Origin of the sequence: Paracoccus sp. (in: a-proteobacteria) (assembly GCF_030538755.1) — a bacterium.
Lineage (GTDB): Bacteria > Pseudomonadota > Alphaproteobacteria > Rhodobacterales > Rhodobacteraceae > Paracoccus.
On sequence record NZ_JAUNTJ010000009.1, the window covers coordinates 54,412 to 111,453 of the forward strand.

At 64.8% G+C, this 57,042-nt stretch carries 52 protein-coding genes, 2 tRNA genes and 1 pseudogene (1 of these 55 only partly in view); 37 read left to right on the forward strand and 18 right to left on the reverse strand.

All coding sequences use genetic code 11. The annotated features are described in order from the left end of the window. Positions 1-14: 14 nt before the first annotated feature. The 7 genes and pseudogenes from Q4G14_RS07475 to Q4G14_RS07505 all read left to right on the forward strand — a co-directional run. Positions 15-374: a helix-turn-helix domain-containing protein gene (locus Q4G14_RS07475; protein ID WP_303361113.1), complete on the forward strand. Its 360-nt coding sequence runs from the start codon at positions 15-17 to the stop codon at positions 372-374. Between the two features lie 209 nt (positions 375-583). Next, the gene (gene hisN, locus Q4G14_RS07480; RefSeq protein WP_303361114.1) at positions 584-1,378 is read left to right on the forward strand and encodes a histidinol-phosphatase; all 795 of its coding nucleotides are present in this window, start codon (positions 584-586) and stop codon (positions 1,376-1,378) included. A gap of 12 nt (positions 1,379-1,390) precedes the next feature. Then, positions 1,391-2,836, forward strand: coding sequence for a magnesium transporter (mgtE, locus tag Q4G14_RS07485; protein ID WP_303361115.1), 1,446 nt, complete (start codon positions 1,391-1,393; stop codon positions 2,834-2,836). Beyond that, positions 2,833-3,372, forward strand: coding sequence for a 5-formyltetrahydrofolate cyclo-ligase (locus Q4G14_RS07490; protein ID WP_303361116.1), 540 nt, complete (start codon positions 2,833-2,835; stop codon positions 3,370-3,372). The genes mgtE and Q4G14_RS07490 overlap by 4 nt, the downstream gene beginning before the upstream one ends. Before the next feature lie 480 nt (positions 3,373-3,852). Continuing rightward, a complete protein-coding gene (locus Q4G14_RS07495) occupies positions 3,853-7,503 on the forward strand; it encodes a vitamin B12-dependent ribonucleotide reductase (protein WP_303361117.1) in 3,651 nt (1,216 codons plus the stop codon). A 517-nt stretch (positions 7,504-8,020) separates the two neighbouring features. After that, complete coding sequence (locus Q4G14_RS07500) at positions 8,021-8,224, forward strand: hypothetical protein (protein ID WP_303361169.1); 204 nt, start codon at positions 8,021-8,023, stop codon at positions 8,222-8,224. Next, positions 8,221-8,880 (forward strand): annotated as a pseudogene (locus Q4G14_RS07505) (IS630 family transposase); the annotation flags it as partial. The gene Q4G14_RS07500 and the pseudogene Q4G14_RS07505, both read left to right, overlap by 4 nt. 37 nt (positions 8,881-8,917) lie before the next feature. Here Q4G14_RS07505 and Q4G14_RS07510 read toward each other — a convergent pair. Genes Q4G14_RS07510 through uxuA form a run of 3 tightly spaced genes read right to left on the reverse strand, consistent with a single transcriptional unit; the run spans position 8,918 to position 12,494 of the window. Further along, a complete protein-coding gene (locus Q4G14_RS07510) occupies positions 8,918-9,823 on the reverse strand; it encodes a sugar kinase (RefSeq protein ID WP_303361118.1) in 906 nt (301 codons plus the stop codon). Continuing rightward, positions 9,820-11,283, reverse strand: coding sequence for a mannitol dehydrogenase family protein (locus Q4G14_RS07515; RefSeq protein WP_303361119.1), 1,464 nt, complete (start codon positions 11,281-11,283; stop codon positions 9,820-9,822). The genes Q4G14_RS07510 and Q4G14_RS07515 overlap by 4 nt, the downstream gene beginning before the upstream one ends. Further along, complete coding sequence (uxuA, locus tag Q4G14_RS07520; protein WP_303361120.1) at positions 11,280-12,494, reverse strand: mannonate dehydratase; 1,215 nt, start codon at positions 12,492-12,494, stop codon at positions 11,280-11,282. The genes Q4G14_RS07515 and uxuA overlap by 4 nt, the downstream gene beginning before the upstream one ends. 102 nt (positions 12,495-12,596) lie before the next feature. Here uxuA and Q4G14_RS07525 point away from each other — a divergent pair, with 102 nt between their 5' ends. The 7 genes from Q4G14_RS07525 to Q4G14_RS07555 all read left to right on the forward strand — a co-directional run bounded on the left by Q4G14_RS07525 (position 12,597) and on the right by Q4G14_RS07555 (position 19,135). Next, positions 12,597-13,313, forward strand: a complete 717-nt coding sequence (locus Q4G14_RS07525) for a GntR family transcriptional regulator (protein ID WP_303361121.1) — start codon at positions 12,597-12,599, stop codon at positions 13,311-13,313. Then, a complete protein-coding gene (locus Q4G14_RS07530; protein WP_303361122.1) occupies positions 13,310-14,494 on the forward strand; it encodes an AGE family epimerase/isomerase in 1,185 nt (394 codons plus the stop codon). Before Q4G14_RS07525 ends, Q4G14_RS07530 begins: the two co-directional genes overlap by 4 nt. Before the next feature lie 24 nt (positions 14,495-14,518). Beyond that, entirely contained in the window at positions 14,519-15,493 is a 975-nt protein-coding gene (locus tag Q4G14_RS07535) for a C4-dicarboxylate TRAP transporter substrate-binding protein (protein WP_303361123.1), read from the forward strand. A 70-nt stretch (positions 15,494-15,563) separates the two neighbouring features. After that, positions 15,564-16,058 (forward strand): TRAP transporter small permease, encoded by a 495-nt coding sequence (locus Q4G14_RS07540; protein ID WP_303361124.1) that lies wholly within the window; start codon positions 15,564-15,566, stop codon positions 16,056-16,058. Beyond that, positions 16,055-17,347, forward strand: a complete 1,293-nt coding sequence (locus Q4G14_RS07545) for a TRAP transporter large permease (protein ID WP_303361125.1) — start codon at positions 16,055-16,057, stop codon at positions 17,345-17,347. The genes Q4G14_RS07540 and Q4G14_RS07545 overlap by 4 nt, the downstream gene beginning before the upstream one ends. After that, complete coding sequence (gene uxaC, locus Q4G14_RS07550) at positions 17,347-18,744, forward strand: glucuronate isomerase (RefSeq protein ID WP_303361166.1); 1,398 nt, start codon at positions 17,347-17,349, stop codon at positions 18,742-18,744. The genes Q4G14_RS07545 and uxaC overlap by 1 nt, the downstream gene beginning before the upstream one ends. 205 nt (positions 18,745-18,949) lie before the next feature. Further along, positions 18,950-19,135: a hypothetical protein gene (locus Q4G14_RS07555; protein WP_303361126.1), complete on the forward strand. Its 186-nt coding sequence runs from the start codon at positions 18,950-18,952 to the stop codon at positions 19,133-19,135. Between the two features lie 54 nt (positions 19,136-19,189). Here the strand turns inward: Q4G14_RS07555 and Q4G14_RS07560 are convergent, their stop codons facing one another. Both Q4G14_RS07560 and accD read right to left on the reverse strand, forming a co-directional pair. Continuing rightward, positions 19,190-20,461: a folylpolyglutamate synthase/dihydrofolate synthase family protein gene (locus Q4G14_RS07560; RefSeq protein ID WP_303361127.1), complete on the reverse strand. Its 1,272-nt coding sequence runs from the start codon at positions 20,459-20,461 to the stop codon at positions 19,190-19,192. Positions 20,462-20,523: 62 nt separating this feature from the next. Then, positions 20,524-21,441 carry an acetyl-CoA carboxylase, carboxyltransferase subunit beta gene (gene accD, locus Q4G14_RS07565; protein ID WP_303361128.1) on the reverse strand — a complete coding sequence of 306 codons (918 nt, stop codon included), beginning with the start codon at positions 21,439-21,441 and terminating at the stop codon, positions 20,524-20,526. A 93-nt stretch (positions 21,442-21,534) separates the two neighbouring features. On the opposite strand from accD, the gene cls reads away from it, so the two are divergent. The 9 genes from cls to Q4G14_RS07610 all read left to right on the forward strand — a co-directional run bounded on the left by cls (position 21,535) and on the right by Q4G14_RS07610 (position 30,647). Then, positions 21,535-22,962 carry a cardiolipin synthase gene (cls, locus tag Q4G14_RS07570; RefSeq protein WP_303361129.1) on the forward strand — a complete coding sequence of 476 codons (1,428 nt, stop codon included), beginning with the start codon at positions 21,535-21,537 and terminating at the stop codon, positions 22,960-22,962. A gap of 61 nt (positions 22,963-23,023) precedes the next feature. Beyond that, positions 23,024-23,320 (forward strand): 4a-hydroxytetrahydrobiopterin dehydratase, encoded by a 297-nt coding sequence (locus Q4G14_RS07575; protein WP_303361130.1) that lies wholly within the window; start codon positions 23,024-23,026, stop codon positions 23,318-23,320. A gap of 61 nt (positions 23,321-23,381) precedes the next feature. Next, positions 23,382-25,115 carry a dihydroxy-acid dehydratase gene (gene ilvD / locus Q4G14_RS07580; RefSeq protein WP_303361131.1) on the forward strand — a complete coding sequence of 578 codons (1,734 nt, stop codon included), beginning with the start codon at positions 23,382-23,384 and terminating at the stop codon, positions 25,113-25,115. Between the two features lie 5 nt (positions 25,116-25,120). Next, a complete protein-coding gene (locus Q4G14_RS07585; protein ID WP_303361132.1) occupies positions 25,121-25,915 on the forward strand; it encodes a DUF6478 family protein in 795 nt (264 codons plus the stop codon). 10 nt (positions 25,916-25,925) lie between these two features. Further along, entirely contained in the window at positions 25,926-26,318 is a 393-nt protein-coding gene (locus Q4G14_RS07590; RefSeq protein ID WP_303361133.1) for a hypothetical protein, read from the forward strand. A gap of 142 nt (positions 26,319-26,460) precedes the next feature. Next, the gene (nspC, locus tag Q4G14_RS07595; RefSeq protein WP_303361134.1) at positions 26,461-27,567 is read left to right on the forward strand and encodes a carboxynorspermidine decarboxylase; all 1,107 of its coding nucleotides are present in this window, start codon (positions 26,461-26,463) and stop codon (positions 27,565-27,567) included. A 35-nt stretch (positions 27,568-27,602) separates the two neighbouring features. Then, positions 27,603-28,838, forward strand: coding sequence for a saccharopine dehydrogenase family protein (locus Q4G14_RS07600; RefSeq protein WP_303361135.1), 1,236 nt, complete (start codon positions 27,603-27,605; stop codon positions 28,836-28,838). Between the two features lie 108 nt (positions 28,839-28,946). Next, entirely contained in the window at positions 28,947-30,182 is a 1,236-nt protein-coding gene (locus Q4G14_RS07605; protein WP_303361136.1) for an AI-2E family transporter, read from the forward strand. 60 nt (positions 30,183-30,242) lie between these two features. After that, the gene (locus tag Q4G14_RS07610; protein WP_303361137.1) at positions 30,243-30,647 is read left to right on the forward strand and encodes a hypothetical protein; all 405 of its coding nucleotides are present in this window, start codon (positions 30,243-30,245) and stop codon (positions 30,645-30,647) included. Positions 30,648-30,701: 54 nt separating this feature from the next. On the opposite strand, the gene Q4G14_RS07615 is transcribed toward Q4G14_RS07610, so the two are convergent. The 7 genes from Q4G14_RS07615 to fdnG all read right to left on the reverse strand — a co-directional run bounded on the left by Q4G14_RS07615 (position 30,702) and on the right by fdnG (position 39,788). Beyond that, positions 30,702-30,797 (reverse strand) — tRNA-Sec (locus Q4G14_RS07615). Positions 30,798-30,799: 2 nt separating this feature from the next. Continuing rightward, complete coding sequence (gene selB / locus Q4G14_RS07620) at positions 30,800-32,698, reverse strand: selenocysteine-specific translation elongation factor (protein ID WP_303361138.1); 1,899 nt, start codon at positions 32,696-32,698, stop codon at positions 30,800-30,802. Next, positions 32,695-34,059, reverse strand: coding sequence for an L-seryl-tRNA(Sec) selenium transferase (gene selA / locus Q4G14_RS07625; RefSeq protein WP_303361139.1), 1,365 nt, complete (start codon positions 34,057-34,059; stop codon positions 32,695-32,697). The genes selB and selA overlap by 4 nt, the downstream gene beginning before the upstream one ends. Beyond that, entirely contained in the window at positions 34,059-34,970 is a 912-nt protein-coding gene (gene fdhE, locus Q4G14_RS07630) for a formate dehydrogenase accessory protein FdhE (protein ID WP_303361140.1), read from the reverse strand. The genes selA and fdhE overlap by 1 nt, the downstream gene beginning before the upstream one ends. Positions 34,971-35,014: 44 nt before the next feature. Continuing rightward, a complete protein-coding gene (locus tag Q4G14_RS07635) occupies positions 35,015-35,722 on the reverse strand; it encodes a formate dehydrogenase subunit gamma (protein WP_303361141.1) in 708 nt (235 codons plus the stop codon). Further along, positions 35,719-36,708 carry a formate dehydrogenase subunit beta gene (gene fdxH, locus Q4G14_RS07640; protein ID WP_303361142.1) on the reverse strand — a complete coding sequence of 330 codons (990 nt, stop codon included), beginning with the start codon at positions 36,706-36,708 and terminating at the stop codon, positions 35,719-35,721. The genes Q4G14_RS07635 and fdxH overlap by 4 nt, the downstream gene beginning before the upstream one ends. Next, complete coding sequence (gene fdnG / locus Q4G14_RS07645) at positions 36,705-39,788, reverse strand: formate dehydrogenase-N subunit alpha (protein ID WP_303361143.1); 3,084 nt, start codon at positions 39,786-39,788, stop codon at positions 36,705-36,707. Before fdnG ends, fdxH begins: the two co-directional genes overlap by 4 nt. Before the next feature lie 177 nt (positions 39,789-39,965). Between fdnG and Q4G14_RS07650 the strand changes: the two genes are divergently transcribed. Further along, the gene (locus tag Q4G14_RS07650) at positions 39,966-40,751 is read left to right on the forward strand and encodes an exodeoxyribonuclease III (RefSeq protein WP_303361144.1); all 786 of its coding nucleotides are present in this window, start codon (positions 39,966-39,968) and stop codon (positions 40,749-40,751) included. A 95-nt stretch (positions 40,752-40,846) separates the two neighbouring features. On the opposite strand, the gene Q4G14_RS07655 is transcribed toward Q4G14_RS07650, so the two are convergent. Beyond that, positions 40,847-41,581 carry a hypothetical protein gene (locus Q4G14_RS07655; protein WP_303361145.1) on the reverse strand — a complete coding sequence of 245 codons (735 nt, stop codon included), beginning with the start codon at positions 41,579-41,581 and terminating at the stop codon, positions 40,847-40,849. 90 nt (positions 41,582-41,671) lie between these two features. Continuing rightward, entirely contained in the window at positions 41,672-42,166 is a 495-nt protein-coding gene (locus Q4G14_RS07660; protein WP_303361146.1) for an RNA polymerase sigma factor, read from the reverse strand. Between the two features lie 93 nt (positions 42,167-42,259). Between Q4G14_RS07660 and Q4G14_RS07665 the strand changes: the two genes are divergently transcribed. Continuing rightward, positions 42,260-43,660, forward strand: coding sequence for a S8 family serine peptidase (locus Q4G14_RS07665; protein WP_303361147.1), 1,401 nt, complete (start codon positions 42,260-42,262; stop codon positions 43,658-43,660). 28 nt (positions 43,661-43,688) lie between these two features. On the opposite strand, the gene Q4G14_RS07670 is transcribed toward Q4G14_RS07665, so the two are convergent. Both Q4G14_RS07670 and Q4G14_RS07675 read right to left on the reverse strand, forming a co-directional pair. Beyond that, a complete protein-coding gene (locus tag Q4G14_RS07670; RefSeq protein ID WP_303361148.1) occupies positions 43,689-44,309 on the reverse strand; it encodes a DUF4145 domain-containing protein in 621 nt (206 codons plus the stop codon). A 170-nt stretch (positions 44,310-44,479) separates the two neighbouring features. Continuing rightward, positions 44,480-44,556 (reverse strand) — tRNA-Arg (locus Q4G14_RS07675). A gap of 98 nt (positions 44,557-44,654) precedes the next feature. Between Q4G14_RS07675 and Q4G14_RS07680 the strand changes: the two genes are divergently transcribed. From Q4G14_RS07680 to Q4G14_RS07735, 12 genes are all read left to right on the forward strand, one after another. Continuing rightward, positions 44,655-45,668 (forward strand): LacI family DNA-binding transcriptional regulator, encoded by a 1,014-nt coding sequence (locus tag Q4G14_RS07680; protein ID WP_303361149.1) that lies wholly within the window; start codon positions 44,655-44,657, stop codon positions 45,666-45,668. Positions 45,669-45,710: 42 nt separating this feature from the next. Continuing rightward, positions 45,711-46,514, forward strand: coding sequence for a S49 family peptidase (locus Q4G14_RS07685; protein WP_303361150.1), 804 nt, complete (start codon positions 45,711-45,713; stop codon positions 46,512-46,514). 110 nt (positions 46,515-46,624) lie between these two features. After that, entirely contained in the window at positions 46,625-47,542 is a 918-nt protein-coding gene (locus Q4G14_RS07690) for a calcium/sodium antiporter (RefSeq protein ID WP_303361151.1), read from the forward strand. Then, positions 47,539-48,315, forward strand: coding sequence for an SDR family oxidoreductase (locus tag Q4G14_RS07695; RefSeq protein WP_303361152.1), 777 nt, complete (start codon positions 47,539-47,541; stop codon positions 48,313-48,315). Before Q4G14_RS07690 ends, Q4G14_RS07695 begins: the two co-directional genes overlap by 4 nt. A 300-nt stretch (positions 48,316-48,615) precedes the next feature. Then, a complete protein-coding gene (uvrC, locus tag Q4G14_RS07700; RefSeq protein WP_303361153.1) occupies positions 48,616-50,478 on the forward strand; it encodes an excinuclease ABC subunit UvrC in 1,863 nt (620 codons plus the stop codon). A 114-nt stretch (positions 50,479-50,592) separates the two neighbouring features. Further along, positions 50,593-51,222, forward strand: a complete 630-nt coding sequence (gene pgsA / locus Q4G14_RS07705; RefSeq protein ID WP_303361154.1) for a CDP-diacylglycerol--glycerol-3-phosphate 3-phosphatidyltransferase — start codon at positions 50,593-50,595, stop codon at positions 51,220-51,222. Next, the gene (gene moaD / locus Q4G14_RS07710) at positions 51,218-51,466 is read left to right on the forward strand and encodes a molybdopterin converting factor subunit 1 (protein WP_303361167.1); all 249 of its coding nucleotides are present in this window, start codon (positions 51,218-51,220) and stop codon (positions 51,464-51,466) included. The genes pgsA and moaD overlap by 5 nt, the downstream gene beginning before the upstream one ends. Before the next feature lies 1 nt (position 51,467). Beyond that, positions 51,468-51,902, forward strand: coding sequence for a molybdenum cofactor biosynthesis protein MoaE (locus Q4G14_RS07715; protein WP_303361155.1), 435 nt, complete (start codon positions 51,468-51,470; stop codon positions 51,900-51,902). Positions 51,903-51,942: 40 nt separating this feature from the next. After that, positions 51,943-52,764, forward strand: coding sequence for a GNAT family N-acetyltransferase (locus Q4G14_RS07720; RefSeq protein WP_303361156.1), 822 nt, complete (start codon positions 51,943-51,945; stop codon positions 52,762-52,764). Then, positions 52,761-53,270 (forward strand): hypothetical protein, encoded by a 510-nt coding sequence (locus Q4G14_RS07725; RefSeq protein ID WP_303361157.1) that lies wholly within the window; start codon positions 52,761-52,763, stop codon positions 53,268-53,270. The genes Q4G14_RS07720 and Q4G14_RS07725 overlap by 4 nt, the downstream gene beginning before the upstream one ends. Before the next feature lie 64 nt (positions 53,271-53,334). Continuing rightward, positions 53,335-54,705 (forward strand): glutamate--cysteine ligase, encoded by a 1,371-nt coding sequence (locus tag Q4G14_RS07730; RefSeq protein ID WP_303361158.1) that lies wholly within the window; start codon positions 53,335-53,337, stop codon positions 54,703-54,705. Positions 54,706-54,776: 71 nt separating this feature from the next. Beyond that, positions 54,777-55,865, forward strand: a complete 1,089-nt coding sequence (locus Q4G14_RS07735) for an SGNH/GDSL hydrolase family protein (protein ID WP_303361168.1) — start codon at positions 54,777-54,779, stop codon at positions 55,863-55,865. 55 nt (positions 55,866-55,920) lie between these two features. Here Q4G14_RS07735 and plsY read toward each other — a convergent pair whose 3' ends face one another. Both plsY and pyrC read right to left on the reverse strand, forming a co-directional pair. Beyond that, positions 55,921-56,505 carry a glycerol-3-phosphate 1-O-acyltransferase PlsY gene (gene plsY, locus Q4G14_RS07740; RefSeq protein WP_303361159.1) on the reverse strand — a complete coding sequence of 195 codons (585 nt, stop codon included), beginning with the start codon at positions 56,503-56,505 and terminating at the stop codon, positions 55,921-55,923. A gap of 67 nt (positions 56,506-56,572) precedes the next feature. Continuing rightward, positions 56,573-57,042, reverse strand: partial view of a dihydroorotase gene (gene pyrC, locus Q4G14_RS07745; RefSeq protein ID WP_303361160.1) — the end only. The gene runs 835 nt beyond the window's last position; 470 of the gene's 1,305 nt are visible here — the last part of the coding sequence; its start codon lies beyond the right edge, outside the window — the gene reads right to left on this strand; it ends in the stop codon at positions 56,573-56,575.

Consider the following 57,042-nt stretch of genomic DNA (forward strand, 5'->3'; position numbering starts at 1 on the left):
AATAAGGGGTTGTCATGAAACACGGTGTCGATGTTCATGTTGGTAAGCGTATCCGTCATCGTCGGTGGATGATCGGGATGACACAACAACAGCTGGCCGAAAAGGTTGGCATCAAGTTCCAGCAGATTCAAAAGTATGAAACCGGGATGAACCGCGTTTCTGCCTCGCGTTTGTGGGATATTTCTCGGGCGGTTGACGTGCCGGTCAGCTTTTTCTTCGACGGCCTGAACGAAGGCCAGATCATGGAGCAGATCGAAGGCGACATCATCGCCGACAAAGAGGCGCTGCAACTGGTCCGGGCCTATTACGCCATGCCCGCCGCGCAGCGTCGGCAGATTTTCGAACTGGCGCGGGTGCTGTCTGACGCCGCCTGAGGGGGCGTTAATCAAATACCGCTTTACTCTCCTTAAGCGAGTAAATGCACATAATGCAGAGTGGGCGGCAGATCCACCTGTCAAAAAACACACGGGGAGGAGGGGCGCGGATCGAACCGCGCCCCTTTCCCTTTGTCCCTCATGCTGGCACAAGGTTGCCAAATCCACGCGGGCGTCCCTGTGCCCGGCGCAGACTTTGGGATACAGCCATGCCACAGCACGATCACCGCGCCATCATCGACACGGCCCATGCGCTGGCCGATCAGGCGGCCCAGGCCATCCTGCCCTTGTTCCGCAGCCCGCTGACGGCGGAAAACAAGCTGGCGGGCGGGTTTGATCCGGTAACGGCGGCGGATCGCGCCTCGGAACAGGCGATGCGGGCCATCCTGGCCGAGCGCCGCCCCGATGATGCGATTCTGGGCGAAGAATTCGGTGCCCAACCCGGCCGGTCGGGGCTGACATGGGTGCTGGACCCTATCGACGGCACCCGCGCCTTTATCTGCGGTGCGCCGACATGGGGCGTGCTGATCGGGCTGCGCGATGAAACCGGCCCGCTCTATGGGGTGATCGACCAGCCCTATACCGGCGAACGGTTCGAGGGCGGCCTTGGTCTGGCGCGCATGACGGGTCCGCGTGGCGAAACCGCGCTGGCGGTGCGTCAGACAACCGATCTGGCGCAGGCGACGCTGATGTCCACCTACCCCGAGGTCGGCAGCCCCGCCGAAGCCGCCGCCTTTCACCGCGTGGCCGGGCAGGTGCGGCTGACCCGCTATGGCATGGATTGCTATGCCTATGCGCTGCTGGCGCTGGGGCATGTCGATCTGGTGATCGAGGCCGGTTTGCAGGCTTATGACGTGGTGGCGCCGATTGCCGTGGTGCGCGCGGCGGGCGGGATCGTGACCGACTGGCAGGGCGGCGACCCGTCCGGCGGCGGGCAGATCATCGCCGCCGCGACGCCCGAACTGCATCGCGCGGCGCTGGCGCTGCTGAACCAAACGGCCTGACAGGGGGCGCCGATGACCGACGACAGCCGCAAGCACGACGATGACACCGCCGCGCCGATCCTGACCGAACCGGCCGAACCTGCTGCGCCCGCCGAACTGGACGATGACGACGATTTCCTGCCCCGGCGCGAATTGCTGGCCCAGATCAATCAGGCCATCGTCGATCAGGACGCCGCCCGGCTGGAAGAACTGCTGGAACCGATGCACGGCGCCGACATCGCCGACATCATCGAGCGGCTGACCCCGGCGCAGCGCCGCGTCTTTCTGGACCTCTATTCGATCGAGATCGACGGCGAGATCCTGTCCGAAATCGACGAGGCCGTGCGCGATCAGGTCATCGACGCGCTGCCCCCCGAGGTGCTGGCCGAGGCCGTGCGCGAGATGGACAGCGACGATGTTGTCGATCTGGTCGAGGACATGGACGAAGGCGAGCGGCAGGAAATTCTTGCCGCGCTGGACGAATCCGACCGGGCGGCGGTGCAGCAGTCGCTGACCTATCCCGAATATTCCGCCGGTCGTCTGATGCAGTCCGAGGTGGTGACAGGGCCGGAGCACTGGACAGCGGGCGAGGCCATCGACTATCTGCGCCGGCACGAAGACGACCTGCCCGAACAGTTCTATCACATCATTCTGGTGGACCCGCGCCACCAGCCCATCGGTTATGTGACGCTGGGCCGGCTGCTGTCCAGCGGGCGCGACGTGCCGCTGCGCGATCTGGCCGAGGACAGTTTCCGCACCATCAGCGCCACCGCCGACGAAAGCGATGTGGCCTATGTGTTCAACCAGTATCACCTGATTTCCGCCCCGGTCGTGGATGACGCCGACCGGCTGGTGGGGGTTATCACCATCGACGACGCCATGTCGGTTCTGGACGAAGAACACGAGGAAGATATCCTGCGTCTGGCAGGGGTTGGCGACGAAAGCTCGATTTCGGATACGGTGCTGGAAACCGTGCGCCAGCGGGTGCCGTGGCTGGGCGCGAATATCTTTACCGCGCTGCTGGCCGCCGCCGTTATCGCTCTGTTCGAGGATTCGATTGCCCGTATCGTGGCGCTGGCGGTGCTGATGCCCATCGTCACCTCGATTGGCGGTAATGCGGGCACACAGACGCTGACGGTCGTGGTGCGCGGCCTTGCCACCAAAAGCCTGACCGCCGCCAATATGTGGCGCATCGTCATGCGCGAGGCGACCGTGGGCGTGGTCAACGGCGCGACCTTTGGGGCCATTATCGCGGCGGTGGCGTGGATCTGGTTCCGCGATCCGGCGCTGGCCGGGGTGATCGGCGCGGCGATGATTATCAACCTGACGGTCGCGGCGGTGGGGGGCATTCTGGTGCCGCTGGCGCTGGACAAGCTGGGGGCGGACCCGGCGCTGGCCTCGCCCACCTTCGTCACCACGCTGACGGATGTGATCGGCTTTTTTGCGTTTCTGGGGCTGGCGACGGTGGTTTTGCTGTGACCGACAAGGCGGCATTACGGGCGGCGGCGCTGGCTGCGCGGGCCGAACAGGGCGGCGATGCGGCAGTGGCGGTTGCGCGGCTGCGCGCGGCGCTGGCCCCCCATGCCGGGCAGGTGCTGGCCGGATACTGGCCCATGCGGGCCGAGGCCGACCCGCTGCCTGCCATGGCCGCGCATGACGGGCCGTTGTGCCTGCCGGTGGTGCCGGGCCGCGATGTGCCGCTGATCTTCCGCGCATGGGCACCCGGTGCGGCGCTGGATGCCGGGCCGTTCGGCACTCGGCACCCGCCCGAATCAGCGCCGGTGCTGGTGCCGCAGGTGCTGATCGTGCCGCTGGCCGCTTTTGACCGGGCGGGGCAGCGGATCGGCTATGGCGGTGGTTTCTATGACCGCACGCTGGCGCAATTGCGCGCCGCCGGGCCGGTGACGGCCATCGGTTTTGCCTTTGCCTGCCAGCAGGTTGCGGCGGTGCCGGTTGGCCCGTTCGATCAGCCGCTGGACCTGATCGTGACCGACCGCGACACCATTCACCCCTGAGCCAAGGTCGCGCCGAAAATTTTTTCGGCGCAGGTGTCGCGCGCCGAACACGCCGCCCATGCGCCGGATTCTGCGGATAAACCGGGGAAAAACCCGGTGGAAAACTGGTGAATCCCTGCCCCGAACCCTGCCGGATCATTCGGGAAATCCCATTCGTTAATGATTTGTTAACGAATTGACTCGCCGCGCTGCGGCATTTGGGGGCGGCAAATCGGGGGCGCTCTGTCAACGTGAAAAGAGGTTACGAAACCGTAAAAATTTGGTTGAAAGCCGCGACGGATCACGGCAGGTAGTGGGGCACGGTCCCGGCGACACAATATCTGGTGGCACTATAAAGACCACCGACCTCGCGGCAGGATCAGATTTTGGGCTAGTCAGGACTGGTGGTTTCGGCCTTCTCCGCGCGCGTCACGCTGCGCGGTCCTGTTCCGACTGGCTGCGTAGAATCCCCCGTGGCGGGGCACGGACATGAGGGCAGGCATGAAGATCGAACGTCGTTTTACCACCGAAGCTGCGGGTGCCTATGGCGGCATCGCGTTCACCACCACGACCAGCGAAATCCGCAATCCTGACGGAAAGATCGTGTTCCGCAACGATCAGGTCGAGGTGCCCAAAGGGTGGTCGCAGGTCGCCAGCGACGTGATCGCGCAGAAATACTTCCGCAAGGCGGGCGTGCCTGCCGTGCTGAAACGGGTGCGTGAAAAGGACGTGCCGGAATTCCTGTGGCGCGCCGTCCCCGACGAGGCCGCGCTGGCCGAACTGCCCGAAGATCAGCGTTTCGGCGGCGAAACCAGTGCCCGTCAGGTGTTCGACCGGATGGCCGGTGCCTGGGCCTATTGGGGCTGGAAGGGCGGCTATTTCAGCACTGAATCCGATGCCCGCGCCTATTACGACGAGATGCGGCACATGCTGGCCCGTCAGATGGCCGCGCCGAACAGCCCGCAATGGTTCAACACCGGCCTGCACTGGGCCTATGGGATCAACGGGCCGTCGCAGGGCCATTTCTATGTCGATTACAAGACCGGCAAGCTGGTCAAATCCGACAGCGCCTATGAGCACCCGCAGCCGCACGCCTGCTTTATCCAGTCCGTCGCTGACGATCTGGTGAACGAAGGCGGCATCATGGATCTGTGGGTCCGCGAGGCGCGCCTGTTCAAATATGGCAGCGGCACCGGCACCAACTTTTCCAGCCTGCGCGGCGAGGGCGAAAGCCTGTCGGGTGGTGGCAAATCCAGCGGCCTGATGGGTTTCCTCAAGATCGGCGACCGCGCGGCGGGCGCGATCAAATCGGGCGGCACCACGCGCCGGGCGGCGAAAATGGTGATCTGCGACATGGATCACCCCGATATCGAACAGTTCATCAACTGGAAGGTGATCGAGGAACAAAAGGTCGCCTCGCTGGTGGCTGGTTCCAAGGCGCATGAAGCGCATCTGAACGAAATCTTCGCCGCGATCCGTGCATGGGATGGCGCCATCGAAGGCGCCACCGACCCGGCGCAGAACGAGGCGCTGAAAGCCGCGATCCGCGCCGCGAAAAAGGCGATGATCCCGGAAACCTATGTCAACCGCGTGCTGCAATACGCGCGGCAGGGCTTTGATTCGATTGAATTCCCGACCTATGACACCGATTGGGATTCCGAGGCCTATATCAGCGTATCGGGCCAGAACTCGAACAACTCGGTCCGGGTGACGGATGCCTTCCTGCGTGCCGTGCGCGAGGATCAGCCGTGGGAGCTGTTGCGCCGCACCGACGGCAAGGTCGCCAAGACCGTTTCCGCACGCGAGTTGTGGGATCAGGTCGGCCATGCCGCATGGGCCTGCGCCGATCCCGGCATCCAGTTCCACGATACGGTGAACGCCTGGCATACCTGCCCCGAGGACGGCGCGATCCGCGGGTCGAACCCGTGCAGCGAATACATGTTCCTTGACGACACGGCCTGCAACCTTGCGTCGATGAACCTGCTGACCTTCTGGGCCGATGGCCGGCTCGACGCTGATGCCTATATCCACGCCACCCGGCTGTGGACGGTGACGCTGGAAATCAGCGTGCTGATGGCGCAGTTCCCGTCCAGGGAAATCGCGCAGCGGTCCTATGATTATCGCACGCTGGGTCTGGGCTATGCGAATATCGGCGGTCTGCTGATGAACATGGGCCTTGGCTATGACAGCGATCAGGGCCGCGCGCTGTGCGGGGCGCTGACCGCGATCATGACCGGCGTATCCTATGCCACCAGCGCCGAAATGGCGGGCGAGCTTGGCCCGTTCCCCGGCTATGCCCGCAACGCCGATCACATGCTGCGGGTGATCCGCAACCACCGCGCGGCGGCGCATGGCAGCGGCGATTATCAGGACGTCAACGTCGCCCCGGTGGCGCTGGACGCGGCGAACTGCCCGGATCAGCGGCTGGTCGATCTGGCCCGCAGCGCATGGGACGACGCGCTGACCTTGGGTCAGGCGCACGGCTATCGCAACGCGCAGGCAACCGTGATCGCGCCGACCGGCACCATCGGTCTGGTGATGGATTGCGACACCACCGGCATCGAACCCGACTTTGCGCTGGTGAAATTCAAAAAGCTGGCGGGCGGCGGTTACTTCAAGATCATCAACCAGTCGGTTCCGGCGGCGCTGACTGCGCTTGGCTATGGCTCGGCCCAGATCGAGGAAATCATCGCCTATGCGGTCGGCCACGGCAGCATCGGCAATTGCCCCGGCATCAACCACACCGCGCTGGCTGGCCACGGCTTTGGCCCGGCCGAGATCGAAAAGGTCGAAGCGGCACTGGCCTCGGCCTTTGACATCCGCTTCGTGTTCAACCAGTGGACGCTGGGCGAAGATTTCTGCAAAGGCACGCTGGGCATCCCGGCTGACAAGCTGGCCGATCCCGGCTTTGACCTGCTGCGCCATCTTGGTTTCAGCAAGGCGCAGATCGACGCCGCCAACGACCATGTGTGCGGCACCATGACGCTGGAGGGCGCGCCCTTCCTGAAACCCGAACATTACGCGGTGTTCGACTGCGCCAACCCCTGCGGCAAGCGCGGCACCCGCTATCTGTCGGTGGACAGCCATATCCGCATGATGGCGGCGGCACAGTCGTTTATCTCGGGCGCGATTTCCAAGACGATCAACATGCCCAACGACGCGACCATTGCTGACGCTCTGGCGGCTTATGAACTGTCGTGGTCGCTGGGGATCAAGGCGAACGCTCTGTATCGCGACGGGTCGAAACTGTCGCAACCGCTGGCCGCCGCGCTGGTCGAGGACGACGACGAAGCCGCCGAGATTCTGGAAACCGGCAGCCCGCAGGAAAAGGCGGCGGTGATCGCGGAAAAGGTGGTCGAAAAGATCATCGTCAAGGAAATGGTCCGCAGCCACCGCGAAAAGCTGCCCGCGCGCCGCAAGGGCTATACGCAAAAGGCCGTTGTCGGTGGCCACAAGGTCTATCTGCGCACCGGCGAATACGACAGCGGCAGCCTTGGCGAGATTTTCATCGACATGCACAAGGAAGGGGCCGGCTTTCGCGCGATGATGAACAACTTTGCCATCGCTGTCTCGGTCGGTCTGCAATACGGCGTTCCGCTGGAAGAATTTGTCGATGCCTTCACCTTCACCCGGTTCGAACCGGCGGGCATGGTGCAGGGGAACGACAGCATCAAGAACGCCACGTCCATTCTGGACTATGTGTTCCGCGAACTGGCCGTATCCTATCTGGACCGCACCGATCTGGCGCATGTAAAGCCGAACGGCACCAGCTTTGACGATCTGGGCGGCGGCGAGCAAGAGGGCCAGAATAACGTCGCCCCGGTCAGCGAGAATGCCGAGTTGAAATCGCTGACCATGCTGAAACAGATCAGCTCGGCCGGCTATCTGCGCAAGCGGTTGCCGCAAGAACTGATGGTGCTGCAAGGCGGTGCCTCGCAGATGGCGATTGCGGTGGGCATGGCCGAGGATGCGGCGGTCTTTCAGGCGGCGGCCAGCGTGACCAGCACCGCAACCAGCATGGATGCCCGCACCAAGGCGCGGATGCAGGGATACGAAGGCGATCCCTGCGGCGAATGCGGCAACTATACGCTGGTGCGCAACGGCACCTGTATGAAGTGCAACACCTGCGGCGGCACCTCTGGGTGCAGCTGATCCAGATCGGGGCCGGTCTTGCGCTGGCCCCACCTTGTTTGTCAGGCCGGCTGCGCGGTCCCCATGTTCCGGCCGCGCCCTATCCGAGCAGCAGCCAGCGCCCCGGCAGAAGGCGCGCCTGACATCAGCCCCCCGTGCGTGGCAGCGTGCGGGGGGCATTTTCTTGTGCCGGGTTGGGTGAAGGTCGTTGCGGCAGCGCGTAATTCAGTTTCCTGGCGCTGGGGCAGATGTGGTGTTGGCATGATGGTTTAATCAACGATCATGGGCAGGGGCACAGCTTTGGAAACCTCCACGCTGGATCATATGGTGATTGACGCGGTTCCGTTGGTGGCGGTCGGGAAACCAGCAGCCATGGGCACCAAGGCCTCGGTCGCCTGCCTGTTCCGATGAGGGCGGGATTGCCCAGAATGGCGACCGTGCCTGAATTGATCTCGGAGATCAGGACTTTACGGATGCAGGCGGCGAAGGCCGGACCGGCCTTCGCCCCTTTGATGCACCACGGGGCGATCAGCGCGTCATGGGGCAGACCCGCGATCAGCGTTTGCGTTCCCCATCTGCCGAACGCTGTATCCATCTTCAGGCGCGTGCCGCGTGGGGTACGGCCCGGCAGGCGGATCAGGTTGGTTATCATCGCCGTTTCATAAGGAAAAACAACGTATTCCGGGTTATTGGCGATGGCGGGCAGCCGGTGTTCGAACCAATCTGCGTGCTGCCGCCTTAACCGACGAATATCGCCTCGGTCGGCCCGCACGGTATCGGACGATCAGGTAGCCGAGATGATCGAGCGGAGGCTGAACACGACGCCGAAGGCGCCACCCATTGGTCGATCCGCTCGATGGTGGCGACGACGGGCCTGTCGCACAGCACGATCCGCCGGATCTGGACTGCCTTCAGCCTGCAACTGCATCGCAGCGAGACCTGCAAGCTGTCCACTGATCCGCAGTTCGTCGACAAGGTGCAGGATATTGTCGGCCTTTACATGGCCCCGCCTGACCGGGCCATCATGTTGTGCGTGGACGAACAATCTCGGATACAGGGGCGGTGATCGGCAAATGCGACAAGCGCCATCGGGCGACCGGGTTCCTGAAGCGGAGTGACGCAGCGGTGCCGCGAAGAAAGGGCGTGCATCTGGTGATGGCAACTACGCCACGCACAAGCCCCCGAAGATCAAGGCCTGTCTGGCACGCCGGTTCGCGGAACCGACCCGCAAGCAACTGCAACGGAGTCCACCGCTCCGCCGCCCTGGAGGCTGACATCATCGCCTTCATCGACGCGCACAACCAAAACCCCAAGCCCTGCCGATGGGACAAATCCGCCGACGAAATCCTCGCGTCGGTCAAACGCTTCTGCCCGAAACACAGCAGAACCTGTGTCGAGAACTACAGTTCCGTGGGAACAGGCGGCCCGTCAGAGGTTATCCACGCAATGGCACGAGGGCGCCGAACCGGGCGATGACCTGGCTTGCGACGGCATGGCCTTCCCGCAACGCGTCATCGCAGCCCTGTCCGGTCAGCCGACCCGCCAGATAGGCGCCGTTGAAACTGTCGCCCGCGCCGGTGGTATCGACGGGCTTCAGCATCTCTACCTCGACTTCTCGATAATCGTCCCCGGCAAGGTATCCCATCGTGCCTCCGCCGTTCTTGACGACGATCTCTTCTGCCCCGGCGGCCTGCCAGCGCGCGGCGCAGGCCAGAAGTGAGTCGTCACCGAACCAGTTGGCATCATCCTCGAAACTGGGCATCAGGATCCGCGCGCCTTTGGCGGCGGCGGTCAGCCAATGCCGCATCGCCTCGGGGTTTTCCCACAGATTCGGGCGCAGATTGGGGTCGAAGGCGGTCAGCTTGCCTTGTGCGCGGGCGTGAGCCAGACGCGAGAGCAACGCCTCGCGCCCAGCGTCCGGCAGAATGGCGAGCGTGATACCCGAGAGATAGATCCCATCCGCAGCGGCAAAGGCCGCGTCCAGATGGGCGTGGTCTTCGGCCAGCAGACGGGCGGCTGATTGGCCGCGCCAATAGGCGAAGCTGCGCTCTCCGTCCTGTAGCTCAATGGCATAGAGGCCTACAGAGCGGATGGGATCCCGCGTGATAAAGCTGGTGCCGATACGGGCTTTTGTCAGGAACTCCATCATCCGGGCCGAAAAGGGGTCCGCGCCCAAGCGGCTCAGATATTCGACCTGCCAGTCGGGTGGCAGGCAGGCGCGGGCATACCAGGCAGTGTTCAGCGTGTCGCCCGCATAGCCAAGACGCCAGAGGTCGTTCTCTCCGGCTCCGGCGCGAGAGAGTTCTACCATGGCTTCGCCGATGGAGAGGAAGCGACTCATGCCTGCACCTCTCTATGGATAGCTTCGGCCATGCCATGGGAAATCATGACGGACAGGATTTCGGCGGTCAGCCGGCGCCATTCTGTGGCGTCGCGCAGCGGTTCAGGCACGAATCCGGGCAAGCTCAGAAGGGCCTGGCTGATCGCCGCGCCCTCGGACGGGAGCGGAGACAGAGCGGCCCGGATTTCTGCTTCGCGCGGGTCGCGCAGCGCGTAGGGCTGGCCCTCATCGGTCTCGCCCATGGTGTAGCGCATCCAGGCGGCGGCGGCGAAGGCGAAGGGGCGGAGATCCTGCCCCTGTTCCAGTGCCACGAGGGCGGGCTGGAAGATGCGCTGCGGCAGTTTCTCGGTTCCGTCCATCGCGATCTGGAAGGTTTCATGCGCGATGGCGGGGTTGCGGAAGCGGTCCTGAAGGGCCTTGGCATAGGCGGTAAGATCAATGTCCGGCAAGGGGGGCAGGGTCTGTGCCGCCGCCATGTGGTGGCGCGCGACAAGTGTTTCCAGCTCGGGATTTGCCATGACGTCGCGCACATATTTGCAGCCCGAGAGGAAGCCTGCATAGGCCAGCATCGAATGGCTGCCATTCAGCATGGTCAGCTTCATCCGCTCATAGGGTGCCACGTCGGTGACGAACAGCGCCCCCGCCGCCTCCCAGGCGGGGCGGCCTGTAGGGAAGTGATCCTCGATCACCCATTGCAGGAAGGGCTCGGTTTCTACCGCAGCAAGGTCGGTGCAACCGGTCTGGTGCTGCGCTTCGGCCAGGGTTTCCGGCGTGGCGGCGGGGGTGATGCGGTCCACCATCGAGGAGGGGAAGGCGACATTGGCCGCGATCCACTCGGCCAAAGCGGGGTCGATCTGGCGGGCGAAGCCAGTAACGCCATTGCGCAAAAGCGTGCCGTTCTCGGGCAAGTTGTCGCAGCAGAGGACGGTGAAGGGGCTGGTGCCTGCTTCTCGCCGCAGTTGCAGGGCCCTGGTCAGCAGGCCCAAGACGCCCGAGGGATGCGCCGGGTCGGCCAGATCACCGGCGACGGCGGGGTGGTGGGGATCGGCGTCTTGGGTGCTGCGATCAATGCCATAGCCTTTTTCAGTGACTGTCAGGGTAACAATCCGCACCTTGGGGTCCACCATCGCGATCAGAGTGGCGGCAGGATCGGCGGCGATCACGTCCTGAATGGCGGCCACAACACGCGCCGAGGTGCCAGCGGCCCCCCGTTCGATCAGTGTATAAAGCCCATGTTGCGGGTTCATCGCTTGCGCCACGTCCTTCGAGCGCAAGCTGACTCCGGTGATCCGCCAGTCGCCGCCCTGCGCGGCCAGGGCGTCATCCGTCATCACCGCTTGATGTGCGCGGTGGAAGGCACCGATACCGAGATGCACGATACCCCGGCCATGCACCGCCGGATCATAGCCGGGCATCCGGGCCGGACCACTGATATCCGCCAATGACGCGAGGCGCCTCATCGCAGACCCTCCGCCGGATGGTTCAGGGTGGTCATGATGCCGCGCAGCTCGGCCAGTCCTTTCAGGCGACCGATGGTCGGGTAGCCGGGCTGCGCCTTGCGCCCCAGGTCGTCGATGATGTCCTGGCCGTGATCAGGGCGGAAGGGGATCGAGGCATCGTCCCGCCCCTCGGCCTTGCGCTTGCGCTCTTGTCGCAGGACGGCGGCGATCAGGGCGACCATGTCGGTCCCGCCGCCCAGATGCTCGGCCTCGTGGAAACTGCCCGTGATGTCGGTGCTTTCGCGCAGGACGTTGCGCAGATGCAGGAAATGCACCCGGTCGCCCAGCCGGTCCATCATCCCCGGCAGGTCATTGTCGGGCCGCGCGCCCAAGGAACCGGCGCAAAGGGTGACGCCATTGGCTTGCAGGTCCACGGCGTCCAGAACGGCACGGTAATCCGCCTCGACCGACATGACGCGGGGCAGACCCAAAAGAGAAAAGGGCGGGTCGTCCGGGTGGCAGCAGAGGCGCATGCCGATCTCATCTGCGATAGGGGCGACCTCGGACAGGAAGTCGATCAGATGCTGGCGCAGCTGCGCGGCCGGGATGCCCGCGTATTCTGCCAGATGCTGGCGCACATCATCCAGGCTGAAGCTTTCCGCTGCCCCCGGCAGGCCGAAGACCACGTTCCTGGCCAGACCAGCTTTGCGGGCATCATCCATCGCGGCGAAGCGTCGCGCGGCTTGTTCAACCACCTCGGCTGTAAAATCTTCGGCAGCGCCAGGGCGGGCCAGGATGTGTATGTCGAAGGCCGCGAAGTCGATCAGGTCGAATCGCATGCAGGTGCCGCCGGTGGGCAGACGCCATGCCAGATCAGTGCGGGTCCAGTCCAGCACCGGCATGAAATTGTAGCACAGAACCTCGATACCCGCTTCGCGCAAGTTGCGCATCGAGGCCTTCCAATTGGCCAGATGCTCGCGCCAATTGCCCTTCTGCTTCTTGATGTCCTCGGAAATTGGCAGGCTTTCGATAACTTCCCAGGCCAGATTGGACGAGCTGCCATCCTTCATGGTGCCGATTTCGGCCTGACGGCGGGCGATCTCTTCGGGGGTCCAGACCGCCCCGGTGGGGATGTGGTGCAGTGCCGAAACGACGCCCTCGACGCCCGCCTGTAGCATGTCATCGACTGAACACAGGTCTTTCGGCCCAAACCAACGCCAAGTCTGCCGCATCGTCCAATCTCCTCCTTAACCTCTTCCGATTTGATAACATCTATCAAAGATGTTGACTAGTATGGAAGTATGGCGGATAAATCTTTATCGCAGGAGGATGGGATGGACGCGAATCTGGCGAGGGCATCGCACTTGGCGCAGGGCGCGGCTGTTGGGCCGCAGTTGCACAGGTTGCTGCGTGACCGGATCATCCGGGGCGATATACCGCCGGGTTCCCGTATTTCCGAGACCGAGATTGCGGCGGCCTATTCCGTCTCTCGCCAGCCGGTGCGCGAGGCCTTCATCAAGCTGGCCGAGGAGATTCTGGTCGAGGTTCGCCCTCAGCGCGGCACCTTCGTCAGCCTGATCTCGGTCCCCGCCGTGATTACAGCCCGCTTCATCCGCGAGGCAGTGGAGGCGGATATTGTGCGCCGGGTTGCCGAGGTGGCGGATACGGCGGCGCTGCGGATACTGGATGCTCGGATGGGCGAACAGATTGCCCTGCCGGTGAATGCCCCGGGCGAAGACTTCATGCGATTGGACGAGGAGTTTCACCGTGCCTTGGCCGAACTGGCCGGGCAGGCCGCAGTGGCCGACCGGCTGGAGGAGATGAAGATCCACATGAACCGCGTGCGCCATATCAGTGCGCGCCAGTTCTCGCGTGAACGGCTGATCGCACAGCATGCCGAGGTGGTCGAGGCGATCCGCGCCCGCGACCCGCAGCGCGCCGAGGCCGGAATGCGCACCCATCTGCGTGAGATCCTGATGGACCTGCCGGGGATCGTCGCCAGTTGCCCCGACTTTTTCGAGGGCCGCGAGGGGCTGGAGGCGATACTGTGAGCCTGGTCCCTGACATGGAGGCGCGCAGCGCTGGAGACTGGGCAGGCTGGTTCTGGGCCACTTCGTTTCCGGATTGGCTAAAGCGCGTGACCGACCCCGAAGGCGGGCTGTTCGAGGCTCTGGATGCCGATGGCGCGCCGGTTCCTGCGGGGCAGACCGTTCTTGCGCAGGCGCGCGGCCTGTTCGCCCTGTCTTATCTGGCGCTGCTGTCAGGTGATCCCGCGCTGAAGGCTGCGGCGGGGCGGCAGGTCGTGGTGCTGGATCGCTTCCGCAAGGCGCCGGGCCTCTATCGCCGGATGGTGGCCCGGGATGGGCGGCCGCCAGACGATGTGGCCCGCAGCTATGACCAGACCTTCGTTATTCTGGGCCTCTCGACCTGGAACCGGCTGGCTCCCTCGCTGACCGTGCAGGCCGAGATTGATGCCTGCTGGACAGCTCTGAAGACAACGCTGACTGACCCCGCGACCGGGCTTTTGCTAGAGGATGACAGCGTTACCGATCCCGCAGCCCCCACCGCCCCGCCAAGGGCACAAAATCCACATATGCATCTTTATGAGGCCTGTCTCCATGCCTGCGAGATGTCTGGCGATCTGCGCTGGCACGGCCGGGCGGCGGAACTGAGGGCTCGGGCGCTGAAGCACTTTTTCGACCGGGACACCGGTAGCATTGCCGAGTTCCTGACCCCGGACCTGCGCCCCCTGTCCGGCCCTGACGGTCGGCGGCGCGAGCCTGGGCATCAATGCGAATGGGCGTGGCTGTTACGGCGTGAGGTTGAACTGGGTGGCGATCCGGCCCTGCTGGCGATCGCCGGGCAGTTGGAGGCCTTTGCGGATGCCCATGGCTTTGCCACGACGGGGCCGCTGACGGGGGCGGCCTATGATGCCGTTTCAGCGCAGGGGGTAATGGAGTCGTCGCATCTTCTCTGGCCCCAGACCGAGGCGATCAAGGCCTTTGCAATGCGTCATACCGCAGGTGAGCCTGGGGCCGCAGATCGCGCGAAAAGCCTGCTGACCCGGATGTTCGACCACTGGTTTGCCGGGCGTTCCGCCTTCGTGAACCGGCTGGACGCGCAGGGCCACACCCTGTGGCCCGAGGCGCTGACCCGCTTGCAATATCATCTCGTGCTCGCGCTGACGGAGGGCGCGCGCGCGGGGCTTTGGCCGGGGATTCCCCGGCACTGACATCACCCTGAGGAGGAGAATGGGATGAAACTCAAGACATTTGGACTGGCTGCGATCCTGCTCGCGTCCACAGCGGCGGCAGCACTGGCGGAAATCCGGTTCGCGCTGTCAACTGCACAAAACGCGACCGACCCGCTGGCCATCGCCATGGAAGAAGCCGCCACCCGGATTGAAGCCCGCAGCAATGGAGAGATCCAGGTGAAGGTCTATCCGTCCTCGCAACTGGGTTCCGACAATGATGTGCTGGAGCAGATCCGCAATGGTGCTGCTATTGCGGTGCTGGTCGATGCGGGGCGCCTCGCGCCGTTCCAGAAGGAGTTGGGTATTCTGTCCGCTCCTTATCTGGTGGACGAATGGACGCAATACGCGGCCATCACCTCGTCCGAGCCCTACAAGGCCTGGGTCGAGGAACTGGCCGCATCTTCGGGCCTGCGCCTGCTGAACTACAACTGGTTCCAGGGAACCCGTCAGATGTTCACCAAAACCGCCGTTACCAAGCCCGAAGATCTGGTGGGCGTGCGCGTCCGCACCATCGACGCGGCCGGCTGGCTGGCCACCGTGAATGCCATGGGTGCGAGTGCCGTGCCAATGCCGTGGTCCGAGGTCTATTCGGCCTTGCAACTGACCGCCATCGACGGGGCCGAGGCACAGCTGACCGGGGCTTATGGCATCAAGTTGCATGAGGTGACCGGCAACCTGGCATTCACCAATCATGTGCAACTGGTGACCGGCCTGACCACCTCGGAAACCTGGTTCCAGACGCTGACGCTGGAACAGCAGGCGATCATCACCGAAGAGTTGCAGAAGGCGGGCGATTCCGCCTCGGCCGCGACGGTGGCGAAGAGCGAAGAGGTTCTGGCCGAGATGAAGGCTGCGGGCATGGTCGTGAACGAGGTCAACCCCGAGGATTTCAAGGTCCTGACCGCTGGCGTCTATGCCGAACTGGGGCTGGAAGAGGCCCGGGCCGCGTTGCGTCCCTTCATTGACGCGGCCAAGTAAGACTGGACGAAGCACTGTCAGGCGTGACGATCCTGTCACGCCTGCTCCCTCGCAGAGGGGTTGGGAGGAAATGATGCTGAAACTGTTCGACAGGCTCGAAGAGCTTGTGGCGGTGTTCCTGCTTGCGGGAACCGTGGTTGCCGTTCTGGTAGGGGCCATTGGCCGCTCTATGGGCCATCCCGTGCCCTCCGGCCCGGAAATCGCGCAGTTGTTGCTGATCTGGACCTGCATGATCGGCGCCGATCTGGTGATGAAACGCGGCGAGCATATCCGTATTTCGGCCCTGCCCGACGCGCTGACCCCAAGCGGGCGGCGCCTGCTGCACCTGATCTGTGTGACCTGCATTCTGGCCTTCCTGACCTATTGCGGCTGGCTGGGCTGGAACCTCGCCATGTCGAACTGGGCGCGCGAAATGGGGGCCTCGGGCCTGTCTTATGGCTGGGTGACGCTGGCCTTCCCGGTCGGCTGTGCGCTGATGATCGTGTCGATGATCCGGCGGATCGTCGGCCATGGCCTGCTTTTCTCCATCGAACCCGAACATCGTGACGGAGAGCAACTGCTGTGATCTCTTTCCTGCTTCTTGTCGCTGCGCTGAGCCTGATGGTCATCGGCATGCCGGTCTCTTTCGCCATCGGCGTGGCGAGCCTGGGCTATTTCCTGCTGCCCACTACCTTCATGCCGGATACGACTGCCGTGCAGCGGATCATCGCGGCCAGCCAGTCCTTCCCGTTGTTGGCCGTGCCGCTGTTCATTCTGGTGGGCCATCTGATGAACGGATCGGGTATCACGCCAAGGATGATGATTCTCGCATCTACCTGTGCGGGGTGGATGCGCGGCGGGCTGGCGCAGATCAGCCTGCTGCTGTCGGCGCTGATGGGCGGCATCTCAGGCTCTGCCGTGGCCGATGCCGCGATGCAGTCGCGCATTCTGGGCGGGCCGATGATCAAGGAGGGCTACTCCAAGGGCTTCACGGCCGCCTTGCTGTCTGTCGGTGGCCTGATTACCGCGACCATCCCGCCCAGCCTGGGGCTGATCCTTTATGGCTTTCTGGGAGAGGTCTCCATCGGCCGCCTGTTCATCGCGGGCATCGTTCCGGGCGTGCTGCTGACCATCGCCCTGATGATCGCTACCGCCTGGATCGCCGAGTCGCGCGATTACAAGCCGGTAGACGATCGCAGGCCCACCTTCCGCGAGGTAATGTCGGCAGTAAAGAGCAGCTTCTGGGCGATCCTCTTCCCGGTCTGGCTGATCGTCGGCATCCGGTTTGGTATTTTCACTCCGTCCGAGGCGGGCGCTTTCGCCGTGGCCTATGCGCTGGTGGTGGGCGTGGTGATCTACCGCGAGCTTACGCTGAACAAGATCATCGACGCTTTGCTCTTATCCGTCCGCGACATCGGGATGATCATGTTTATCATCCTGCTTTCCGGCGCCTTCGGCTATGTTATCACCTTCGAGCGCGTGCCGCAGACCCTGGCCGAGGTGACAATGGGTCTCTTCTCTTCGCAGACCGCGCTTCTCTTCACGATTGCGGTCTTCCTGCTGTTCTTCGGGATGCTGGTCGAGGCGACGGTGATTGTCATGCTGCTGACGCCGATTCTGGTGCCGGTGATTACTGCGGCGGGGATTGACCCGGTGCATTTCGGGCCGATCATGATGACGCTGGTCACCTTTGGCGGGATGACCCCGCCGGTGGGTGTGTCGATGTTCACCGTCTGCGGTATCCTGAAATGCTCTTACAAAGACTATACGCTGGAGATGATCCCGCTGGCCGTGGCGGTGCTGGTTGTGGTCGTCATCATGATCCTGTTTCCGCAGATCGTGATGTTCCTGCCTGACATAATGATGGGGGGCTGATCGTGCTTCTGCATCCCGACCGGCTGCTGCCGCCCGACCCTGCCACGCGCGCTCTGGCGCGGGAACTGTTTGCAACGGTGGAGAAAGCCCCCATCGTCTCACCTCACGGGCATACGGACCCGCGCTGGTGGGGCGAGAACCCGGCCTTTGCGAACGCCGCCGAGCTGTTCGTCATTCCTGACCACTATGTCGTGCGTATGCTGGTCAGCCAAGGCATCCCCTACGAGGCCCTGGGCATCGGTCCCGGCGCTGAACCCGCCCCCCGCGCGATTTGGCGCACCTTCGCAGCCCATTACCACCTGTTCCGGGGAACCCCGTCCCGGCTGTGGGTTGACCATGCGCTGAGCGAGGTTTTCGGGTTGGAAGACCGTCTGTCCCCCGCCAATGCCGATGCGCATTTCGACGCCATCGGGGAATTGCTGACCCGGCCCGATTACCGGCCCCGGGCGCTGTACGACCGCTTTGGGATCGAGGTCATCGCCACAACGGACTCGGCGCTGGATGACCTGAAATGGCATCGGATGGCCCGGGAAAGCGGCTGGAAAGGCCGCGTCGTGCCAACCTACCGCCCCGATGCAGTGATCGACCCGGAGGGTGAGGGCTTTTCCGCCGCTCTGGACCGGCTGGGAGAGATCACGGACTGCGATACCGCCCGCTGGCAGGGCTATCTCGACGCCCATCGCGCCCGCCGTGCTTTCTTTATTGCCGAGGGCGCGACGGCAACCGACCACGGCCACCCCACCGCCCAGACAGCGAACCTTTCCGCCGCCGAAGCTGCCGCACTGTTCGACCGGGTTCGCCTCGGCAAGGCCAGCCCCGCCGAGGCAGAGTTGTTCCGCGCCCAGATGCTGACCGAGATGGCCCGCATGTCCGTTGACGACGGTCTGGTGATGCAGCTGCATCCCGGATCGTTCCGCAACCACAGCCCCGACGTCTTTGCCAAATATGGCCGCGACCGGGGCTTCGACCTGCCCATCCCGATCAGTTTCACCGCTGCGTTGAAGCCTCTGCTGGACGCCGTGGGCCTCGACCCCGCCTTCCGTATGATCCTGTTCACGCTGGACGAAACCACCTATGCCCGCGAACTCGCGCCCCTCGCGGGCGCGTACCCTTCGCTACGCCTTGGCCCGCCTTGGTGGTTCCACGACAGTTACCAAGGCATCCGCCGTTTCCGCGAGATGGCGACCGAGACGGCGGGTTTCCTGAACACTGTGGGGTTCAATGACGACACCCGCGCATTGTGCTCTATCCCCGCCCGCCACGATGTCAGCCGCCGCGTGGACAGCGGCTTTCTGGCTGAACTGGTGGTGACCCATCGGCTGGACGAGGACGAGGCCTTCGGGCTTGCCCCGCTTTTGGCCGGCGGACTGGCGCGCGAGGGGTATCGGCTGGGCTGATCTTCCACGTCAATCGGACGGCCCAGCAGCCAGATCAAATCAACCCGGTTTGATCTGGCAAATGGTCTGTTCCAGTTCGTCGGAGATTTTGGGTCTTTCAGGACGTCTGCATCTCGCCCCGGCACAACAGCCTCTCTGGAATGAACAAGTGCAAATTTGAAAGAGACGGTCCCGCGCGCGGCCGTGCAACGGCGTATCAACGGAGGTGCTGAAGGGCCAGGATGGCAAATTGCCGGTGGCGGTGCCGCGCGATCATGACAGCAGCTTTGAACTGGAATTTGTCAAGAAGGGCCAGATCCGGCTCGACAGGATGGATGATAAGATTATTGGACTTTGCCGGCCATTGCCGGGAAGTCCGAACGCGTTGCCTTCATGGGTGAAGCCGCCGTGAAGACCAACCTCACCCGCCTGCGGGGGCGTGCCTCACACGGCGCGGGACGCAATCTTAACCGTTTTCTTGCAGCACGCGCCCCGCGAGATACAGCGATCCGCAGATCAGGATACGGGCGCGCGGTTCTGTCTGGGTGATCGCCCGGATGGCGTTAAGCACCGAATCTGCTTCGGTTGCAGCGATTCCGGCCTGTTGTGCTGCTGCGGCTGTTTCCGAGGCGGTCAAGGTATTCGGTTCGCCGGGGATCGGAACGGCTGTCAGGCTGTCGGCATGGGCGACCAGCGGCTGCATATAGCCGGTGACATCCTTGGTGTTCAGCATGCCGCAGATCAGATGCGTAGGCCGGTGGGGCAGGGCGGCGAGGGTTGCGGCGACGGCAGAGCCGCCTGCGGGATTGTGCCCGCCGTCCAGCCACAGTTCGGCATCCGGTCCTGCGGCGTCGATCAGGGGGCCGTGGCGCAGGCGCTGCATCCGGGCGGGCCAATCGGCGCGGGTAACGGCGGCGTGGCACATGTCCTGATCGGCACCCAGTTCGCGCAGGGCGGCAAGGGCAGCGCCAGCGTTTTCGATCTGATGCGGGCCGGGAAGGTTGGGCAGGGGCAGATCCAGCAGCCCGTTTTCGTCGCGGTAGATCAGCGCATCGCCTTCACGCGCTGCGGACCAGTGCTGGCCCGAGGCGATCAGCGGGGCGAACAGGCGTTCGGCGCGGGCCTGAATGACGGTCAGTGCTTCGTCTTGCTGCGGGCCGGTGATGCAGGGGGTCCGGCGCTTGATGATCCCGGCCTTTTCACCTGCAATTTCAGGCAGGGTTTCGCCCAGATATTGCGTATGGTCGATGCTGATCGGGGTGATGATGGTCAGGCGTGGGGTGTCGATGACATTCGTCGCATCCAGCCGCCCGCCCAGCCCGACTTCGAGCAGTGTGTAATCCGCCGGGGTTCGGGAAAAGGTCAGAAATGCCGCCGCCGTGGTGATTTCAAAGAAGGTGATCGGCGCGCCCGCGTTGGCGGCCTCGCATTCCTCAAGTGCGGCGGACAGGGCGTCTTCGGCGATCAGATCGCCCGCCAGGCGGATGCGTTCGTGAAACCGGGCCAGATGCGGCGAGGTATAGGCGTGGACGCGCTTGCCCCCGGCCTCTAGCCCGGCGCGGATCATTGCTTGCGTGCTGCCCTTGCCGTTGGTGCCGGCGATGTGGATGACGGGCGGGATGCGGCGTTCGGGGTTGCCGAGCGCGGCCAGCAGGCGGTGCATCCGGTCCAGCGACAGGTCGATGATCTTGGGGTGCAGGCCCATCAGCCGGTCAAGGATGGCGTCGCTGTTTTGCATTGGCACACACCGGGGGCGCTTCGCCCCCGGACCCCCAGAGGATATTTTCAGACCAAAGATGTTCAGGCCGTTTTCTGGGCCTGTTCTGTTTCTGTCGGGGCTGGGCTGGGCAGGTCGCCTGCCACCGGTGCGGGTTGGCCGGTCAGCATCCGCAGGATCGAGATCAGTTCGTCGCGCAGTTTCTTGCGGTGGGTCACGCGATCCAGCATCCCGTGTTCCAGCAGGTATTCGGCGCGCTGGAAGCCTTCGGGCAGTTTTTCACGGATGGTTTGTTCGATCACCCGCGGCCCGGCAAAGCAGATCAGTGCGTTGGGTTCGGCGATCTGGACATCGCCCAGCATGGCATAGCTGGCGGTGACGCCGCCGGTGGTGGGGTGGGTCAGCACGACGATATAGGGCAGCCCGGCCTCGCGCAGCATTTCGACGGCGACGGTGGTGCGCGGCATTTGCATCAGCGACAGGATGCCTTCTTGCATCCGCGCGCCGCCTGCGGCCGAGAACAGCACCAGCGGGCGTTTTAGTTTCACGGCGCGTTCGGCGGCGGCGATGATGGCGTTGCCGACATACATGCCCATCGAACCGCCCATAAAGCTGAAATCCTGCGCGGCGGCGATGATCGGGGTGCGGCCCATTTCGCCTTCGGCCACCAGCATCGCCTCTTTTTCGCCGGTGTTGGCGCGGGCGGCTTTCATCCGGTCGGGGTATTTTTTCTGGTCGCGAAAGCCCAGCGGGTCGGCCACGGGTTCGGGCACCTTGACCTCGACAAAGGCACCGCCGTCGAACAGGTTGCGGAACCGTTCGCGTGGCGTGATGGCCAGATGGTGATCGCAACTGGTGCAGACCTGAAGGTTGTCATCCAGTTCCCGGTGGAACAGCATGGTTCCGCATTCCGGGCATTTCGTCCACAGGTTTTCCGGCACCTCGCGCCGCGAGAACAGCGAGTTGATGCGCGGGCGGACATAATTCGTGATCCAGTTCATCGCCGGTTCCCTGCGGTTGTTCCGGTTCCGAAATAGGCCGGGTGGCGGCGAATTGCAATTGCGGGTGGCGGTGTAAGCGCGTTTGATGGCGGGATGTGGACCACCGCTCTTGTCTTTGCGCATTATACCATTGCCACGCTGATCGTGATCCGCGTCTTGCTGCGACCGGGGCTGGAGCCGCCGGCGCGGCTGGCCTGGGTGCTGATGGTCGAGGCGTTGCCGGTGGTCGGGATCGGGGCCTATGTGCTGTTCGGCGAGGTGCGTCTGCGCCGGGCCGAGGTGCAGCGCATGGCCGATGTCCGTGACAGCCTGACCGGGCGCTGGCAGGTCAGTCCGCAGCGGGTGGAGGTCGCGCCCGCCGCAGAACGCGCGGTGATCGACACCAACCGCGCCGTTGGCGGCATGTATGCGGTGCGGGGCAATGCCTTGCGTCTGCTGGCCGAGGATGACAGCGCCATTGCCGATCTGGTCGCGGCCATCGACGCGGCGCGCGACCATGTGCATCTGCTGTTCTATATCTGGCTGCCTGACACCAGCGGCGCGCAGGTTGCCGCAGCCGCTGCCCGTGCGGCGGCGCGCGGTGTGGCGGTGCGGGTGATCGTGGATGCGCTGGGGTCGCGGTTGCTGGTGCGGTCGTCCTTGTGGCGGGAAATGCGCGACGCCGGAGCGGATTGCGTGACGGCGTTTCCTGTCGGGATACCTCTGGTGTCCATGCTGTTTCGGCGGCTGGACGTGCGCAACCACCGCAAGGTGGTGGTGATCGACAACCGGTTGGCATTCAGCGGCAGCCGCAATTGCGCGGACAAGGCTTTCGCGATCAAGCCCCGCTTTGCCCCGTGGATCGACATTCTGGTCGAGTTGCGCGGCCCGGCTGTGCGGCAGATGCAGGCGATCTTTCTGGCCGACTGGATGAGCTATACCGGCCGCGATCTGGGTGACATGCTGGAAATGGTGGACAGCGCCGCCGATCCGGGGGCCACCGTGCAGGCGGTTGCCACCGGGCCTGACCGGCGCGAGGGCAGTATCGGCGATTGCCTGACGACGATGATCTATGCCGCGCGCGAACGGATCGTCATCACCACGCCCTATTATGTGCCCGATGCCGCGCTGGATACTGCGATCCGGTCAGCGGCGCGGCGGGGGGTGCAGGTGACGATGGTTCTGCCCGAACGCAATGATTCGCTGATCGTCGGCGCGACCAGTCAGATATTCTATCACGGGCTGATCGAGGCCGGTGTGCGGCTGATGCTGTTTCAGCCCGGCCTGCTGCACGCCAAGATCATGTCGGTGGACGGGCAGATGGCCATGATCGGCAGCGCCAATCTGGATCGCCGCAGCTTTGAACTGAATTACGAGATGAACATGCTGGTCGTCGATCCGGGCTTTGTCGCGGCGCTGGATGACCGGCAGGCCAGCTATCTGGACCGTGCCCGCAGCGTCACGCTGGACGAGGTGCGCGGCTGGTCGCGCATCCGCCGTATCCGCAACAACCTGCTGGCGCTGGCCTCGCCTTTGTTATGAGGTGGTGCGGCATACTGTCCCGCCGATACCGCCCTGCCGCGATGGAAAGGATGATCGTCTGATGAGCAAACCAACCGCTTTCACCCCGGACGAAGCCAAGGCCCGGATGCCGGACGTGCCCGGATGGGCGCTGTCCGACGATGGCCGCGCGATCAGCCGCGAATGGCAGGTCAAAGGGTTCCTGACCGCGCAGGGGCTGGCAATGCTGGCCGGTGCCGTGGGCGAGGCGCGAAACCACCACCCCGATATTGCCTATGGCTGGGGCCGGTGTCAGGTCACATTCACCAGCCATGACGCGGGCGGGCTGACCGGGCGCGATTTCGACTGCGCTGCCCGCATCAACGCCGTGCTGGACTAGCGCCCTTGCCCCTGTCGCCCGGCTTGATTATCGAAGGTCAGGTTAAAATTTGGGGCCAGACATGACAAACCAGCGCTTTGACAAATCCCGCCTTCCCAGCCGGCATGTGACCGAAGGCCCTGCGCGCGCGCCGCATCGGTCGTATTTCTATGCCATGGGCATTTCCGAAGACGAGATCCATTCCCCCTGGGTCGGCGTGGCAACCTGCTGGAACGAAGCGGCACCGTGCAACATCGCGCTGGCCCGTCAGGCGCAATCGGTGAAACAGGGCGTGAAAAAGGGCGGCGGATGCCCGCGCGAGTTTACCACCATCACCGTCACCGACGGCATTGCGATGGGGCACGAAGGGATGCGGTCGTCGCTGGCGTCGCGCGATGCGATTGCCGACACGGTGGAACTGACCATGCGCGGGCATTGCTATGACGCGCTGGTCGGTCTTGCGGGCTGCGATAAATCGCTGCCGGGCATGATGATGGCGATGGTGCGGCTGAACGTGCCGTCGGTGTTCATCTATGGCGGCTCGATCCTGCCGGGCAAGCTGAACGGCAAGGATGTCGTCGTGCAGGACGTGTTCGAGGCCGTGGGCCAGCACGCAGCGGGCAATATGTCTGATGCGGAACTGGAAATTCTGGAACGTGTGGCCTGCCCCTCGGCCGGGGCCTGCGGCGGGCAATATACCGCCAACACCATGGCCTGCGTGTCCGAGGCGATCGGTCTGGCGCTGATGAACAGCTCGGGGATGCCCGCGCCCTATGAATCGCGCGACAGCTATGGTCTGGCCTCGGGCGAGGCGGTGATGAACCTGATCGAACGTAACATCCGCGCCCGCGACGTGGTGACGCGCAAATCACTGGAAAACGCCGCGCGGGTGGTGGCCTGCACTGGCGGGTCCACCAATGCCGGTCTGCACCTGCCCGCCATCGCGCATGAAGCGGGGATCGACTTTGACCTGTTCGATGTCTGCGACATTTTCCGCGACACGCCCTATTTCGTGAACCTGCGTCCCGGCGGCGATTATGTCGCCAAGGATCTGTATGAGGCAGGCGGCGTGCCGGTCGTCATGCGCGAATTGCGCAAGGCGGGGCTGCTGCACGAAGACTGCATGACCGCCAGCGGCAAGACCATCGGCGAGGAACTGGATCTGGTCACGCGCGAGGCGGATGGCAAGATCATCCACCCGGTGGAAACCCCGATCACCAAGACCGGCGGTGTTGTCGGCCTGCGTGGCAACCTTGCCCCCGAAGGTGCAATCGTCAAGGTCGCGGGGATGAAGCCCGAAGAACAGGTCTTCACCGGTCCCGCCCGCGTGTTCGAATGCGAGGAAGAAGCCTTTGAGGCCGTGCAAAAGCGGGGCTACAAGGAAGGCGAGGTCATCGTGATCCGCAACGAAGGCCCCGCTGGCGGCCCCGGTATGCGCGAGATGCTGGCCACAACGGCGGCTCTGTCGGGGCAGGGCATGGGCAAAAAGGTGGCGCTGATTACCGATGGCCGCTTTTCCGGCGCGACGCGCGGGTTCTGCGTCGGTCACGTCGGGCCGGAATCGGCGCATGGCGGGCCGATTGCGCTGTTACGCGATGGTGATGTCATCACCATCGACGCGGTGAAGGGTGAAATCAGCGTCGATCTGTCGGATGACGAACTGGCCGCGCGCAAGGCTGACTGGAAAGGTCCGCGCGCGACCGATTACGCATCCGGCGCGCTGTGGAAATATGCCAGGCTGGTTGGCGGGGCGCGGTTCGGGGCTGTGACCCATCCGGGGGCCGAGGCCGAAACGCATATCTACATGGACCAGTAACCCTGATGGCGGGGCGCGAACAGGGATGGTTGGCGCGACTGTCGCGCCGGCGCGCGGCGCGCGACTGGGCCTTGCTGGCCCAGACCGCCCCGCAGATGCGCCGGGGCGAGGTCAGCCGCGCCCTGCGCGACGAAGCCCGGCTGCTGCAACGCAGCCTGCGCGACTTTTTGCGGGCGACCAGCCCCCGGTCTCAGGTCGCGCAGGAAACGCTGGGCACGCTGGACCTGCCCGACGATACCGACTGGCGCTGGCGTCCGACGCTGATGGCGGCGCGGACGTGGCGGCTGGGTCTGGCCGCGCCCGACAGCGGGCGGCGGCTGGGGCAGGAAATGCGCATCTGGCATGACGGCGGGGCGGGGGCGCCGCTGATCCTGCGCCAGACGGCGAATATCGGCACGACCGACCTTGCGCCCTTTGGGGTGGTGCTGGAAAGTTTCGGCTTTGCCGGCAGCTATGTCTCGCTGACCTTTGATCTGCCGCCGGAATCCGCGCAGGGGCTGACCCGCAGCCATATCCTGCGGATCGAGGCGCAGATCGGTGCCGAATCCGAGGGGCAGGGGCTGATGGCCCGGCTGAACATCACCCACGGCCCGAATACCGATACCGTCACGCTGCCGATGCACCCGCCCGGCCCCGGCCCGGCCGAGGTGCAGGTGGCAGAGTTCGATCTGTCGGATCTGCCGATCAACGAAACCCAGATCAGCAAGCTGTGGCTGGATCTGATTCTGGATCATCCGCGCATGAACGTGCTGCATCTGCGCGATCTGATCGTATCGCGCCACCGCCGCGCCGCGCTGTAAAGGGGAACCGATGGACGAAGAAAGCGCCACCTTCGTTTCGCTGGGGCTGACCGGCGGGCAATGGGCAGGTCAGTTGCGCGCTGATGCGGAACCTCAGCGGGTGTTGTTGCTGCATCTGGGGCAGGCAGTCGCGCAGGCGCAGGTTTCCCCCGCCGGGCCGGGCGAATGGCGGGTTGTGGCGGATGTGCCGCCCGCAGTGCTGACCGATGGCTGCCACAACCTGCTGCTGGTGGCCGATCAGGGCACCGGGGATGATCCGCCCCAGCCCGGCGCAACCCGCATCGCGGCGCTGCCCATTGCGGCCGGCGCGGCCCTGGATGACGACCTGCGCGCCGAAATCGAATTGCTGCGGGCCGAGATGGAGATCATCAAGGCCGAGTTGCGCCGCATGGCGCGCGGTTAGGCCGGGGCCGAACGGTTTCGCCCAAAGATGCGTATTTGGGCAAACAGGAAGCCATGTGGGTGTCACACGGCTGACACGATTGCTTGCGAAATGCAAAGCGGATGGCTATATCCGGCCTTTCCCATTTTCCTTGCGGGGTGCCATGACCGATTTGCAAACGCCCTACTATCTGATCGACAAGGCCCGGCTGCGGCGGAACATGGAACTGGTCGCACGGCTGCGCGAGGCATCGGGGGCCAAGGCTCTGCTGGCGTTGAAATGTTTCGCCACATGGTCGGTGTTCGATTTTATGCGCCCGTTCATGGATGGCACCACCTCGTCATCGCTGTTCGAACTGCGGCTGGGGCGTGAGGAGTTCGGGGGCGAAACCCATGCCTATTCCGTCGCTTGGGCCGATCACGAGATCGACGAGGCGTTGGGCTATGCCGACAAGATCATCTTCAACAGTCTGGGGCAGCTTGATCGTTTCGGTGACAAGGCGGCGGCGCGCGGCATTGCCATGGGGCTGCGGCTGAACCCGCGCTTTTCGACCAGCGGGTTTGATCTGGCCGATCCGGCGCGTCCGTTCAGCCGTCTGGGCGAATGGGATGCGGCGCGGCTGGAAAAGGCGCTGGACCGGATCAGCGGCGTGATGATCCACTATAACTGCGAAAACGGCGATTTCGATCTGTTCGATCAGCAGCTTGCCCGGATCGAGGCGGAGTTCGGCGCGATCCTGTCGCGGCTGGATTGGGTCAGCCTTGGTGGCGGTATCCATTTCACCGGCGAGGGCTATCCCCTGGACCGGCTGGCGGCGCGGCTGCGTGAATTTGCGGATCGCCACGGCGTTCAGGTCTATCTGGAGCCGGGCGAGGCCAGCATCACCAACTCTGCCTCGCTGGAGGTCAGCGTGCTGGACCTGATCCACAATGGCCGGGACGTGGCCATCGTGGACAGCTCGACCGAGGCGCATATGCTGGATCTGCTGATCTATCGTCAGGATGCCAGGCTGCCGCATCACGGCGAACATGAATATCAGATCGCCGGAAAGACCTGTCTGGCGGGCGACATCTTTGGCACCGCGCGGTTCGATGCGCCGCTGGCGGTGGGCGACCGGATCAGCATTGCGGATGCCGCCGGTTACACCATGGTCAAGAAGAACTGGTTCAACGGCGTGGCCATGCCCGCCATCGCCATCCGCGATGAGGACGGGTCGATCCGCCTTGTGCGCCAGTTCACCTATGACGATTACAAGGGCAGCCTGTCGTGACTGCCCCCAACTCTGCCACCGGGAAGGAGACGGGCTTGGCCGACACCAACAAGAAGAATGTCCTGATTATCGGCGCGGGCGGCGTGGCGCAGGTCACGGCGCATAAGGTCGCGCAATGGGCCGCCGAGTTCGGCGAGCTGCACATCGCCAGCCGCACCCGCAAAAAGGCCGATGCGATCATCGCCGGCCTGCGCGAAAAGGGGCACGATATGCCCTTTGTCTCGCACAGTCTGGATGCGATGGACAGCGATGCGGTGGCGGCGCTGATAAAGCGGCTGGATGCGAAAATCTGCATCAACGTCGGTTCGGCCTTTGTGAACATGACCGTGCTGCAAGGCTGCATCGAGACCAAATGCGCCTATATCGACACCGCCATTCACGAAGACCCGGCCAAGATTTGCGAAACGCCGCCGTGGTATGCCAATTATGAATGGAAGCGGCGCGGGGATGTGGAAAAGGCCGGGATGACCGCCATTCTTGGTGCCGGTTTCGATCCGGGCGTCGTCAACGCCTATGCCCGTTTTGCCGAGGACGAGTATTTCGACAAGATCGAATCCATCGACATCGTGGACATCAACGCGGGCAGCCATGGCCGCTATTTCGCGACGAATTTCGACCCCGAGATCAACTTCCGCGAGTTTACCGGCACGGTTTATGCGTGGCAGGGCGGCAAATGGACCGAGAACAAGATGTTCGAGGTCGGGCGTGAATGGGATCTGCCGGTCGTGGGCAAGCAGACCGCCTATATGTCCGGCCATGACGAGGTTCACAGCCTGTCGAACCGCTATAAGGATGCGGATGTGCGGTTCTGGATGGGCTTTGGCGCGCATTACATCAATGTCTTTACGGTGCTGAAATCGCTGGGGCTTTTGTCGGAACAGCCGGTCAGGACCGCCGAAGGGCAAGAGGTCGTGCCGCTGAAGCTGGTCAAGGCCGTGCTGCCCGATCCGGCCAGCCTTGCGCCCGATTACACCGGCAAGACCTGCATCGGCACGCAGGTGCGCGGCAGTCTGAACGGTCAGCCGGGCGAGGTGTTCGTTTACAACGTCGCCGACCACAAAGAGGCGTATAACGAGGTTGGCTCGCAGGGGATCAGCTATACCGCCGGGGTGCCTCCGGTTGCGGCGGCGATCCTGATTGCGCGCGGCGTGTGGGATGTGAAACGCATGGTCAATGTCGAAGACCTGCCGGCGCGGCCCTTCCTTGAGCTGCTGGGCGAAATGGGTCTGCCCAGCCGGGTTATCGACGCCACGGGCGATCATCCGATCTGACCTTTTCGGCAGGTTATCAAAAAACAATCGGGGCACCCGGAACGGCGGTGCCCCGTTTGCGTTTGTTCGCGAACCAAAGCGGCTGAACCGCTTGGTCAGGGGGGTATCATGCCGGGTGCAATTCACAATTTTCCTGTTTTCCGTCAGCAAGAGGACAAGCCGCGGAGCGTCGCGAACTGGGCCGTCATCGGCATTTTCCTGATTATGGCCTTTTCCGCCGTGGCGGCGGCGCGCGATTTTCTGATGCCGGTCACGCTGGCGCTGCTGCTGTTTTTCGTCTTCACGCCGTTGCGGCGCTTTGCGCAGCGGCGCGGCATTCCTGACGGGATCACCGCGGCCGTGGTGACGCTGGGTATTCTGGCGACGGTAATCGTTCTTGCCTATGCCGCGTCCGGGCCGATCAACCGCGCGGCGGAAAACTTGCCCACGATCAGCGACCGGCTGGAACAAAAATTCGAATCCGTGCAGGAATCCTTCCGCAAGGTTCAAGAGGCGGCCGAGCGGATCGACGGTGCCACCACGGTCGCGAACAATAGCGGCGAAGGCACCACGATCACCATCGAACAGTCGCAGGAAACCACGCTGGGGTCGGTGGTGAAATTCACGCCCTCGCTGCTAAGTCAGATCGTGTTCACGCTGTTTCTGCTGTTCTTCATGATCGCCAGCGGCGATCTGCTGTATCTGAAAATCGTGCAGAGCTTTGACACCATGCGCGACAAGCGCACCGCCTATCTGGCCCTGCGCGAGATCGAGGACAGCCTGGGCAATTATCTGGGCGCCATCACCATCATCAACGCCTGCCTTGGCATCGCCGTCGGGACGCTGATGTGGGCCTGGGGGATGCCCGCGCCGCTGCTGTTCGGGGTCGGGGCGTTTCTGCTGAACTTTATCCCCTATCTGGGGTCGATCACCGGCATCGTCATTTCGACGATTGTCGCGCTGGTGGTGATGCCTGATCTGTTCACGCCGCTGATGGTCGGGCTTAGCTATCTGGCGCTGACCTCGCTGGAAGGGCAGTTGATAACCCCTTATTTCGTATCGCGCCGCTTGCAGATGAATGCGGTCGTGGTGTTTCTGGCGGTGGCGCTGTGGGCGTGGCTGTGGTCGGTGCTGGGCATGGTGATCGCGGTGCCGGTTCTGGTGGTGCTGCGGGTGCTGGCCGAACACATCCCCGGCTGGCAAAAGTTCGGCAACTTCCTTGCCGGCGAAGACCCGCCCGCGCTGGAAGACGAAGACGAAGAAGAAGCCCGCGATCTGGTCGAAGCGGGGGCAGGGGCCGAAGATGCCAAGGACGCTGCCGATGCGACCCAATCGCTGGATGGCCCGCAGCCGGCAGGCGGCTGAGGGCGCACTTGACCTGTGGCGCCGCTGCTGTGACGCTGGCGGCATGAAGGAGGATATACGATGACACCCAACTTCCCCCGTGGCGCGGCCCGGATCTCTGCCGCGCTGGTGCTGGCGGTTATGGTCGCGGCTGGCGGTGCGACAGCGCAGACGGCCCCTGCTGCCGCGCAACAGGATGGCGGCGCGCCTGCTGCGGTCGCCGACAGTGCCGCCCCCGCTGCGGCTGAACCCGTGGTGCAGGGTAATGACGATTCGTCAGGCGTTGCCGAACCCGCGACCGAGCCGCAAGTGACCCAAGGCGACGGCACCGCGCCCGATGCGTCCAGCAGCACAGGCTGGACCGGCGGCCCGGGCGGGTCGCTGATCGGCACCAACCCGCAGGGTGCGGTGACTGAATCGGTGACATGGCAACCGCCGACCGCGCGCGGGCTTGATCTGCAAGGGACGCCTGATCCCGTGAACTGAAGCTGACGCCCGCCTCGCGCGGGCGTTTTTCATGGCATCGGCACAGGCAAAAACTGGCGGAAGGGAATGGGAGTCGAACCCACCCGCGACAGGCTCGCTGCCGCAACCGGATTTGAAGTCCGGCCGCCCCACCGGGGACGATTCCCTTCCATCTAGGTGCCGAACTGATCGACCCGATGCGGGTTGATGCGGCGCAAATCGCCGCGGCGCAAGGTTACGCCGTGGCGATCAAAAAAGTCCAGTATTTCAATCGCAACCTTGCGGCCATTCTGCACACGATCGCGAAAGGCGGGGGCGGTAAACCAGCCGTCCGGGGCTTGTGCGGCGACATCCAGAATGATCGCCACCATCTCTGCCGTCACTTCGCGCGCGAAGAAATGATCGTGGGCAATCTGATCGGTGCGGCCCAGCCTTTGGGTCAGCCGCAGCACGCGGCGGATTTCGCGTTCGTCCACGCCCAGATCGGTGGCGAAATCGCGCACACGGGGCGGGCGGAAACGCCCCTCGCCCAGCAGGGCGGGGTGGATGCGGGCGAACAGAGCCTCGTCATCCGGGGTCAGGCGCACTTCGTGGCCGGGCAGGCGGACAAAGGCACCGTCCAGCGCGACGCTGCCCGCCTCGGCCTGTTCGCGCAGCAGGGCCAGAAACGCGTCCTTGGGCAAACGCGGGGTCAGCAGCAGGCGCAGCCTTTCGCGGCCCATGCCGGGCAGGTCGGGGTTTTCGGCGTGAAAATCGGCCAGTGCGGTGGCCAGCCCGTCGCGCAGCGTGGCGGCGGCGGCGGGTGATACGGCAACCGGGCCGATGACAGGCAGCCCGTGCGGCGCCGCCATCAGCGCACGGTCGCGGGTGAAACCGGCCAGATCGACCGGCGCAACCTCGGCCATTGCGGCCAGTGCCGCCGCCGGATCGGGCAGAGCGGCGGCGGCGATCAGGGCCAGCCGTTCAGGCGTGCGGCGGCGGCGCGCGGGGGCGCGCAGGTCCAGCAGCGCGCCACCGCCAATCGTGCGGCTGGCCGACACGTCGCGCAGCACAAAGCGGTCGCCAACAGCGGCGGCGATGGGGCGATCCAGCACCAGTTGCACCGGGCCGGTTTCGCCGGGCTTGATCGCCTCGGCCCCCAGCGGCACCACGCGCGCGCCGCATTCGGTGGCGTTGCTGTGCAGCCGGGCGGGAAACCATGCGCCGATGGCGCGCGGCTCGCCGGGAAGGATGGTCAGGTTTGCGTCGATGCGCGTTGTCGGGGCGTCCAGCAGCGGGTCGCAGATGATGTCGCCCCGGTGCAGCGCCTCTTTCGTGATCGCGTCGCCAGCCAGGTTCAGGGCGCAGCGTTGCCCGGCGACGGCCTGTTGCGAGGGGCGGTTCTGCGCGTGGATCGAGCGGATGCGTGCCGTCAGCCCCGTGGGGCTGACCGTCACGGTATCGCCCACCGTTGCCTGCCCCGACAGAACGGTGCCGGTGACGACCGTGCCCGCGCCGGTCAGGGTAAAGGCGCGGTCCACGGCCAGCCGGAACCGGTCCCCGGTGGCGCGGGCGGTGGTGTCGGCCTCGGCCTGCGCCAGTGCGCTGCGCAAGGTGGCGATGCCTTCGCCGGTCAGGGCCGACACGGGGATGACCGGCGCGCCTGCCAGCCCGGTGCCGGACAGCGCCTCGGCGATCTGCGCCGTCACCTCGGCACGGCGGGGGGCATCGGCCAGATCGGCTTTCGTCAGCGCCACGATGCCGCGCGTCAGGCCCAGCAGGTGCAGGATGGCCAGATGTTCGCGCGTTTGCGGCATCACGCCATCGTCGGCAGCCACCACCAGCAGCGCAAGGTCGATGCCGCCCGCGCCCGCCAGCATGGTGTGGATCAGCCGTTCGTGCCCCGGCACATCGACAAAGCCGGTGATCGCGCCGCCGCCGTCTGCCCCGCCCAGATCGGCATAGGCAAAGCCAAGGTCGATGGTGATGCCGCGGGCCTTTTCCTCGGCCAGCCGGTCGGTGTCGGTGCCGGTCAGCGCGCGGACCAGCGCCGTCTTGCCGTGGTCGATATGCCCCGCCGTGCCAACGATCATAGCGCGGCCAGGGCACCCGTCAGCGCCGCGTCATCCGGCAGGCAGCGCAGGTCCAGGATCAGCGCGCCGTCGCGGATATGGCCGATGATCGGCGTGGGCAGGGCGCGCAGCCGGGCCGCCAGCCGGTCGGGGGCATCACCGCCCGTGCCGGTCAGGCGCAGACCCGCCGAAGGGATCGTGTCCACCGGCAGCGCGCCCGAGCCGATCTGGCTGGCGCAGGTGCAAGGCGCGGCGGCAAAGCCGTGCGGGGCCAGCGCGGCATTCACCACCGGGGCCAGCCGGGCGGCCTGCGCGGCAATGTCGGCGGCGGGGCGGGCCAGCATCGCCAGCGTCGGCAGCGCCTGCACCAGCCGGTCGGGGTTGCGATACAGGCGCAAGGTCGCCTCAAGCGCGGCGATGCGGATCTTGTCCAGCCGCACGGCGCGTTTCATCGGGTTCTTGTCGATGGCGGCGATCAGGTCGCGCCGCCCGGCGATAAAGCCGGCCTGCGGCCCGCCCAGCAGCTTGTCGCCGGAAAATGTCACCAGATCAGCGCCTTCGGCCACCGCCTCGGCCACGGTGGGTTCGCGGCGCAGGCCGAATTGCGACAGATCGACCAGTGACCCCGACCCCAGATCGTTCAGCAGCGGCACCCCCGCCGCCTGCGCGATGGCGGCCAGATCGGGGGCGGCAACCTCGGCCGTAAAGCCCTCGATCCGGTAGTTCGAGGTATGCACCTTGAGGATCAGCCCGGTGTCCGGCCCGATGGCCCCCTGATAATCGCGCGGATGTGTGCGGTTCGTGGTGCCGACCTCGACCAGTTGCACACCGGCGCGGGCCATGATGTCGGGCATCCGAAACGCGCCGCCGATCTCGATCAGCTCGCCGCGCGAGACGATGGCCTGACGCCCGAAGCCCAGCGTGTTCAGCGCGATCAGAACGGCGGCGGCGTTGTTGTTGACGACGGTGGCATCCTCGGCCCCGGTCAGTTCGCAGATCAGCCCGCGCAGGTGATCGTCACGCTTGCCGCGCCCGCCGGTGGTCAGGTCGAATTCCAGCGCCAGAGGGTTCGCCATCGCCGTCACCGCCGCGGCAATGGCGGGTTCGGCCAGAATGGCGCGGCCAAGGTTGGTGTGCAGAACGGTGCCGGTCAGGTTCAGCATCGGGCGCAGCGCGGTTTGCGCCGCAGCGTCCAGCCGCGCCGCCGCGCCCGCCGCCACATCGCCCGCCACCCCGCCCGCGCGAATGGTCGCACGCGCGGCATCCAGTTCGGCGCGGATCGCAGCGGTCGCGGCCTGACGGCCATGCGCGGCGATCATCGCCTGACCCTGTTCCCCGATCAGCAGTTGATCGACCGAAGGCAGGTCGCGAAAGCCCGCCATCAATACCCCGCCAGAAACGGGTTCGCCCCGGCGCGGGCAAAGCGGGTGTCCTTCATCATCACATCCAGCCCTAGACTGCCCAGATCGTCGGCGATCGGGTCCAGCGTCGGGTTGCGCGATTGATACAGGATTTTCAGCCACTGGTCGCATTCGGTGCAGCACTCGGCCCGGATGACAGAGTTCTCATCCCCCGCCGAGCGATAGCTGATGCCGCCGGTCGAGCCGCAGCACAGGCATTTGACCCGCACTTCGTTCCACTGGGTCGCACATTGCGCGCAGCAGGCATAGCGGACGTTTTCGATCCCCGGCGTGCCGGTCACGACCGAGCTGGCAGGCCGCCCGCCGCAAGAGGGGCAGACGCCGGTGCTGACCGGCACCAGCTTGGCCGCATCCAGCGAGGCAGCCAGCCGCGCCAGATGCACCTGAGCGGCCGCGATGGCGAACAGATGCGGGGCGATGGCATCGTCAGGGATCGTGCTGGCCAGTGCATTGCCCAGCAGCCATTGCCGGTCGTCCGGCCCGGCTGCGGTTACGGCGGACAGCGCCAGCCGCGCCGGTTCGGGCATGTCCAGATCGGCCGCCGCCGCCAGCAGCGCATCCAGCGTTGCCATCAGGCCCGCATCACCGGCAAGGGCAGGGCGGTCGATGGGCGGCATCCGCGCGGCGCGGGCGGTATCGGCCCAATCCGCCGCAATCGGCGCGGGCGCAGGCAGGTCGCCGACCAGCCGCGCCTGAACCGTGCTGAGCGCGGCGATAAAGCGCAGGAAATCCGCCGCCGGGTGATCCTTGGCCAGAAACTCCAGCCGTTTGGCGCGGTCGCTGAATAGCCGTGCGGGGTTGGGAAGAAAAACCAGCGGCGCCTGAGGGACGCCGCCGATCATTGCGGGATTGGGTTCGGTTGTATCGTTCATTTTGCCTTTCGGGCCGACCGGCCACAGCAAGGTTGCCGTTAGGGTTATTCTGCCGGGTCGCGGTGGTCGCGTCCAGTGGTTCCCGCGCTTTGACGGTCGGCCAGTTCCCGCAGCCATTTGCGATGGTGCCGCCACGCCCATCCCCCCGTCACGCTGCCGGTGGTCATCGCGCTGATGGTGCCGCGTGTCCAGATGGCCGCATAGACGTGCAGGATAAAGGTCAGGATAATCAGCACCGCCGCGACAGCATGAACCAGCAAGGCGATGCGCCGCACCGGGATCGAGACCAGACCGCCGAAATACTGTTCCCAGATCATGATACCCGTCACGATCAGCACCAGAATCAGCACCGACATGGCCCAGAACACACCCTTTTGCCCGGCGTTGTATTTGCCAAGCTCGGGCAGGTTGTGTTCGTTGCCCTGCACCACGTCGCCGATATTGGCGACCCAGGTGGTATCCTCGGGCTTGGGCAGGTTCAGGCGCCACAGTTGCAGGAACAGCAACAGAAAGCTGAAGAACAGCAGGATACCCACGAACGGATGCAGCCAGCGGGTCATCTGGCCACCGCCGAACAGGTTCGTCAGCCAGAACAGCGACGGGTCGAACAGGGCAAGCCCCGACAACAACAGCACGATCAGGCTGCCCGCCGTGACCCAGTGGTTCAGGCGGGTGATCCCCCGGTAACGGCTGACCGTCACCGGGGTGCGCGATTCGATGTGATCGCCACGTTCTGAATAGATCGGTTTCATACGTGATCCCCCCGCGACGGAATTTGCGGGTCTTCGGCATCCACCAGATGTTCGGCGGCGCGATCATCCTCGGGTTCGACCTCATTCGGGCGGGCGAACAGCCCGTGCAGGACCGAGCCGACCGCCGCCAGACCGATGGCCGCCAGACCGACGGTCTTGGTGGCACCTTTCCAGCCCTGAACCACACCCGAAATTTTGGGCTCTTCGGGCAGGTCGGCATAGATTGCCGGCTTGTCCGCGTGGTGCAGCACATACATCACATGCGTGCCGCCGACACCTGCGGGGTCATAGATGCCCGCATTTTCGTAACCGCGCGATTTCAGATCCTCGATCCGCGTTTCGGCATGGGCCAGCATATCTTCCTTGGTGCCAAAGATGATCGCCTCGGTCGGGCAGGCCTTGGCACAGGCCGGACCTTGCCCCACCGCAACCCGATCCGAACACAAGGTGCATTTCTTGGCCTTATGCGTGGTCTGGCTGATCCGCGGGATGTCAAAGGGGCAACCGGCCACGCAATAGCCGCAGCCGATGCAGTTGTCGCTGATGAAATCGACGATGCCGTTGGAATATTGCACGATCGCGCCGGGGGCCGGACATGCCTTGAGACAGCCCGGATCCTCGCAGTGCATACAGCCGTCCTTGCGGATCAGCCATTCCAGATCGGTGGTTTCCGGGTTTACCCATTCGCTGAACCGCATCAGGGTGAACATTTCCGGCGTCAGATCGGCGGGGTTCGTGTAAACCCCGGCGTTGTTGCCGATGTCCGGCAGCGTGTCGTTCCATTCGGCACAGGCCGACTGGCACGCTTTGCAGCCGATACATTTCGACACGTCGATCAGCTTGGCCACCTTGTCCAGCTGCCGGGTGGGTTCCGGCACATTGCGGGTAGCCGAGATGCGCACCACGTCGCCGGGGCCAAAGTTGCTGTCCATCGGCTGAACCGGCGGGTTCGACATGGCGGCGTTGATATGAGGTTGGGTCGTCATGCCACCGGCTCCCCCGTTGCAGGCTCGATATTGACGAGGAAGGCCTTGAATTCCGGCGTTTCCACGTTGGCGTCACCGACAAACGGCGTCAGGGTGTTCGGCCCCCAGCCCTTTTTCGCGGCGCCCTTAAAGCCCCAGTGCAGCGGAATGCCGATCACATGGACGGTTTTCCCGTCCACCTGCAACGGCTTGATCCGTTTCGTCACCACGGCCTTGGCCCAGACCTGCCCCCGCTTGCCCCAGACGCGGACACGCCCGCCGCGTTCGATGCCGCGTTCTGCCGCCAGTTCCTCGCTGATTTCCACAAAGAATTCAGGCTGCAACGCCGAGTTGATGACGTTGTGCTTGGTCCAGTAGTGGAAATGCTCGGTCAGGCGGTAAGAGGTGCCGACATAGGGGAACTCGTCCGAGGTGCCAAAGGTATCCACATCGGATTCGAACACCCGCGCCACCGGGTTCCCGCGCATCTTGGCGTTGAACGGGTTGGCGATGGGGGATTCGAACGGCTCCATATGCGTGGGGAACGGCCCGTCGCGCATCATGCCCCGCGTGAACAGGCGCGATACGCCCTCGGGGTTCATGATGAACGGTCCCACGTCGCGCGGCTGTGCCGTTGGCGAGATGTCGGGCACGTCGTAACCTTCCCACCGCTCGCCATTCCATTCGATCAGCTTGCGCGAGGGGTCCCACGGACGCCCGTCAATATCCGCCGATGCCCGGTTATACAGGATGCGGCGGTTGGCGGGCCAGGCAAAGGACCAGTTCAGATAGGCACCAGTGTCGTCGGGGTCGTGATTGTCCCGACGGGCCATCATGTTGCCCTCTTCCGTCCAGGAGCCGGCATAGATCCAGCAGGCGGACATGGTGGACCCATCGTCGCGCAACTGGCCAAAGCCCGACACCTGCTGACCCGGTTCCAGCAGAACCCTGGTCGGATCGGCAGGGTCAACGACCTGCGTCAGCGCCCGGCCGTTCATTTCCCGCGACAGCTCATCCGCCTTGGGGTCGCCGGGGTCGGCGTAATCCCATTGCAGATTCAGGATCGGGTCGGGGAAGACCCCGCCTTCATCCTCATACAGCTTGCGCAGGCGCAGGTGGATTTGCGCCATGATCCAGGTGTCATGCTTGGCCTGACCCGGCGGGGTTGCCCCCGGCCAGTGCCATTGCAGCCAGCGGCCCGAGTTGACCAGCGCGCCTTCATCCTCGGCAAAGCAGGTCGTGGGCAGTTCGATCACCTCGGTCTGGATCGAGGCCGTGTCCACGGGGTTGTAATCCCCATGGTTTTCCCAGAAATGCGCCGTCTCGGTTTCCAGCGGGTCCATGACGACCAGCAGTTTCACCTTTGACAGACCCGTCGTCATCTTGCCGCGGTTGGGGAAGGCCATCAGCGGGTTGAAGCCCTGACAGAAGTAGATGTTTACCTTGTCATGGTTCATCAGCTCGCCCATGCGCAGGATGTCATAGGTCGGCACATCCAGCTTGGGCAGGTAGTGATAGGCCCAGCCATTTTCCGCCGTGGCATGTTCCCCCCACATGGCCTTCATGAAGCTGACCATGAATTTGGGGTAGTTCTGCCAATAGCTGGTCTGACCCGGACGCAACGGCCTGAACTGACGCGAGGACAGATAGGTTTCCCAATCCGGTTCGCGTTCGGTCGGCATTTGCAGATAGCCGGGGATCAGGTTCGACATCAGGCCGACATCGGTCAGACCCTGAATGTTCGAATGCCCCCGCAGCGCGTTCATGCCGCCGCCGCGCACGCCGATATTGCCCAGAATCAACTGGATCATCGCCATGCCACGGATGTTCTGCGCGCCCTTGGAATGCTGTGTCCAGCCAAGCGCATACATCGAGGTCATCGTTTTGTCCGGCGCGGAACATTCGCCGATCATCTGGCAGATGGTCAGGAATTTGTCGCGCGGGGTGCCGGTCATCCGTTCGACGAATTCCGGCGTATAGGCATCGACATGCGCCTTGAGCAGATTCCAGACGCAACGCGGGTTCTGCAAGGTTTCGTCAACCATTGCATAGCCGTCTTCGCCGATCTGGTAATCCCAGCTGGCCTTGTCATAGTCGCGCTTGGATTCGTCATAGCCGGTGAACAGGCCGTCAGACCAGCCGAACTCATCCTTGACCAGATAGGCCGCGTTGGTAAAGGCGCGGACGTAATCCCACTGCACCTTGTCGTTTTCGATCAGCCAGCGGATCACACCCATCAGGAACACGATGTCGCTGCCCGGACGGATCGGCGCATAGTAATCCGACACGGATGCCGTGCGGTTATAGCGCGGATCGACCACGATCAGCTTGGCGCCGCGATTCGCCTTGGCGTGCGTCACCCATTTAAAGCCGCAGGGATGTGCCTCGGCTGCGTTACCGCCCATGACGATAACAAGGTCAGTATTCTTAATATCGGTCCAAGCGTTCGTCATCGCTCCGCGGCCAAAGGTCGGGCCCAAACTGGACACCGTGGGGCCGTGTCAAACGCGCGCCTGGTTATCGAATCCGACGATCCCCATGGACCGGACCACTTTCCAGGTCAGCCATGCGGTTTCGTTCGTGGTGGCCGAAGCGGCCAGAAAACCAGTCGTCGCCCAGCGGTTCACCGGAACGCCGTTTTCGTTCGACACCACCATATTGGCGTCGCGGTCGTCCTTGAGCGCGCGGGCGATCTTGTCCAGCGCCTCGTCCCAGGAGATTTCCTCGAACCGGTCGCTGCCGGGTTTGCGCAGGCGCGGAGCCGTCAGGCGCGTCGGGGCCTTGACGAAATCCTTCAGCGCCGCACCCTTGGGGCACAGCGTCCCGCGGTTGGTCGGGTGATCGGCATCACCTTCGATATGCAGCAGTTCCGCAGTTTCGCCGGCTTTCACATCGCCGCGCGAATACAGAATGATCCCGCAAGCGACCGAGCAATAGGGGCAGGTGTTGCGGGTTTCGGTGGTGGTGGTCAGTTTGAAGTCGCGCACATGCGCGGCCACAGCCGCCTCTGCTTCGCCAAAGCCCAAAGCCCCCAGCGAAGTCGCCGCCACCCCCGCGCCCGTCAGTCGTAAGAAACTGCGACGCGAAAGGTCGATATTCATGTTGACCCTCCTCTATGCCTGTCATCAATGATGGGTATCGGACATTTTGCGGCGGCAGGGTGCCTGCTGTCAAGGGACGGGCAGCTAAACTTGTATAGATTGCCCGCCTTGCCACCGCCGGTGGACAGGCCGCGCCGCGCGGGTTAGCACAGGCGCGCCCGGCAAAAGGAGAGGCCCATGTTCACCATCGCCACCTGGAACATCAACTCGGTTCGTCTGCGCGAAGGGCTGGTCGCCCGGCTGCTGACCGAGGAAATGCCGGACATCCTGTGCCTTCAGGAAATCAAAAGCCCGGTGGATAAGATCCCGCTGGAGGCGTTCCGGGCGCTTGGCTATACCCATATCGTGGCGCGCGGGCAAAAGGGCTATAACGGCGTCGCGATCCTGTCGAAATTGCCGATCGAGGATGCGGGCGACCGCGATTATGCCGGGCTGGGCCATGCCCGCCATGTCGCGGCGCGGCTGGAAAATGGCGTGGTGATCCATAATTTCTATGTCCCTGCGGGGGGCGATGTGCCCGACCGCGAGGTGAACGTGAAATTCGGGCAAAAGCTGGATTTCCTGACCGAGATGCGCGACGCCTTTCACGCTGACCGGCCGCAGCGGGCAATCATGGTCGGCGATCTGAACATCGCCCCGCGCGAAGATGACGTGTGGAACCACAAGGCGCTGTTGAAAATCGTCAGCCATACGCCGGTCGAGGTGGAACATCTTGGCGCGGCGCAGGATGCCGGGGCCTGGGTCGATGTGACCCGCAAGGACATCCCCGAGGGCAAGCTTTATTCCTGGTGGTCCTATCGCGCCCGCGACTGGGACGCTGCGGACAAGGGGCGGCGGCTGGATCACATCTGGGCCACGCCCGACATTGCCAATGCCGCCCATAACAGCCGCATCCTGCGCCCGGTGCGCGGGTGGGAGCAGCCGTCAGATCATGTGCCGGTGCTGGCGTCCTTCGATTTGTGAGGGACCGCCCGAAGGTGCGTATTTAGGCAAACAGGAAGCGCGGGGCGGTTTCCTGTTTGCCGAGGATTTTTCCTGAGCGGCGGCCCGGCGGATTGTCAGCCGCGCAGGGCGCGCAGGGCCTCTGTTTCTTCGGTGGGGTCCAGCGGGTCGCCTGCGCCCATCTCGGCCAGTGCGGCGTCCAGCCCCTCGATTTCCGCCGAGGCGGGCACATAGCCATCGGCGGACTGGCCGAATTCGGTTGCAAAGCGGTTGCTCCAGCCGCCGTTGTCGCGGCAGGCGACCGCCACGATGGCGGTTTGGGCGGCGCCGTGGCGTTCGTATTCGCGGCAGATCGTGCCATCGGCGATGCGATAGCTGGCGATGGCGGTGAATTCGCCGTCCTCCAGCACGGTGCCTTCGCCCGAGGGCACCCCTTCGAGTGCGGCGACCAGTGGTGCGGACAGGCCGCCCGGTGCGGGGACAGGGCCGGGGCCGAACAGGCCGGCGGCATAGCCAAAGACGACAGCCGCCGCCGCGACCGAAGCCGCGATGGCTGCGGGCCGCCAGTTGCGGTTGGCCGGGGCAGGGGTGGGATGCGCGATGGCCGCGCTGCTGGCCGCTGCTGTTGCCGTTGGCACGGCAGCGGCACGGATTCGGGCAATCAGGGCGCTGTCGTCATGGGTGGGCAGCGGCGGTGCCGAAGCCGACAATGCGGCCCGCGTGGCGCGGAACATATCGGCCCGTGCGGCCTGTGCGGGATCGGCGGCGATGGCCGCAGCGACGGCGCGGGCCTCGGCCTCGGAGAGTTCGCCATCCACGAACGCCATCAGCATTTCATCGCTTACCTGCATGTCAGACCGTCCTGTTCATCAATTCATGGTCGGCATACGCAGGCCGCCGCAGATTATTCCCAACTAAACTTGCCATACCGCCGGGAAAGTTCATCCATCCATTCCCATCTTGCGTGCCAGGGCCTGCCGCGCGCGGGAAAGGCGGCTCATCACCGTGCCCTTGGGGATGCCCAGCACCTCGGCTGCTTCGGCATAGGACAGTTCATCGACGCAGATCAGGTGCAGGATTTCGCGCTGTTCGTCGGGCAGGGTTTCCATGGCGGCCCATGCGGTTTCCAGCATCAGCCGCGCCTCGATCCCGGCGCCGGGGTCATGGGGCAGCGCCTCGGGGGTTTCGTGAACGTCAATGCCGGTGCCTGCGGTGCGGGCGCGGCGGGTCATGTCGATAAAGGCGTTGCGCATGATGCGGAACAGCCATGGCTGCATCCGGGTCGAGCGGTCAAAGCGCGCCGCATTGCTGATGGCGCGTTCCACGGTGATCTGCACCAGATCGTCGGCCACATCGGCGCGGCGCGACAGAGACAGGCCGAAGCGGCGCAAGCTGGGCAGGTGCCTGACGAGTTCTTCGCCGAAGTCTTTGTCCATCGGTGTGCCTCCGGCGAAAACCTGTTAATGGTCGATACGGGGGAATATTTCGTTTAATCTTGCGTTCATGTCCATATGTCAGGGAAATTTGCCATGATCCGCCGTCTGCTGGTGCTTGCTGCCTTGTCGCTTGTTCTGATCCTGGGGACCGGCGAATGGGATGACCGCGGGGTGCCGGGGCCGTCGATGGCATGGGCGGATGACGACGATGACGATGATGATGACGATGGTGGCGGCAGCAGTTCCAGGGGATCGCGCAGCAGTGGCGGCAACGGCAGCGGGGCGGGCACGACCCGTAGGCCGGGTGAAAACTGGGGCAGCAGTCAGCGCCGCACCATTCAGCGCCAGTCCCGCCAGCCGCGTGCGCAGCAGCCCCGCCGCGCGCAGCCTGCGCGCCGTGCCCCTGCGCCGCCGGCTCCGCCCCCGCCGACGCGGGCCGAGAACGAGATCATCGCCCGTGGTCTGACCGACACGCAACTGACCTCGCTGGAAACCGAAGGCTACAGCCTGATTCTGCGGCGTGATCTGGCGGGAGGGCAATCGCTGGTCCGCCTGCGCAAGCCAGCGGCGGTGGCCATGGATGATGCGCGCGCCGCGATTGCCGCGCTGCCGGGGGTGACGGCGGATTTCAACCACTATTACCGCCCCGAGGCGACAGCGGGCTGCACCGGCGAGTCGTGCCTGATCCGCACCATGGTCGAGTGGCCGTCCGATGTGCAATGCGGCACCGCGCCCTTGATCGGGATGATCGACACCGGCCTGAACGATGCCCATGACGCGCTGTCGCAGGCCAGCATCACGCTGCACCGGATCGAGGACGCCGAGGGCATCGCCCCCTCTGACAAGATCCACGGCACAGGTGTTGCCGCCCTGCTGGTGGGCGATGCCGATTCGCGCACGCCGGGGCTGGTGCCGCATATGCCGCTGGTCGCGGTGGATGCCTTTCACAAATCCGCCAGCGATGAACGCGCCGATGCTTTTGCGCTGGTGCAGGGGCTGGACTGGTTGTCCGAACAGAACGTCCGCATCGTCAACATGAGCCTGGCCGGCCCGATGAACGATCTGCTGTCGGAAAAGATCCAGCAACTGGACGATGACAATATCCTGATCGTTGCCGCTGCCGGAAATGCCGGGCCGCGCGCCGCGCCCGCCTTTCCCGCCGCCTTCGATCGGGTGCTGGCGGTGACGGCGGTGGACCGGCGCGAGCAGGCCTATCGCCGCGCCTCACGCGGGGGGCACATCGACCTTGCCGCGCCGGGGGTCGAGGTCTGGACCGCCGCCTCGATCAGCGGTGCCCGCCCGCAGACCGGCACCTCCTTTGCCGCGCCCTTCGTCACCGCCGCCGCCGCGCTGATCCTGCAAGAAAACCCCGACCTGACCCCCGCCGACCTGCGCGCCCGCCTGCGCGAAAGTGCCCGCGATCTGGGCGCCGAAGGGCAGGACGACATCTATGGCTACGGTCTGCTGACCTTGCCGCAGGTGTGTGGGGGGTAGATGCGTGCGGCTGCGTTGGGGTGGCGGGTCATGGACACGACTGGTCGTCGCGGCGCCGGATCGCCTCCAGCGCCCCGGCGGGCAGATTATCATACACCGCATCAATTTCTTTCGGTTCCGAAATCAGCTTGTCCACGATCAGGTTTAGCAGACGGAACAGCGTTTCAGCGGTGGTCCTGTCATCGCGCAGGTCGATCTGGCCGGGGTGGACGGCGCTGTTTCCGATGACACGCACGGCATCAAGCGCCCTTTGGACACGCACGTCCAAGCCGCCCCGAACCAGTGCGCCAATGTTATCGTTGATGTTCTTCCCCGGCTGGCCGAGTTCTTTGCATAGCTTTTGAATGGCAAGACGGATCAGTGCCGCAGCACCTCTGGGCGAAAATGCAGCACCTCTGGGCGAAAGATCAAGAATGCTGCTGGCTTCATCATAGTCTCGCCGAATGTCGTCTGGCATGTCGGGGTTCGCGGGCGGTGCGCTGCCCGTGTGGGGATAAATAATTTCACGGTCGATCCAAAAAGGAAGGTTTCGGCAATGATTGCATTGGCTTAGACGGGCGTTTGAAATAACGCCATCAGTCTGCTGACCCTTGGCATCGTCGATACCGGGAAGCCGTGGCCCCGACGAGGTCGGCGGATACAGCGCCATCAGAACCGGATCGGGTCTGGCATCATACTTAATTACGCCCAGCAATTTCCAACTTTGATGAGCAAATGCGCCACAATATGGGCAGTTGAAGGCGGTCTTTTTACTGAAGGTGCTTCATACGTCATGATACCGATCACGCTGACTTATTCGACGGTTCAGTGCAAGAAGACTGGTGACCCCGGCAGGATTTGAACCTGCAACCTGCCCCTTAGGAGGGGGCTGCTCTATCCAGTTGAGCCACGGGGCCAGCATCTGTCTTTTCGCGCGATGTGGGGCGAATGGCAAGCTGGACGGCGGGGATGTTGTTCGCTAACACTGGTCCACCCGCCAACAGGATGGCCGTTTATGTCCAGATCCCGCCGCCCCTTGACCCTGCGTGACGTTTCCGAAGCTTCGGGCGTCAGTGAAATGACCGTCAGCCGTGTGCTGCGCAACAGGGGTGATGTGTCGGCGGCGACGCGGGAAAAAGTGCTGACGGCGGCGAAAACGCTGGGCTATGTGCCCAACAAGATCGCGGGCGGGCTGGCCAGTCAGCGGGTGAATCTGGTGGCCATCGTCATCCCCTCGCTGTCGAATCTGGTGTTTCCCGACGTGCTGGGCGGGATCTCGGCTGAACTGGACGACACCGGGCTGCAACCTGTGATCGGCGTCACCAACTATTCCCCCGCGCGCGAAGAAATGGTGCTGTATGACATGTTGTCGTGGCGGCCCTCGGGGGTGATTTTGGCCGGGCTGGAACACAGCAAGGCATCGCGCGCCATGCTGCAAAGCGCGGGCATCCCGGTGGTTGAAATCATGGATACCGACGGTGAGGCGATTGATACCATCGTCGGTATCTCGCACGTCCGGGCCGGGCGGGAAATGGCGGCGCAGATTCTGGCGGCGGGCTATCGCCGTATCGGCTTTGTCGGCACCCACATGCCCGAGGATCACCGCGCCCGCAAACGGCTGGCCGGGTTCGAGGAAGGTCTGGCCGAAGCCGGCGTCACGCTAGAGGCGCGGGAATATTATCAGGGCAATTCGTCGCTGCTGAAGGGGCGCGAGTTGACGCAGCGTATCATGTCGCGCGCGCCGGATCTGGATTTTCTGTATTATTCTAACGATATGATTGGCGCGGGCGGGCTGTTGTGGTGTCTGGATCAGGGCTATGACATTCCGGGCCGGATCGGTCTGGCCGGGTTCAACGGCGTTGATTTGCTGGACGGTTTGCCGGTGCGGCTGACCACCACCGATGCGCGGCGGGTGGAAATCGGGCGGCGGGCGGCGCGGATCGTGGCGGGCAAGGATACGCCGCCGCCGGACCGGGTGGTGGCGCTGACCCCGACCTTTATTCCGGGCGAAACCATCCGCAGCCGCTGAACCGCCTTGCCGCGCCGGGGCGGCCACCTTATCTGACTGCCCATGCGTATTCCGTTCCTTTCCCCCCGCCCGGCGCGTGTCGCCGTCGTTCGTTTGCAGGGCGTTATCGGCGCGGCAGGCCGTGGCGCGCCCGGCCTGTCGGATGCCGTGCTGGCCCCGGTGCTGACCCGCGCCTTTGCCAAGGGCAAACCGCAGGCGGTGGCGCTGGCCATCAACTCGCCTGGCGGGTCGCCGGTGCAATCCTCGCTGATCGCGGCGCGGGTGCGGCGGCTGGCGGACAAGCACGACCTGCCGGTTCACGCCTTTGTCGAGGATGTGGCCGCGTCTGGCGGCTATTGGCTGGCAACGGCGGCGGATCACATCTGGGCGGATGACAGTTCGGTGCTGGGGTCCATCGGGGTGATCTCGGCCGGGTTCGGCTTTCAGGATCTGATCGCGCGCTGGGGCATCGAACGGCGCGTGCATACCGCGGGCCGGTCCAAGTCCACGCTGGACCCGTTCCGCCCCGAAAAGCCCGAGGATGTCGCCCGCCTGCACGCGATCCTTGAACCGATTCACGCCGCCTTCAAGGCGCAGGTGACGGCGCGGCGCGGCCACCGTCTGGCCGCCGACACCGACCTGTTCACGGGCGAGTTCTGGGCCGGGCAAAGGGCCGTCGAACTGGGCCTTGCCGATGGCATCGCACATCTGGAACCCAAGATGCGGGCGCTTTACGGCGATGACCTGCGGTTTTTGCGCTATGGGCTGCGTCAGCCGTGGTTCCGCCGCATCGGCTTGTCGGCGGATGCAGTGGTCGATGCGGCGCAGGACCGCGCCGCCTGGTCGCGCTTTGGGATCGGGGGCTGATGCGGTGATAAAGTCGGTCATCCTGTTTCTGCTGTTCATGATTGCCCTGGCGCTGATCGCCGGGCCGGGGCCGCGCGCCTTTGTTCTCAAGCTGCTGAGGAAGCTGGGCCTTGCTCGTTGATCTGCTGATGATTGCGGCCGGGCTGGTTGTCCTGCTGGTGGGCGGCGAGTTGCTGGTGCGCGGGGCCGTGGCGCTGGCGCTGCGGCTGGGGATCTCGCCCTTGGTGGTGGGGCTGACGGTTGTTGCCTTTGGCACCTCGGCGCCGGAAATGATCGTGTCGGTGTCCGCCGCGTTGCGGGGGGCGACCGATCTGGCGATGGGCAATGTCGTCGGGTCGAACATCGCCAATGTGCTGGTGATCCTTGGCGTTTCCGCGCTGATCGCGCCGATCTATACCCGCGCCGTCGATCTGCGCGAAAGCTGGTGGATCATGGTGGGGGCCTCGGGGCTGTTGATCGCGATGGCGCTGCTGGGGCCGCTGGGGCTGGTGCAGGCCGCGATCCTGCTGGCCGCGTTGGGGCTGACCCTGTGGCGGCAACTGTCCACCGCGAAAGAGGAAGACGCGGGCGTCACCGACCAGCGTGAGCCGTGGTCAAAGACCATCCTCTGGCTGCTGGCCGGGCTGATCGCGCTGCCGGCCGGGGCGCATCTGCTGGTGACGGGGGCGACCGACATCGCCCGCAATCTGGGCGTGTCCGAGGCAGTGATCGGGCTGACGCTGGTGGCCATCGGCACCTCGCTGCCGGAACTGGCGGCATCCGTGGTGGCGGCGCTGCGCGGACGGTCCGATCTGGCGCTGGGCAATGTGGTCGGGTCGAACATCCTGAACATTCTGGCGATTCTGGGCATCACCGCGCTGATAAAGCCGCTGCCCGTGCCGCCGCAGATGCTGCGGCTGGACCTGTGGGTGATGCTGGTGACGGGGCTGTTGCTGTGGCCGTTCCTGTTGCGCGGCATCAGGATCTCGCGCGGGATGGGCGCGGCCTTTGTCGCGGCCTATGCGGCCTATGTCTGGGTGCTGCTGTGACGGGGGCGGCGCTGATTACGGGTGCGGCGCGGCGGCTGGGCCGGGCGATGGCGCTGTATCTGGCCGGGCGCGGGCATCCGGTTGCCATCCACTATGACCGTTCCGCCGACGAGGCCGAGGCCGTGGCGCAGCAGGCGCGCGACATGGGCGTGCCCGCCATCGCGCTGCAAGCCGATCTGCTGGATGATGACGCGACCCGTGCGCTGATCCCGGCGGCGTGTGCGGCGCTGGGGCCGCTGTCGGTGCTGGTGAACAATGCGTCGATCTTTGAATATGACACCATCCACAGCGCCACGCGCGCAAGCTGGGATCGTCATATCGGGTCGAACCTGCGCGCGCCATTCTGGCTGATGCAGGATTTCGCCGCGCAGGCCCCCCCAGCCGATCTGTCTGGTAAGGAACCGCGCGCCACCGGCCTGATCGTCAACATGGTCGATCAGCGGGTGCTGAAACCAACGCCCGAGTTCATGACCTATTCGCTGGCCAAGGCGGGCCTGTGGGCACTGACCCGCACGGCGGCGCAGGCGCTGGCCCCCGCGATCCGGGTCAACGCCATCGGTCCCGGCCCGACCATGCGCGGTGCCCGCCAAAGCCAGCAGCATTTCGACGGGCAGCGCGCCGCGACCATCCTGCAACGCGGGGCGGGGCCGGATGATGTGGTGGCGGCGCTGGGCTATTTTCTGGATGCGCCCGCCGTGACGGGGCAGTTGATTTGCGTGGACGGCGGCCAGCATCTGGGCTGGCGCACGCCTGACGTGCAGGGGGTGGAATGACCTTGCGCCTGCGCCGCAGCGTCAATTTGTCCACTTTGCCGCGCACCATAACAAAAGCGTCATGATTCCTGCTTGTTTATCAGGCCGTTGTCGGTGGGTTGAAAAAGAATCGTTTAAAATCATGCGGATATTTACCTGCCTAAAATTCAGGCACATTTACGAAGTCTTAACAATCGCTGGCAAAAACCGGGCTGGGAAAATCTCGCCCACAGAGTTATCCACAGATTCCGTGGACAGCTTTGCCCTTGATCTTTGCTGCCCCAGCTTGCAGCCGGGCGGGGGAATCACACATTTGATGCCATGACCGATTCCCTGCCCCCCAAAACCGGCCAGCCGGTGATTCAGGATTACCTGCGCACGCTGGATTCCAGCCCCGGCGTGTATCGGATGCTGGATGCGCAGGGGGCGGTTCTGTATGTCGGCAAGGCGCGGAACCTGCGGGCGCGGGTGTCGAACTATGCCCGCGACACCGGCCACACGGCGCGCATCGCCCGGATGATCCGGGAAACCTGCTCGATGATGTTCCTGACCACGCGCACCGAAACCGAGGCGCTGTTGCTGGAGCAGAACCTCATCAAGCAGCTTAAGCCGCGCTATAACGTGCTGCTGCGCGATGACAAATCATTCCCCAACATTCTGGTGGCCAAGTCGCACCCCTTCGCGCAGATCAAGAAACATCGCGGCGCCAAGTCGGAAAAGGGCGACTATTACGGCCCCTTTGCCAGCGGCACGGCGGTAAACCGGACGCTGAACCAGCTTCAGCGCGTGTTCCTGCTGCGCAACTGCACCGATTCCATGTTTGAATCGCGCACGCGCCCCTGTCTGATGTATCAGATCAAACGGTGCAGCGCGCCCTGTGTGGGCAAGATTTCCGAACCGGATTATGCCGCGCTGGTGGCAGATGCCGAACTGTTCCTGCAAGGCAAATCCACCCGCGTGCAGGCCGATCTGGCCGATCAGATGGCCGCCGCCGCCGAGGCGATGGAATACGAACGCGCCGCTGCCCTGCGCGACCGGATCAAGGCCCTGACCGCCGTGCAGTCGGTTCAGGCGATCAACCCGCGCGGCGTGCCCGAGGCCGACATCGTGGCCCTGCATATGGACAGCGGGCAGGCGTGCGTGCAGGTGTTCTTTATCCGCGCCAACCAAAGCTGGGGCAACCGCGACTTTTACCCTCGGCTGGGCGGCGCGGAATCGGCGGACGAGGTGATGCAGGCGTTTCTGCTGCAATTCTACGATGACAAGCCGCCGCCGCGTCAGATCCTGCTGTCGCACCCGCCCCAGGACCCCGACCTGACCGCCGAGGTTCTGTCGGAACGCGCGGGCCGCAAGGTCGAGCTGTTAACCCCGCAGCGCGGCGAAAAGCTGGAACTGGTCACGAACGCGCTGCGCAATGCCCGCGAATCGCTGGCCCGCCGCATGTCCGAAAGCGCGACGCAACTGCGCCTGCTGGCCGGTCTGGCCGAGGCCTTCGACCTGCCCGGCCCGCCGCAACGGATCGAGGTTTACGACAACTCGCACATCATGGGCACCGCGCCGGTGGGCGGGATGATCGTCGCCGGGCCAGAGGGCTGGATGAAGAACCAGTATCGCAAGTTCAACATCAAGGGCACCGAGATTACCCCCGGCGACGATTTTGGCATGATGCGCGAGGTGCTGACCCGCCGCTTTGCCCGCCTGCTGAAAGACGACCCCGACCGCCAGACCGAGGCGTGGCCCGACCTGCTGCTGATCGACGGCGGCGCGGGGCAGGTGTCGGCGGTGGACGGTATCCTGACGGAAATGGGCGTGAACGACATTCCCGTCATCGGCGTGGCCAAGGGCGTGGACCGCGACCACGGCAAAGAGGAATTCCACCGCCCCGGCGCGCGGCCCATGGCGCTGCGCATGAACGATCCGGTGCTGTATTTCATCCAGCGCCTGCGCGACGAGGCGCACCGCTGGGCCATCGGCACCCACCGCGCGCGGCGCAGCAAACAGGCGCTGGCCAACCCGCTGGACGACATCCCCGGCGTCGGCGCGGCCCGCAAACGCGCGCTGCTGGCCCATTTCGGCAGCGCCAAGGCGGTGCGCGGTGCCGGTCTGGCCGATCTGCAAGCGGTGCCGGGCATCAGCGCGGCCATGGCGCAGACGATTCATGATTATTTCAACCCCGACCGCTAGAGGCCTCCGGCTTTGTGCATTACCCGCGCCGGGGGTTGCGCAATGCCGTGCCTGATCCCGCATCGGCTGATCTGCCCCCTTCCCAAAGCCATCGGCAGACACTAGCTTCGCCTCATGCGCTGGACCGTGCCCAATATCCTGACCATGATGCGGCTGATCGCGGCGCCTGCCGTTCCGATCATGTTTCTGTATTTTCACCGCCCCTTTGCCGATTTCGCGGCGCTGACGCTGTTCATCCTTGCGGCGATCACCGACTGGTTCGACGGCCACCTTGCCCGGAGCTGGCAACAGGAAAGCCGCTTTGGCGCCGCGATGGACCCGATTGCCGACAAGGCGATGGTGGTGATCGCGCTGGTCGTCATCACCGGCTATTCCGGGATGAACCCGTGGCTGATCCTGCCCGTCTCGGTGATCCTGTTTCGCGAAGTCTTCGTGTCGGGCCTGCGCGAATTTCTGGGCGACAAGGCCGGGCTGCTGAAAGTCACCCATATCGCCAAGTGGAAAACCACGGCGCAGATGGTCGCCATCGCCACGCTGTTTCTGGGCACCGGGCTGGACTATATCGAACACGGCCAGCCGCCGCGCGTGGGCGAACCGGGCCTGCCATGGTCCACCACATGGTCGGCACTGGCAACCCAGACCGGGCTGCTGCTGATCTGGATCGCGGCGGCGCTGACCGCGCTGACCGGCTGGGATTACTTCAGCAAGGCCCGCCCTTACCTGAGGGATCACCATGGCGATTGAGGTGCTTTACTTTGCATGGCTGCGCGAACGCATCGGCGTGCCGCGCGAAACGGTGGAAACCAGCGCCGCGACCGTGGCGGATCTGGTCGATGAACTGCGCGCCCGCGACGATTGGCACGCCGCCGCCTTTGCCGATCTGTCGGCGATCCGCTGCGCCGTCGATCAGCGTCTGGTGCCGCTGGACACGCCGCTTGGCCCCGCCGCGCGCGAGGTTGCCTTTTTCCCGCCCATGACCGGCGGCTAGGATGAGCGCGCGCGTCCAGACCGACCCTTTCGATACCGCCGCCGAACTGGCCGGCTTTGGGCAGGGTGCCGGCGCGGTCGTCACCTTCACCGGCCTTGTCCGCGACGATACCGGCACCATGCAGGCGCTGGAAATCGAACATTACCCCGGCATGACCGAACGCGCGCTGACCGATTACGGCGAACAGGCCGCCGCCCGCTTTGGGCTGAGCGACTGGCGGATCATCCATCGCCATGGCCGGCTGAGCGTGGGCGAACCCATCATGATGGTCGCCACCGCCGCCCGCCACCGCCGCGCTGCCTTTGACGCGGCCGATTACCTGATGGACTGGCTGAAATCGCGCGCGCCATTCTGGAAACGCGAGATCGGCCCGGATGGACAGGGCGAATGGGTCGCGGCCAAAGACAGTGACGAAGCGGCATTGTCGCGGTGGTAAGCTTCCTGTTTGTCCAAATACGCAAAGGACGCTGCCATCCATGATGCCGCTGCCGCCTGCCGAAATCCCTGCCGCGCTGGACTGGCTGGCCGCCCATGCGCAAGGCCCGGTGTTTCTGGAATCGAATCTGCGCAGCTATGGGCTGAACGGCGATGATCCGCGATCCCTGCGCATCTGGCGCGGTGTGGCGGGGATGGTCGGCCTGACCAATGCCGGGGTGCTGCTGCCGCAAATGCCGCGCGGCGATTGGGCGGCGGCGCGCATCGCGCTGTCGGGGCAATGCGTAACCGGGGTCATCGGCGCCGAGGATCAGGTGCAGGCTGCCCGCGCCGTGCTGGCGCTGAACGGGCCGGTGACGCTGGACCGGGGCGAGCCTGCCTTTGCGCTGCACCTGAATGATCTGATCCTGCCCGATTGCACCGGGCTGGACCTGCGCGGCATCACCTCCGCCGATCTGCCGCTGCTTTATGGCTGGAACGCCGATTACCGGGTGGAAATTCTGGGCGATGATCCGGCCACCGCGCAACGGCTGGCCCGCGCCAATATCGACACCTATGCCGCCGAACAAAGCCACCGCATCCTGTGGCACGGCGATCAGCCCGTGGCGCTGACCGGCTTTAACGCCCGGCTGCCCAACCTTGTGCAGATCGGCGGCGTCTATACCCCGCCGCCCCTGCGCGGGTGCGGCTATGCCCGTGCCGCCGTCGCGCTGCATCTGGCTCAGGCGCGGGGGCAGGGCGTCAGCCGCGCCTTTCTGTTTGCCGCCAGCGATATGGCCGCGCGCGCCTATACCGGCATCGGCTTTCGCCCTGCCGGGCGGGTGCGGCTGCTGATCCTTGCCCAACCCCATAACATCCCATGATCCGCCCCGATCTGATCGAACGTCTGCGCCCATGGGGCGAATCGCTGGCCGCCATGGCCACCGCGCTGACCTGCCTGTGGATCACCCGTCTGGGCGGCTGGTTCTTTGGCGCGCTTGGGCTGGCTGGCGGGGTGGTTGCCCTGCTGTGGCTGATTGCCGCGCTGCGCCGCGCCCGCTTTGCCCGCGCCATCACCGCCCCCGGCGTGGTGGAAATCGACGAAGGCGCGATCCGCTATTACGGCGCGCCGGTTCTGGGCGGAGAAATCGCGCTGCGCGACCTGTCGGAAATCCGCCTGCTGACCCTGCAAGGCGCGGCCCATTGGCGGCTGCGCGCGCAAGACGGGCAGGCGCTGCTGATCCCGGTGGATGCGGCAGGCGCGCCGCTGCTGGCCGATGCCTTTGCCACGCTGCCCGGCATCGACATGGGGACCATCGCGGCGGCGCTTGCCACCGGCGGCGACGGCGCTGCGCCACCGATGCGCACCCTTTGGCGCAGACCCGCCTGACACCGCTTGACTAACGCCACGGTGATTGCCACCTGTCACCGGCAGTCAACAGAAAGGGCCGCTCATGTCCATTCCTCAACAGGGCGGCGGCCCGATCGAATCCCGTGACCAACTGGCGGCCTATGTCGCCTCGGGCGAAAAGCCGCGCGCGGATTGGCGCATCGGCACGGAACACGAAAAGTTCGGCTATTCCAAGGATCAACTGCTGCCGCTGCCCTATGACGGACCGCAGTCGATTCACGCCATGCTGACCGGCTTGCAGGAACGGTTCGGCTGGTCGCCGGTCTTTGAACAGGACAAGCTGATCGGCCTGCACCGCGACGGCGCGAATGTCTCGCTGGAACCGGGCGGGCAGCTGGAGCTGTCGGGCGCGCCGCTGGAAACCATCCACCAGACCTGTGACGAGGTGAACCAGCATCTGGCCGAGGTGCGCGCGGTGGCCGATGACATTGGCGCCGGTTTCATCGGGCTGGGGGCCGCGCCCATCTGGGGGCAGGATCAGATGCCGATGATGCCCAAGGGCCGCTATGCGCTGATGACCCCCTATATGGAAACGGTCGGCACTCTGGGCACGCAGATGATGTATCGCACCTGCACCGTGCAGGTGAATCTGGACTTCGCGTCCGAGGCGGACATGGTGCAGAAGCTGCGCGTGGCCCTGGCGCTGCAACCTGTGGCGACGGCGCTGTTTGCCAATTCGCCGTTTCTGGACGGCAAGCCGAACGGGATGAAGTCATGGCGCGCCCATATCTGGCAAAACCTTGACGAAGCGCGCACCGGGATGCTGCCCTTCGTGTTCGAGGACGGCTTCGGCTACGAGGCGTGGGTGGATTACGTCCTCGATGTGCCGATGTATTTCGTCTATCGTGACGGCAAATATATCAACGCCTTGGGGCAATCGTTCCGCGATTTTCTGAACGGTCGCCTGCCCGCCCTGCCGGGCGAGGTTCCCACGCTGTCGGATTGGGCCGACCACATGACCACCGTATTCCCCGAAGCCCGCGTCAAGAAATATATCGAGATGCGCGGTGCGGATGGCGGCCCGTGGCGGCGGCTGTGCGCGCTGCCCGCGCTGTGGGTCGGGCTGCTCTACGATCAGGGCGCGCTGGATGCCGCCAGCGACCTGATCCGGGGCTGGGATGCCGAAACCCGCGAAGGTCTGCGCCGCGCCGCCGCCCGCGATGCGCTGCAAGGGCAGGTCGGCAATATCCGCCTGCACGATCTGGCGCGCGAGGTGCTGGCCATCGCCGAACAGGGCCTCAAGTCCCGCGCCCGCCCCGGCGCAGGCGGCCTTGTGCCTGACGAAACCCATTTCCTGAATGCCCTGCGCGAAAGCGTGGACAGCGGGCAGGTGCCGTCCGATGAATTGCTGGCGAAATATCACGGCGAATGGGCGGGCGACCTGTCGCGCATCTATGCCGAATACGCCTATTGACCCAGGCGACCCACGCTCACATTCCTGTTACGATGCGCCGGTAAGACGTGCGGACAACAGGAGAAACCGTGATGCGCAGCCTTATCCTTGCCCTTGTCCTTGCCGTTCCGGCAGGGGCGCAGGCGTCGGTCGTGACCGATACGTTCACCAGCTATTGGGCCTTGGGCGACAGTCTCAGCGATAATGGCAACCTCAACCGGATCGCCTTTGGCATCGGCACCAAACTGGCCCCGACCTCGGGCAGCGTGGGGCAGGGGGCCTATTACCAGACCGGGAAATGGTGGTCGGGGCTGTATGGCCGCTTTTCCAACGGCCCGACCTTTGCCGAACATATCGCCTCTGACTTCTCGGCTGCGGGTCGGGTGACCGGCAATTTCGCCTATGGCGGTGCCGAAGCGGCTGAACCCTCCAGCGCCTTTGACATGACGCCCGGTCTGGCATGGCAGCAAGGCCAGCTTGCCGACCGCAAATCCCGGTTCGGAGACCGCCCGCTGGTGTCCCTGCTGATGGGCGCCAACGACATTTTCGATGCGCTTGGCAGCAACGATCCGGCGCGGCAGGCGGTATCGGCTGCCCGTGCCGCCGCCGATGCCGTGACCGGCGCGGCGCAGTTCCTGTCGGGGCATGGCGTCAGCGACTTTCTGATCGCCAACCTGCCCGACATCGGGCTGACCCCGGCCTATTCGGTCTTTCAGCCCTCGCTGGCGGGGATTGCAACGGCGGCCAGCCTTGCCTTTAACGAACGGCTGGCGGCAAATGTGAACGACTTGCGCCATGCCGGGCTGAACGTGGTTGAACTGGATCTGTTCAGCGTCATTCACGATATGGTCGCCGACCCGCCGTCCTATGGCTTTGGCGATGTGAAAATGCCCTGCATGTTCCAGTCCTCGGGGCAGGCGTCGTCCTTTGGACAGGCCAAGCAATGCAGCGCCGCCGATTCCCGCACGCGGCTGTTCTTTGACAGCGTGCATCCGAACTATCTGGCCCATCAGCAGGTCGGCGAGATGGCGCTGAACGCGCTCAGCGCCAATCTGTCGCCGATGGCGATGATGATGGCAACGACGGCCCTGACCCCCGCCCCGGTGCCGCTGCCTGCCGGTGCGCCGCTGATCCTGGCCGCCATCGGCGCGCTGGCGCTGTTCCGCCGCCGCAGCGCCTGACCGCCCTGCACACAGCCGGGGGCCACGCCGCCCCCGGTCCCGGCATAAAGGCGACCTAGCCCTTGCGCCCGATCTGTGGCTCGGTTCCGTCCAGCAGCCGGGCTATATTGGCACGGTGCCGCACAAAGATCAGCGCCGCCATGAACGCCGCCGCCGCCGCCAGCGACCACAGCCCCAAAGCCCCCGCCACGACCGGCACCAGCGCAGCGGCAATCAGCGCCGACAGTGAACTGATCCGGCTGATGGCCGCCGTCACGGTCCATGCCGCACAGGCCAACAGCCCCAGCGGCCAATGCAGCGCGATCAGCGTGCCCAGAAAGGTCGCAACCCCCTTGCCGCCGCGAAAGCCCAGCCAGACCGGGAAACAATGGCCCAGAAAGGCCGCCGCCCCGGCCAGCAAAGCCGCTGCCTCGCCACCGAAATGACGCGCCAGCAGCACCGCAATGGCCCCCTTGCCGGAATCCAGCAGCAGGGTCGCCAGCGCGGCCCCCTTGTTGCCGGTGCGCAGAACATTCGTCGCGCCGATATTCCCCGACCCGATCTGCCGCAAATCGCCCAAGCCCAAGGCCCGCGTGATGACCAGCCCGAACGGCACCGATCCCAGCAGATAACCGAACACCATCCAGATCATCGCGCTCATACCCATGCCCTGCTGTCTTTCGTTTGCAAATATCCTGGGGGGAATCGCCGCTTGCGGCGATGGGGGGCTAGCCCCCCTGCGGCGGCGAAACCGGCGCGCCGGCCTGTTCACCGAACACAGCGCGGCCGGCAACCCAGGTGCCGATCACGCGGCCCTCCATCCGGGCACCGTCAAAGGGCGTGTTCTTGGATTTCGACTCCAGCGTAAAGCGATCCAGCACAAAGGGCGCGTCGGGGTCGAACAGCACCAGATCGGCGGGCGCGCCATCCGACAGCCGCCCCGCGTCCAGCCCCAGCCGCCGCGCCGGGTTCAGCGACATGGCCCGCCACAATTGCGGCAGGCTCAGCCCGCCCTGATGATACAGACGCATCGCCGCAGGCAGCAGGGTTTGCAGGCCGACTGCGCCGGGGGCGGCGGCCTCGAAGGGCAGGCGCTTGGATTCCTCGTCCTGCGGGGTGTGGAACGATGCGATCACGTCGATGTCGCCATCCGCCACCGCCTGCACCATGGCCATGCGGTCATCCTCGGATCGCAGGG

Excerpts from the sequence above, each read along its gene's own strand:
- Q4G14_RS07475 (WP_303361113.1), top strand. The coding sequence starts at position 15 with ATGAAACACGGTGTCGATGTTCATGTTGGTAAGCGTATCCGTCATCGT.
- hisN (WP_303361114.1), top strand. The coding sequence starts at position 584 with ATGCCACAGCACGATCACCGCGCCATCATCGACACGGCCCATGCGCTG.
- mgtE (WP_303361115.1), top strand. The coding sequence starts at position 1,391 with ATGACCGACGACAGCCGCAAGCACGACGATGACACCGCCGCGCCGATC.
- Q4G14_RS07495 (WP_303361117.1), top strand. The coding sequence starts at position 3,853 with ATGAAGATCGAACGTCGTTTTACCACCGAAGCTGCGGGTGCCTATGGC.
- Q4G14_RS07500 (WP_303361169.1), top strand. The coding sequence starts at position 8,021 with ATGGGGCAGACCCGCGATCAGCGTTTGCGTTCCCCATCTGCCGAACGC.
- Q4G14_RS07510 (WP_303361118.1), bottom strand. The coding sequence starts at position 9,823 with ATGAGTCGCTTCCTCTCCATCGGCGAAGCCATGGTAGAACTCTCTCGC.
- Q4G14_RS07515 (WP_303361119.1), bottom strand. The coding sequence starts at position 11,283 with ATGAGGCGCCTCGCGTCATTGGCGGATATCAGTGGTCCGGCCCGGATG.
- uxuA (WP_303361120.1), bottom strand. The coding sequence starts at position 12,494 with ATGCGGCAGACTTGGCGTTGGTTTGGGCCGAAAGACCTGTGTTCAGTC.
- Q4G14_RS07525 (WP_303361121.1), top strand. The coding sequence starts at position 12,597 with ATGGACGCGAATCTGGCGAGGGCATCGCACTTGGCGCAGGGCGCGGCT.
- Q4G14_RS07535 (WP_303361123.1), top strand. The coding sequence starts at position 14,519 with ATGAAACTCAAGACATTTGGACTGGCTGCGATCCTGCTCGCGTCCACA.
- Q4G14_RS07540 (WP_303361124.1), top strand. The coding sequence starts at position 15,564 with ATGATGCTGAAACTGTTCGACAGGCTCGAAGAGCTTGTGGCGGTGTTC.
- Q4G14_RS07560 (WP_303361127.1), bottom strand. The coding sequence starts at position 20,461 with ATGCAAAACAGCGACGCCATCCTTGACCGGCTGATGGGCCTGCACCCC.
- accD (WP_303361128.1), bottom strand. The coding sequence starts at position 21,441 with ATGAACTGGATCACGAATTATGTCCGCCCGCGCATCAACTCGCTGTTC.
- cls (WP_303361129.1), top strand. The coding sequence starts at position 21,535 with ATGTGGACCACCGCTCTTGTCTTTGCGCATTATACCATTGCCACGCTG.
- Q4G14_RS07575 (WP_303361130.1), top strand. The coding sequence starts at position 23,024 with ATGAGCAAACCAACCGCTTTCACCCCGGACGAAGCCAAGGCCCGGATG.
- ilvD (WP_303361131.1), top strand. The coding sequence starts at position 23,382 with ATGACAAACCAGCGCTTTGACAAATCCCGCCTTCCCAGCCGGCATGTG.
- Q4G14_RS07585 (WP_303361132.1), top strand. The coding sequence starts at position 25,121 with ATGGCGGGGCGCGAACAGGGATGGTTGGCGCGACTGTCGCGCCGGCGC.
- Q4G14_RS07590 (WP_303361133.1), top strand. The coding sequence starts at position 25,926 with ATGGACGAAGAAAGCGCCACCTTCGTTTCGCTGGGGCTGACCGGCGGG.
- nspC (WP_303361134.1), top strand. The coding sequence starts at position 26,461 with ATGACCGATTTGCAAACGCCCTACTATCTGATCGACAAGGCCCGGCTG.
- Q4G14_RS07605 (WP_303361136.1), top strand. The coding sequence starts at position 28,947 with ATGCCGGGTGCAATTCACAATTTTCCTGTTTTCCGTCAGCAAGAGGAC.
- Q4G14_RS07610 (WP_303361137.1), top strand. The coding sequence starts at position 30,243 with ATGACACCCAACTTCCCCCGTGGCGCGGCCCGGATCTCTGCCGCGCTG.
- selB (WP_303361138.1), bottom strand. The coding sequence starts at position 32,698 with ATGATCGTTGGCACGGCGGGGCATATCGACCACGGCAAGACGGCGCTG.
- selA (WP_303361139.1), bottom strand. The coding sequence starts at position 34,059 with ATGGCGGGCTTTCGCGACCTGCCTTCGGTCGATCAACTGCTGATCGGG.
- fdhE (WP_303361140.1), bottom strand. The coding sequence starts at position 34,970 with ATGAACGATACAACCGAACCCAATCCCGCAATGATCGGCGGCGTCCCT.
- Q4G14_RS07635 (WP_303361141.1), bottom strand. The coding sequence starts at position 35,722 with ATGAAACCGATCTATTCAGAACGTGGCGATCACATCGAATCGCGCACC.
- fdxH (WP_303361142.1), bottom strand. The coding sequence starts at position 36,708 with ATGACGACCCAACCTCATATCAACGCCGCCATGTCGAACCCGCCGGTT.
- Q4G14_RS07650 (WP_303361144.1), top strand. The coding sequence starts at position 39,966 with ATGTTCACCATCGCCACCTGGAACATCAACTCGGTTCGTCTGCGCGAA.
- Q4G14_RS07655 (WP_303361145.1), bottom strand. The coding sequence starts at position 41,581 with ATGCAGGTAAGCGATGAAATGCTGATGGCGTTCGTGGATGGCGAACTC.
- Q4G14_RS07660 (WP_303361146.1), bottom strand. The coding sequence starts at position 42,166 with ATGGACAAAGACTTCGGCGAAGAACTCGTCAGGCACCTGCCCAGCTTG.
- Q4G14_RS07665 (WP_303361147.1), top strand. The coding sequence starts at position 42,260 with ATGATCCGCCGTCTGCTGGTGCTTGCTGCCTTGTCGCTTGTTCTGATC.
- Q4G14_RS07670 (WP_303361148.1), bottom strand. The coding sequence starts at position 44,309 with ATGGCGCTGTATCCGCCGACCTCGTCGGGGCCACGGCTTCCCGGTATC.
- Q4G14_RS07680 (WP_303361149.1), top strand. The coding sequence starts at position 44,655 with ATGTCCAGATCCCGCCGCCCCTTGACCCTGCGTGACGTTTCCGAAGCT.
- Q4G14_RS07685 (WP_303361150.1), top strand. The coding sequence starts at position 45,711 with ATGCGTATTCCGTTCCTTTCCCCCCGCCCGGCGCGTGTCGCCGTCGTT.
- uvrC (WP_303361153.1), top strand. The coding sequence starts at position 48,616 with ATGACCGATTCCCTGCCCCCCAAAACCGGCCAGCCGGTGATTCAGGAT.
- pgsA (WP_303361154.1), top strand. The coding sequence starts at position 50,593 with ATGCGCTGGACCGTGCCCAATATCCTGACCATGATGCGGCTGATCGCG.
- Q4G14_RS07715 (WP_303361155.1), top strand. The coding sequence starts at position 51,468 with ATGAGCGCGCGCGTCCAGACCGACCCTTTCGATACCGCCGCCGAACTG.
- Q4G14_RS07720 (WP_303361156.1), top strand. The coding sequence starts at position 51,943 with ATGATGCCGCTGCCGCCTGCCGAAATCCCTGCCGCGCTGGACTGGCTG.
- Q4G14_RS07725 (WP_303361157.1), top strand. The coding sequence starts at position 52,761 with ATGATCCGCCCCGATCTGATCGAACGTCTGCGCCCATGGGGCGAATCG.
- Q4G14_RS07730 (WP_303361158.1), top strand. The coding sequence starts at position 53,335 with ATGTCCATTCCTCAACAGGGCGGCGGCCCGATCGAATCCCGTGACCAA.
- Q4G14_RS07735 (WP_303361168.1), top strand. The coding sequence starts at position 54,777 with ATGCGCAGCCTTATCCTTGCCCTTGTCCTTGCCGTTCCGGCAGGGGCG.
- plsY (WP_303361159.1), bottom strand. The coding sequence starts at position 56,505 with ATGAGCGCGATGATCTGGATGGTGTTCGGTTATCTGCTGGGATCGGTG.